Genomic DNA, 57,671 nt, shown 5'->3' with positions numbered 1-57,671 from the left:
GAGGCGAAGACCACTTGCATCTTGTGTTTAGCCATTTCGGTTTACTCTCCTCAATTCCAACACGAGGGATGTGTGCGTCGCGCAACGGGCGACGGTCAATATGATAACGCGCCCGCACGGCCTTGGGGCCGCACGGGCGCGTAGTGTTACACGCTCGTGATTATCGGTGGTCGCCCTTGCCCATGACAAGGATCGCGTCGGGCGTTCCCCGGTACTCGGTGTTCTCGGGGACGACGTTGTTCTTGTCGAGGATGGCGTTCTCGACGCGGGCGCCGCGCTTGATCACGCAGCTGAACATGATGATGGAGTTCGAGACGTTCGCGCCGCTCTCCACCACGACGCCGCGCGACAGGATGGAGTTGCGCACGGTGCCGTAGATCTTGCAGCCCGCCGAGATGAAGGAGTTCTGCGCGTTGCAGCCACCATAGTACTTGGCCGGCGCCGCGTCGTGGGCCTTCGTGCGGATGGGGCGGTCGATGGGGAAGAGCTGGTCGTAGATGTCCGGCGTCAAGAGCTCCATGCTGCGCTGGTAGTAGGTGCGCTCGTCGAAGATGCCGATGGCGAGGCCCTTGTACTCGTAGCTGCACACGTCGATGCGCGCGAAGTCGCCGGCGATGGCCTCGAAGAAGTCGAGGTAGTCGGCGTTGGCGTAGCTGTTGATGATGTCGATCAGCAGGTCGCGGTTGATGACGAAGCAGTCGATGAACTTGTTGTCACCGTACTCGCAGCCCGGCTCGATCTGCTGAACGCGGCCCGCATCGCCGATGACGAGGCGGTTGGCGTCGTTGTGATGGCGCTCTGCCTTCACGTAGACCATGGTGACGCCCACGCCGGAGCGCTCGTGCGCGTCGATGATCTCGTTCAGGTCCATGTTGAAGATGATGTTCGCGCCCATCATCACGACGTAGGGCGTGTCGGCGCGCTCAAAGAGCTCGCGGTTGGAGATGATGTCGCGGAGCAGGAAGCGCATGCCCTGCTTCGTGGTGCCGTAGGGGTTGCCCGGCATGGTGAACAGGCCGCCCGATTTGCGGTCGAGCATCCAGTCCTTGCCGTGGCCCACGTGGTCGGAGATGGAGCGCCAGTTGCCCGGCATGACGAGACCGACGGTGCGGATGCCGGCGTTGGTCATGTTGGAGAGCGGGAAGTCGATCAGGCGGTAGCGGCCGAGGAACGGGACGGCCGCCACGGGACGGTCCTGGATGAGCTTGCTGGGCTCCGAGCCCGCGTAGTTAGCGGTGATGTAGCCGATGGCCTTGCGGTTGATCATCGGTTCATTCCCCCTTCCCGATGACGACGTCGTTTCCAACGACGGCCGTATCCTTCGTAGTATCGACGCTGCCGAGCTTTACGCCCTCTTCAACCACGGCGTTCTCACCGAGGATGGCGCGGCTCACGTGGGCACCGTTCTTCACGACGGCGCCGGGCAGCAGGACGGAATCCTCGACGATGGCGCGCTCGCCCACGACGCAGTCGGTCGAGATGATGGAGTGGCGCACCGTGCCCATGATCTTGCAGCCGTTGGCGACGAGCGCGTCGTCCACGCGGCCATTGGGCCCGATGAAGTGCGGCGGGCGCGTGGAGTCATTGGACAGGATGGGGTTCTTGCTGTCGAAGAGGTCGAACTCGGGGTTCGCGCCCAGCAGGTCCATCGACGTCTCGTGGTAGCTCGCGATGGTGCCGACGTCCTTCCAGAACCCGTGGTACTCGTGCACGTAGAGGTTCTTGCCGTCGCCGAGCGCCTTCGGGATGATGTCGTTGCCGAAGTCATGGCTCGAGCGCTGGTTGACGGCGTCCTCCTCGAGGGCGTTGACGAGGAAGTCGTAGGAGAAGACGTAGATACCCATGGACGCGAGGTTCGAATCGGGCTTCTCGGGCTTCTCGGTGAACTTCGTCACGCGCTTGTCGTCATCGGTCGTGAGGATGCCGAAGCGGCTCGCGTCCTCCCACGGCACGGGCATGACCGCGATGGTGAGGTCCGCGTTGTGCTCGATATGCGTGTTGAGCATATCGCGGTAGTCCATGCGGTAGAGCGCGTCGCCCGAGAGGATGAGCACGTACTCGGGGTGATGCGACTTGATGTAGTCGAGGTTCTGCGTCACGGCGTCCGCGGTGCCGGCGTACCAGGCGCCGCCCTCCTGCGTCGCGTACGGCGGGAGGATCGAGATGCCGCCGCCGGTCTCGTTGAGGTCCCAGCCGCGACCGGACCCGATGTACTCGTGCAGCTGGTAGGGACGGTACTGCGTCAGTACGCCCACCGTGTCGATGCCCGAGTTCGCGCAGTTGGAAAGCGTGAAGTCAATGATGCGGTACTTGCCACCGAACGAGACGGCTGGTTTGGCGATCTTAGCGGTGAGCGCCCCCAACCTGCTGCCCTGCCCCCCGGCGAGGAGCATCGCGATGCATTGCTTTCTACCCATCGATGTTCTCCTTCAAAATCCTTCAGAACCCTATAGACCTTGCTATCGAGCGGGGCGGGCGGGCTGCCCGCCCCGTGGATGCCGTGCGGAGGCGCGCCGTGGTGCCATGACGCGGCCTTCTAGCGCCTAAGCGTGCCAGATTTCGTCGCGATACGAGCGGATGGTGCGGTCGGACGAGAACCAGCCCGAGGACGCCGTGTTGTGGAGCGCGCGACGGTTCCAGTCCGCGCGGTCGGAATAGCTCGTCGTGAGCTCCTCCCAGGCGTCGACGTAGGAGCGGAAGTCTTTCATGACGAAGTCATGGTCGTTTCCGTTCAAGAGCTCATTATGGATGCTCTCGAAGTCACCGGAGAGACGAGCGAACGTGTTATCGGTGAGTTCATCAATAACGCGCCCTAAACGGTCGCGGTCGCTGTTGTACATGTCCCAGGCGAAGTGCATGCCGCTCGCGCGGAGCTCGTCAACCTCGGGTGCGGTGAGGCCGAAGATCTTCTCGTTCTCGGCGCCAGCGAGGTTCACGATCTCGATGTTCGCGCCGTCCATGGTGCCGAGCGTGATGGCGCCGTTCATCATGAGCTTCATGTTGGAAGTGCCCGAGGCCTCCATGCCGGCCGTGGAGATCTGCTCGGAGATCTCTGCCGCCGGATAGATGAGCTGGGCGTTGGAGACGCGGAAGTTGGGGATGAAGCAGACCTTCATGACCTCGTTGACGCGCGGGTCGTTGTTCACGACGTCGGCGACGGAGTTGATGAGGCGGATCGTCTCCTTGGCGAAGGTGTAGCTCGAGGCGGCCTTGCCCGAGAAGATGAACGTGGTCGGCGCCACGCGGAAGTTGGGGTCGGCGAGGCGACGATTGTAGATATCCATCACCTTGAAGATGTTCAGCAACTGGCGCTTGTAGGCGTGGAAGCGCTTGACCTGCACGTCGAAGATCGAGTTGGGGTCGATGACCAGGCCCGTCTCCTGCTTGACGTAGCGGGCGAGGCGCTCCTTGTTCGCGCGCTTGGAGGCGCCGACGCGCTCGAGGAACGCGGGGTCGCCCTCAAAGGCGGAGAGCTTCTCGAGCTCGGAGGCGTCGTCGAGCCAGCCCGTGCCGATGGCCTCGCTGATGAGCTTGGCGTAGGTGGGGTTCGCCTCGGCGAGGAAACGGCGGTGCGAGATGCCGTTCGTCTTGTTGTTGAACTTCTCGGGCGTGAGCGCGTAGAAGTCCTTCAGGGTCTCGGCTTTCAGGATGTCGGTGTGGATCTGGGCGACGCCGTTGACCGAGTGGCTGCAGATGACCGACAGGTTCGCCATGCGGACCTCGCCGTCCCAGAGGATGGCGGTGGCGCGCAGGCGGTTCTGCCAGTCGTCGGCCGTGCGGTCGAAGGCGGCGCTGTAGCGGCGGTTGATCTCGTCGATGATCTGGTACACGCGAGGGAGGAGCTTGGAGAACGTGGAGATGGGCCACTTCTCGAGCGCCTCGGGGAGGATGGTGTGGTTGGTGTAGGAGATGGTGTTCGTCACGATCTCCCACGCCTCGTCCCACTCGAGCCCCTTCTCGTCCATAAGGATGCGCATGAGCTCGGGGCCGCACATGGCGGGGTGCGTGTCGTTGGTGTGGATGGCGACGTAGCGGGGCAGGAGCTCCCAATGGGCGCCGAAGTCGTTCTCAAACGTGTCGAGCAGGCTGTAGATGCCGGCGGACACGAAGAGGTACTCCTGCTTCAGGCGGAGCAGGCGGCCGTGCTCGCCCGCGTCGTTGGGGTAGAGGATGGCCGAGATGGCCTCCGCCTCGGCGCGGTGCGCGTCGGCGCCGGCGTAATCGCCCCGGTTGAAGGCGTCGAGGTCGAACTGCTCCTCCACGGGCTCGGCGCTCCAGACGCGGAGCTTATTGACGGTCTCGCCGCCGTAGCCGACGACGGGGATGTCATAGGGAACGGCGAGAACGTCCTGGGTACCCTCGGTGTGGTACACCATATGCCCGTCGCGCTCCTCGCCCACGACATGGCCGCCGAAGCCGATGCGCACGGCGCGGTCGGGGCGGCGGACCTCCCAGGGGTAGCCGTGGGAGAGCCACTCGTCGGTGGTCTCGTGCTGGGCGCCGTTCACGATCTCCTGCTTGAAGAGGCCGTAGCGGTAGCGCATGCCGTTGCCGTAACCGGCGATGCCCTCGTGGGCCATCGAGTCGAGGAAGCAGGCGGCGAGGCGGCCCAGGCCGCCGTTGCCGAGCGCGGGGTCGGGCTCGTAGGCGCAGAGCTCGTCGAGGTCGGCGCCGAGGTCGGCGAGGCCCTCCTTGACGACGTCGCGCACGCCGAGGTTCAGCAGGTAGTTGTCGAGCAGGCGACCGATGAGGAACTCGATGGAGAAGTAGTAGACGCGCTTCTGCTTCTCGGAGGAGACGCGCGTCTCCGTCTCGGTCTGGATGGCGCGCGCCTTGCCGGCGATGAGCTTGGCGAGCGCGGTGAAGCGGTCGAGGTCGCTCGTGTTCTCGAAGGGCTTGCCCGACAGGGACATGATCGAGGCCTTGTAGCCCTCGATGAAGTCCTCTTTGGATTCGAAGATCTGTTTCATAAGGTCCTTTCTACCGGTGGTGCCGGGATTCTTGGGCGAACACAACTTTTCCATTATCGCGCAAATCGGGTGCATGGCAAAACGTTTCGGCATGCAAATTTATGCCGTCGGGGTACTAGATTTGGGCTTCGCGGTCTTTTTTGCGGGCGCTTTGGCACCGGAGGGGGCGGCGGATGCCTTGGCGGCAGGCGCGGCCGGCGCCTTGGTCGCGGGCTTCTTGGGAGCCGGCTTGGCGGCCGTCTTCGCCGCCGGCGTGGCGGCTGCCTCCGGCGTGGCGGCTGCCTCCGGCGTCGCGGCGCCCGTCGCGGACTTCGCCGCCCGCGACGCTGCGGCACCCTTGGCCGAGCGCTTGGCCGGCTTCTTCTTGGGCTTCGGCGGGACGTAGGAGCTCTTGCCGATGCGCTTCAGCACGATGCCCGAGAGGCCGGGGAGCGCGAGCTGGATGGAGTTGTCGCAGCCGTTCCACGGGTAGGGCTGGCTCGAGCAGACGGCGTTGTCGAGCGCTTCGAGCTGGTAGCCGCTGCCGCCGAACTCGGGCTTGTCGGAGTCGAAGATGACCTGCCAGTCGCCCTCGCGCGGCACGCCCATGCGGAACGTCTCGTAGGACGCCGGGTCGAAGTTGATGATGACGACCACGTCGTCTTTCTGCTTCATGCCGTGGCGGGTGAACGAGATGATGGACTGCTGGTTGTTGTCGGCGTCGATCCAGGTGAAGCCGTCCTCGGTATAGGACTTCTCCCAGAACGCGGGCTCGTTCAGGTACAGGTGGTTCAGGGCCTTCACGAATGCGCGGTGGTTGCGGTGCGCGTCGAACTCGTCGGCGAGGAACCACTCGAGCGACTCGTAGTAGCGCCACTCGATAAAGGGCGCGATCTCGTTGCCCATGAAGTTGAGCTGCGCGCCGGGGTGGGTCATCTGATAGAAGGCGAGGGTGCGGAGCCCCGCGAACTGGCGCCACTGGTCGCCGGGCATGCGGCCCATGAGCGAGCACTTGCCGTTCACGACCTCGTCATGGCTGAGCGGCAGCACGAAGTTCTCGTTGAAGGCGTACATGAGCGAGAACGTGAGGAGCCGGTGGGCGCCCGGGCGCCAGGGGAAGTCGGTCTGCATGTAGTGGAGGGTGTCGTTCATCCAGCCCATGTCCCACTTGTAGTGGAAGCCGAGGCCGCCCTCCTCGGGCGGGTAGGTGACAAGCGGCCAGGCGGTGGACTCCTCGGCGATCATCATGACATCGGGGAACTCGCGGCCCACGGCGCAGTTGACCTGGCGGATGAACGCGGAGGCGTCGAGGTCCTCCTCGGTGCCGTACTTGTTGAACTTCTTCTGACCGGGGTCGTCCACGCCGAAGTTGAGGTAGAGCATGCTCGACACGCCGTCCATGCGGATGCCGTCGGCGTGGAACATCTCGATCCAGAACAGGGCGTTGGAGACGAGGAAGCTACGCACCTCGCCGCGGCCGAAGTCGAACTTGTGCGTGCCCCAGTTGGGATGGATCTCGCGCTCGTAGAGCATCTCGCCGTTGAAGGTGGCGAGGCCCTCCTCGTTGGCGCAGAAGCCGCCCGGCACCCAGTCGAGGATGACGCCGATGCCCGCCTTATGGCAGCACTCGACGAAGTGCATGAGCTGCTTGGGCGTGCCGTAGCGGGAGGTGGCGGCATAGTAGCCTGTGGGCTGGTAGCCCCACGAGCCGTCGAAGGGATGCTCCATCACCGGGAGGAGCTCGATGTGGGTGTAGCCCATATCGCGCACGTACTCGACGAGCTCGGTCGAAAGGTCGTCGTAGGTGTAGTACGTGCCGCGCTGCGCGGGGAACGGATCGCCCGGGCCGGGATAGTTGCCGTTCTCGTCCGGCTCGCCCTGGGGCTCGTTGCCGTGGCGGCGCCAGCTGCCCAGGTGCACCTCGTAGATGTTGAGCGGGCGCTCCATGTGGTCGTGGCGCGCGCGGTTGCGCATCCACACCCCGTCTTTCCACTCATAGCCCGTGATGTCCAGAAGGCGCGAGGCGGTGCCGGGGACGTTCTCGGCATAGAACCCATAGGGGTCCGCCTTGTAGAGGAGCTTGCCGTCCTTGGTCTCGATGACGAACTTGTAGAGCTCGCCCTCGGGCAGGCGCGGGACGAAGCCCTGCCACACGCCGCTGCGGGAGAGCTGCGTCAGGGGGTTCGCCGTGGCGTCCCAGTCGTTGAAATCGCCCACGACGTGGACGCTCGCCACGTCCGGGGCCCAAACGGCGAAGTGCCAGCCGGGCTCGCCATCCTGCACATCGGGATGCGCGCCCAGCTTCTCCCAGCTGCGCTGCCAGGTGCCGTTCGCGAACATATAGAGATCGTCTTCGGTGATGATGAGGAGCGGCTTTTGCGCCTTGCGGGTCTTGCCGCTCTGGGCGCGGGCGGTCGTCGCCGATGCGGTCACGGGTGCTTCTGGCTTCTTTTCCACGGGGCACTTCCCCTCGCTTGGGCGATGCACAGGGGCATCGCAGGCTAACAGACGCGGTCGTGCGGCCGGCGCAAGCAGCGTGTCGGGAACGTTATGCAGCGGTTCTCGGCAAAAGCCACACAACTCTCTTGCAGCATACCATTTGGAGCCGTTTGTCCATCCATCAAGTCAGGGGATGGTAGCAACGGGTTGGTGAACGTTTGGTAAGCTGTACGGCAAGCAGTGGGGGACGCACGAGAGGGGGATGGTCCATATGGCGTTAGATGCGGGGCACACCGACCCGCCGACGGTCCTTCTGGTGGGTGGCTCTCCCGAGCCCTCGGCGCCGTCGACGGTGCGGAGGGCGGCGGCGGGGGCCGATGCCGTGGTCGCCATCGACCGAGGGTACGAGCGCGTGCTGGCGGCGGGCGTCGCCTGCGCGCTCTTCTGCGGCGACGGCGACTCGATAGGGGGCGCGGGCGCCGAGGCCGTGCGGTCGGCGGAGCGCGCGGGCTCGCTCGAGGTCGTGCGCTACAACCCGCACAAGGACGACACTGACCTCGGGCTCGCGCTCGGCGAGGTCGCGAGGCGCTGGCCCGCGGCGACCGTGAGGGCGACGTGTCTGGGGGGCGGTCATCCCGACCACCTCCTGGGCGTTGTCGGCAGGCTCGCCGCGTACCGCCCCGCAGGGCAGAGGCCGCCGGCGGCGCCCGCGGTCGAGATCGTGGAGGACGGCTGCGAGGGGCGCGTGCTCCACGCGGGCGAGGCATGGGACATGGTAAACGCGGCCGGGAGGCGCTTCTCGTTCATCCCGCTCGCGCCGAGCGCCGTCGTGTCTGAGGCGGGCATGCGCTGGGAGCTCGACCATCGCCGCGTGCCGCTCCTCGACGACCTCGGCATCTCCAACGTCATCGAGGCCGACCGGGCGCGCATCACCTGCCATGAGGGCGTGCTCGCGTGCTGGCTTTTCGCCTAGGTGCTGATGATTCGGCGGCTGACGACCTGCCGCCGGCCGGCGGGCGGTTGCGGTCGCTGGCGCCGAGCGGTGCTGTTCGGCGCCAGCGCCGCGACTGATTTTGTACCCGTCCCCAAAGGTGGCGCCGGCCTCGGTGTCTAGCGGGCGGCGTCGATGATGCGGCAGCTGAGCGTCACGGCGTCCTCGATGCAGCCGGGACATGAGCGGAGGGCGCCCTGCCCGGTGCCGATGCCCTTGAGCTCACGGCAGACGGTCGTGGTGTTGGCCTCGCGAAAACCCTCGACGAGCTCGCGCACGAGCCGGTACGTCGCTGCCTTGGTGGTGCCGGGCGCCGCGGTGCCCGCGCTTTCGAGCTGGCTCAGCACCATGATGGCGCCGCTCAAGGCCCCGCACGTCTCGGTCGTGGTGCCCATGCCGCTGCCAAAGCCCTCGGAGAGGCGGTAGACGGCGTCCACGTCGGCGCCGACCTCGGGTGCGAGGGCGCACGCGACCGCCTGGGCGCAGTTGTAGCCCTTCTCGGCGCGGAGCGCGACGGCCTGATCGGCAAGGGTTGCGGCGCGGTCGGCGAGCGTGGTTGCGGTGTCGGTCATAGATCCTCCCTTGGTGGTCGCAAACGACCCTAGCATAGCAAGAAGTTACAAAACGGAGCGCGCTCGCACCGCGGGCGCAGACGGGCGCCGGACGCGCTATGCTGTTCTGCGCACAACCGACCGTACCTTCGAGCAGAGGAGCATCCATGGCAGAGCATATCGGAACCACCTGCGTGCAGGGAGGCTACCGTCCTGGCGACGGCGAGCCCCGTCAGGTGCCCATCTACCAGTCCACCACGTGGAAGTACGACACCTCCGAGCACATGGGCCGCCTGTTCGACCTCGAGGAGGCGGGCTATTTCTACACGCGGCTGCAGAACCCCACAAACGATGCCGTCGCCGCCAAGATCGCCGAGCTCGAGGGCGGAGCTGCCGCCATGCTCACGAGCTCGGGCCAGGCTGCGAACTTCTTCGCCGTCTTCAACATCGCGGGTGCGGGAGACCACATCGTCGCGAGCTCCGCTATCTACGGCGGAACGTTCAACCTGCTCGCGCACACGCTCGAGCGCATGGGCGTGGGCTGCACGTTCGTGGCACCTGATTGCACGGAGGCCGAGCTCGAGGCCGCCTTCCGCCCCAACACGAAGGCGGTCTTCGGCGAGACCATCGCCAACCCCGCCCTCGACGTGCTCGATATCGAGCGCTTCGCCACGGCGGCCCATGCGCACGGCGTGCCCCTCATCGTCGACAACACGTTCCCCACGCCCATCATGTGCCGTCCCATCGAGTGGGGTGCCGATATCGTGACGCATTCCACCACCAAGTACATGGACGGCCACGGGGCGGCGGTCGGCGGCGCCATCGTCGACTCGGGCAACTTCGACTGGGAGGCGCACGCCGAGAAGTTCCCGGGGCTCACCCAGCCGGACGAGACGTATCACGGCGTGGTCTACACCGAGAAGTTCGGCCAGGCGGGCGCCTTCATCACCAAGGCGACGTCGCAGCTCATGCGCGACCTCGGCAGCATCCAGAGCCCGATGAACGCCTTTTTGCTCAACATGGGGCTCGAGAGCCTGCACGTCCGCATGCCGCGTCACTGCGCCAACGGCCAGGCGATGGCGGAGTTCCTCCACGACCATCCCAAGGTCCGCTTCGTCAAGTATCCCGGCCTGCCCGACGACCCGTGGTACGCCCTCGCGCAGAAGTACCTGCCCAACGGCTCGTGCGGCGTGGTCTCCTTCGGCTTCACCGGTGGGCGGGCAGCCGCCGAGCAGTTCATGAAGAACCTTCACGTGGCGCAGATCGCCACGCATGTGGCGGACGCCCGCACCTGCGTGCTGCATCCGGCAAACGCCACGCACCGCCAGATGACCGACGAGGAGCTCGCCGCCGCGGGCATCGCGCCGGATATGGTGCGCCTCTCGTGCGGCCTCGAGGACACCGAGGACCTCATCGCCGACGTCGCCCAGGCGCTCGAGACGGTCTAGGTGCTGAAAGACGGCGTATCTCTGAAGCGCGCGGCCTCCCGTGCGCAAGCGCCCCCGGATCATCCGCTCGGTCGGGTGGTCCGGGGGCGCCGCATAGCGGCAGGACAAGCCTAGTCGAGCGGGTTCTCGTACCCTGCGAGCTTGGCCGTGCAGTGCGGGCAGCGGGTGGCGTCGTCTGAGATCTCTTGCCTGCAATAGGGGCAGGTGCGCGGCTCGGGCGTGTTTCCTTCGGCGGCCTGCTTGGCGAGCCCCGCCTTGCGTGCGGCAAGGTCCTTGAGGTCGTTCAGGGTATTTACACCCTTCACGATGGCGAACACGGCGAGCGCGGTGATGAGGAAGCTGATGACGGCGGAGATGAAGCCGCCGAAGTCGATGGTCTGGCCACCGACGATGACCGACAGCCCCTTCACCTCGGCGTTGCCGCCTACGGCGGCGATGAGCGGCTGGATGATGTTCGACACGAGGGCGTTCACGACGCCGGTGAACGCACCGCCGATGATGACGCCGACGGCGAGGTCGACGACGTTGCCGCGGTTGATGAACTCGATGAACTCCTGTGCGAGGCTCTTCTTGGGCATGGGGGCTCTTATCTACGCGGGTTTTGTGGGCGGTTTGAGCACGGTCAGCGCGGCGGGCGCGACCTCGATGACGGCGCGCCGGAACGCGAGCTTCTCCCCGTCGACCTGAGCGGGATAGCCGTCTTCGGGCAGGACGATCTCGGCGCGGCGCGCGCGGGCGAGGTGCACGTGGGGGTTGCCGACGTGGTTGCCGTTTCTCGCCGAGAGGAACACGGGCAGCGCCTGCACGCGCGCGATGGGCCCGGTGGCGTAGCAGATGTCGAGCATCCCGTCGGTGGGGTCGGCATCGGGGGTGATGAGGTAGCCCGAGCCGTAGGTGGGGCCCAGCTGCACGGCGCACAGCAGGGTTGCGAGATCGAGCCAGGGGCCGTCGTCGAGGCGAATCCTGGCGGGGTAGGTGCGGTAGCGCCTGCCGAAGACGTTGAGGCCGCTTACGGTGTAGAGCGGCATCCCCGTGAGGCCGGTGGTGCGGCGAAGCTCGGTCGTATCGAGCGCGATGGCGGCGTCAAGGCCGAATGAGAACGTCTCCAGCGCGTAGGTCACCTCGTCGAGGGCCGCGTCCGCAGTGGGGGAGGAGCTCGTGCGCACGCGACCGATATCGAGGTGCGCGGGCTGCGTCTCGAGGAGCTGGACGAGGTCGGCGTCGCAGCTTACCTCGTGCATGCCGAGGGTGCGGGCGAAATCGTTGCCGGACCCGACGGGGATGACGCCGAGCACGGGGCGCACGTCGTCGTGGAGGCGCATGAGGCCGCAGGCCACCTCGTGGATGACGCCGTCGCCGCCGAGCGCGAGCACCGTGTCGAACTGGGCCGCGTCTGCCGCGAGCTCGGTGGCGTGGCCCGGACGATCGGTGTAGCGGGTGATGAAGGAGCTCGCATCGTGCAGGTAGAGCGTGAGGAACCGCTCGAGGCGCTCGGCGACCTGCCGGGCGGTGCCCGCGCGTGCCGCGGGGTTGGCGATGACGAGCGTCCTGCCGAAGGATGTTAGGGGCTGCATGACGTCTCCAATCGCGGGGTCGATGGGCGCCCGCCTTACACGTCGAACCTATCGTCGGGTGCATTGTAAGGCTTTTTGCCCGGATCACCGGACATTTCTTGTGGCAATGAACCCGGCAATGAACCCCTGAATGTACGGTCTTCAAAACAGCAGGTAGAGAGCCGTACATTTTCCCTCGCAATGTACCCGCTCTCTCGTTTTGGCCCCCGCAGCGCATTTCCGGGTTCATTGCGCCAGAAAACGTACGGAGGGGTCCGGCAAAAAGCCTTGCAATGTACACGGCCGTGCGTCCGGCGATGTGCCCAGCGATGTATGTCGCGGTAAGTTCCGTCGGTGGTCGAACGGGAAGAGTTGCCTGACGTACCGCTTTTTAGCGTCGAAAAAAAGCGCCCTCGCCAAAGGCGGGGGCGCCGAAACTCAAGCATTGCGTGAAAGCCGTGAGGGAGGGTTCCCTAGGAGCGCGCAACCTTGCCGGACTTGAGGCAGGTGGTGCAGACGTTCATCTTACGGCGATGGCCGTTGACGACGACGTAGACACGCTGGATGTTGGGACGGAACGTGCGGTTGGTGACGCGGTGGGAGTGGCTGATAGAGCGACCAGCAACGGGGTGCTTACCGCAGATCTCGCAAACTTTGGACATGTTGAACCCTCCTTGGGCAGCATTCGGCGATGCCGCGTGAACAAACAAATGGGAACTATAGCACAAAACCAGCCCTCTACGTGCAATCTTCATATCACCATCAGCGGAAGCAGCGTGCCGGAGCGGGTAAGGGTTCCGCTACGGCCGTCGATGGCCGGCTTCTGGTTTGCGCGCAAGACAGTATCGCAGGTCAGCGGTGGCTTTGCAAGCTCTATCTCATATTGATTCCCTCAAGGGGAGGCGAACGCGCGCCGAGGTGCTCGACGGTAAAATGTTCGGTACCTCATGGTGTTGGGAATGTATGGAGAAAGCCGCGTGTGAGCCAGGCGGATGCCTAGCAGGGCGCCGCCCGGGGGAGAATAACCCCAACGCTCGGCGCCCCTGCGCGTCGGGCGCGTTTTTATTGTCGCTTGCGTGCGCCGGCAGCATGCCCGCGGCATATGTCCCGTCCACCTGCGTCCAGCCGAAGGGAAAGCCCGTGAAGATATTCAGCTTTCTCAGGCATCACAAGATCAACTTCGTGATCGCCCTTGTGCTCCTCTGCATCCAGGCAAACCTTGAGCTCGCCGTGCCCGGCGTGATGAGCAACATCGTCGACATCGGCATCGCGCGCGGCGGCATCGTGGGCGAGGCGCCCGTCGGCGCCACCGCCTCGGAGCTCGCCCGCATCCAAACCGACTATATCCTGGGTCAGGGTGCGCACATGCTCGTGCTCACGCTGCTCTCGGTCGCGTGCTCCATCTTGGCGGCCTACAACGCGAGCAAGACCTCGGCTGCCATCGGGCGCGAGGTTCGCCATGCGCTCTACGAGCGCGTTCTCAGCTATTCGCCGGCCGAGATGGAGAAGTTTTCCAGCGCATCGCTCATCACCCGTGCGACCAACGACATCCAACAGATCCAGATGATCACCGTCATGTGCCTGCGCATCGTGCTCTTCGCCCCCTGCATGGGGGTCGGGGCGGTCGTGCGCGTGCTCTCCACGCCTACGGGCATGGAATGGATCCTCGTCGTCGCCATTTGCATCATCGCCATCGCCATCGGCATCCTCATGGGGCTCACCATGCCCAAGTTCCGCCGCATGCAGGGGCTGGTGGACCGCAACAACCTCATCGCGCGCGAGATCTTGACGGGCATCATGCCGATCCGCGCCTTCGGCCGCCAGGAGCATGAGCGCGCCCGCTACGACGAGGCGAACCGCGAGCTCACGGGGACCTATATCTTCACCAACCGCGCCATGGCGTTTCTCGGGCCCGTCATGATGATCGTGATGAACGCGACCACGGTCGCCATCGTATGGTTCGGTGGACTCGGCGTCGACGCGGGCACGATCGAGGTCGGTACGCTCATGGCCTACATCAACTACGTGATGCAGGTGATCATGAGCTTCATGATCCTCACCATGATCTCGGTCATGCTCCCGCGCGCCGGGGTGGCCGCCGAGCGCGTGCTCGAGGTTCTCGATACCACGACCTCCATCGCCGAGCCCGCGCCCGAGCACGCGGTGACGCGCGCGGACGGCGCCGGCTGGCGCGGCGAGATCGCTTTCTCCGACGTGACGTTCGCGTACCCCGATGCCGACATGCCCACGCTCGAGCATATCGACTTCTCCGTGGCGCCCGGCCAGACGCTCGGCATCATCGGATCCACGGGCTCGGGCAAGTCGACGCTCGTCCAGCTCATACCGCGCCTGTACGACGTCGCGTCGGGCAGGGTCACGCTTGACGGCGTGGACGTGTGCAACATCCCGCTCACCGAGCTGCGCGCGCAGGTCGGCTATGTGCCGCAGCGACGCTTCCTGTTCTCCGGCACGATCGAGAGCAACATCAAGTACGGCAACGACCGGATGGACGACGAGCGCATGGAGCGCGCCGCGCGCATCGCCCAGGCGACCGACTTCATCGAGGCGAAGCCCGACGGCTACCGGAGCGCCATCGCTCAGGGCGGCTCCAACGTTTCCGGCGGGCAGAACCAGCGGCTCCAGATCGCGCGCGCCCTCGCCATCGATCCCAAGGTGCTCGTGTTCGACGACTCGTTCTCCGCTCTCGATTACAAGACGGACGCCACGCTGCGCGCCGAGCTCGGGCGCAGCTGCCGCGACGCCGCCGTCATCATCGTCGCCCAGCGCATCGCCACCATCATGCACGCCGACGAGATCGTCGTGCTCGACGACGGCCGGATGGTGGGCAAGGGCACCCACGAGGAGCTCTTGCGCACCTGCCCCGCCTACCTCGAGATCGCCCGCTCGCAGCTCTCCGCAGCCGAGCTCGGGCTCGACGATGACGGTCATGCCGATACCCCCGCCACGCCCGTCCTCGACCAGAAGGGAGGTGAGCGCTGATGCCCGGCCCGCGCAGGGGGCCCGCTTCCGAGCGCGCCCAGGATTTCTCCGGCACCATCCGCCGTCTCATCGCCTATATCGCCCATGAGCGTCTGGCGCTCCTCGTGTCCTTGGGATGCGCCATCGCCTCGGTCGTCTTTAACGTGGTGGGGCCGCGCGTTCTCGGCATGGCGACCACCAAGCTCTTCGAGGGCTTCACCGCCAAGCTCGCCGGCGCGGGGTCCATCGACTTCGAGGGCATCGCCTACATCCTCGCGGGGCTCATGTGCCTGTACGTCACGTCCGCCTTCTTCAACCTTCTGCAGGGCTTCCTCATGACGGGGCTCACCCAGCGCGTGTGCTACCGCATGCGCCGTGAGATCGTCGAGAAGATCGACCGCATGCCGCTCGGGTACTTCGAGACCAACAGCGTCGGCGACGTGCTGTCGCGCATCACCAACGACGTCGACACCGTCGGGCAGTCGCTCAACCAGTGCGTCACGCAGGTCGTGACATCGCTCACGCAGCTCATCGGCGTGACGGTCATGATGGTCTCGGTATCGCTCCAGCTCGCGGGCATCACGTTCCTCACCATCCCGGTCTCGCTCGTCCTCGTCGTCATCGTCGTGCGCTCGTCCCAGCGCTACTTCCGCCAGCAGCAGGCGCTGCTCGGCCTCGTCGACGGCATCGTGGAGGAGAGCTTCTCGGGGCAGAGCGTCATCCAGGTCTTCAACCGCGAGGAGCGCGCGGTCGCCGACTTCGATATCGAGAACGACCGCCTCTACCATGCGGGGTGGAAGAGCCAGTTCCTCTCCGGCCTCATGCAGCCCATCATGAACTTCGTGGCGAACCTCGCCTACGTCGCCGTGGTCTCGGTCGGCGCGTTCCTCGCGGTCGCCGGGCAGATCACCGTGGGCGACATCCAGGCGTTCATGCAGTACGTGCGCAACTTCACCCAGCCCATCACGCAGCTCACGCAGGTGTCCAACATGATCCAGATGCTCTCTGCGGCCGCCGAGCGCGTGTTCGAGTTCCTGAACGGCCCCGAGGAGGAGCCGGTGGCGGAGCCGCGCGAGCTCGCGCGCTGCCGGGGCGCGGTCTCGTTTGAGCACGTGCGCTTCGGCTACGTGCCCGAGAAGACCATCATCCACGACTTCACCTGCGAGGTGGAGCCGGGCCAGACCGTGGCGATCGTGGGTCCCACCGGCGCGGGCAAGACCACGCTCATGAAGCTCCTCATGCGGTTCTACGACGTCAATGCGGGCTCCATCACCGTCGACGGCGTCGACATCCGCGCGCTCGACCGCGATGCGCTGCGCGCCAACTTCGGCATGGTGCTGCAGGACACGTGGCTCTTCGAGGGCACCATCAGGGAGAACATCCGCTACGGGCGCGCCGAGGCGACGGACGCCGAGGTCGAGGCCGCGGCGCGGGCGGCGCTTGCGGACCATTTCATCCGCACGCTCCCGGGAGGCTACGACTTCTGCCTGAACGAGGACGCGTCCAACGTGAGCCAGGGGCAAAAGCAGCTCCTCACCATCGCGCGCGCCTTCATCGCCGACCGCCCCATCCTCATCTTGGACGAGGCGACCTCCAACGTGGACACGCGCACCGAGGAGCGCATCCAGCGCGCCATGGACGCCCTCATGCAGGGCCGCACGAGCTTCGTGATCGCCCACCGGCTCTCCACCATCCGCAACGCCGACAAGATCTTGGTGCTGCGCGACGGCGATATCGTGGAGTCCGGTCGCCACGAGGAGCTGCTGTCGCAGGGCGGGTTCTACGCCGAGCTCTACAACAGCCAGTTTGCCGAGGAGCCCGAGGAGTAGGGGCCGAGGGAGTCTGCACGGTTTTGGGGCCGTCCGCGCGTGCGGGCGGCCCCTCATTTTATCCCTGCATTTTTTGCGCTGGTGCACTGCGTCGTAGTAAGATACGGTAGGTCAATCCCACGTATCGATGCCTCAGCATCAGTTAGGAGATCTCGTGTCAGATATCATCACCGGCACACTCAGCGTCTCCAATGACGTCATTGCCGATATCGCGGGTTACGCCGCGCTTTCCTGCTACGGTGTCGTGGGCATGGACGAGCAGCTCCAGGGTGCCGACGCCGTGCGCCTGAGCGCCAACGAGCGCATGCGCAAGGGCGTGCTCGTCAAGAGCGACGAGCAGGGCCTGCGCGTCGATCTGCACGTGGTGCTCGAGAACGGCGTCAACATGAAGTCGGTGTGCGAGAACCTCACCAGTGCCGTCGCCTTCACCCTGCAGGAGATTGCCCAGATCGATCCCGCCCAGCTTACGGTGGGCATCCATATCGAGGCCCTCAAGAACCGGCTGAGCTAACGCTCGGGTTAGAACTACGGAGAAACCGCCCATGATCGCCAAAACCGTTCGCACCTGCTTCCCGATTGCGGCCAAGGCCGTGTCTGACAGCGCAGAGGAAATCAACAAGCTCAATGTCTTTCCCGTGCCGGATGGCGACACGGGCACCAACATGTCGCTTACGCTCGCCTCGGTGGTGAAGGAGCTCTCCTCGCTTCCCGCCGACGCCGATATGGAGGCCATCGCCGGCGCCATAACCCACGGGTCGCTCATGGGTGCCCGCGGCAACTCCGGCGTCATCACCTCGCAGATCCTGCGCGGCGTGGCCGAGGGCCTCGTGGGCGCCACCGACCCGGCGAGCGCCTCCGATGTTGCCGCCGCGCTCCGCCGCGCCGTCAAGGTCGCCTTCAAGGCGGTGCGCAAGCCCGTCGAAGGCACCATCCTGACGGTGCTCCGCGACATCTCCACGCGCGCCGATGCGTGCGAGAAGGCGCGCGACTCGGTGGAGGACACGCTCGACGCCGTCGTGGTCGAGGCCTACCAGTCGGTCGCCCGCACGCCGGACCTGCTCCCCGTGCTGAAGGAGAACGGCGTCGTCGACTCCGGTGCCTTCGGCTTCGCCATCTTCCTCGAGGCGTTCGTCAACGCCGCGCTCGGGCGCGAGGGGCATGCAAACGATGACTTCTCCACCACGTTCGACGCCGGTGCCGAGACCGCCCGCGAGGGCGCGCTCGACCGCGTGAAGATCGAGGCGAACGACGACTGGGAGGGTTCGGAGTACCGGTACTGCAACGAGTTCCTCTTCAAGGCCGACGCCCCGTTTGACGAGGACGAGTGCCTGGCGTTCCTCGCCTCCATGGGTGACTGCGAGCTGCTTGTCGGCGCGTATCCCGACTACAAGATCCACGTGCACTCCAACACGCCGAACCTCGTACTCGAGCACATGCTCAAGCTCGGCCAGATCTACGAGGTCTTCATCCATAACATGGAGATGGAGGCGCACGACCGCACCGCCAAGATCCACGCCGATCAGGAGGCTGCCGCCGAGCCGGCGAAGCCCTTGGGCTACGTCGCCGTCGCCGCCGGTTCCGGCGAGGCGGAGATCCTGAGCTCTCTCGGTGTCGACGTCGTCGTCTCGGGCGGCCAGACGATGAACCCCTCGACGGCCGATTTGCTCGAAGCGGTCAACAAGGTTAACGCCGAGGCCGTCATCATCCTTCCCAACAACGGCAACATCCGCATGGCGGCCGAGGCCGCCGCGAGCGCAGCCGAGGACAAGCGCGTCGCCGTCGTGCCCACCAAGACGGTCCCCCAGGCGTTCTCCGCGCTCTTCGCCGTGCTGCCGGACTCCTCGTTCGAGGACGCCCTCGACGCGATGACCGAGGCCGCCGCCGAGGTCCGCGACGGCGAGATCACCACGGCGGTGCGCGACTCCGCCGCATCCGACGGCACCCCCATCCACGCCGGTGACGTCATGGGTATCATCAACGACTCGATCGATATCGTCGGCTCCGACGTCAAGCAGGTCACGCTCGACTGCATCAACCGCATGCAGGAGGATGAGGAGGGCGACTCGCTCACCATCCTCGCCGGCTCCGATATGGACGACGCCGCCTTCGAGGAGCTGCTTGCCGCCATCGAGGAGGCGCAGCCCGACCTCGAGATCGACGCGCACCGTGGCGAGCAGCCGCTGTATCCCGTTATCTTCTCGATCGAGTAAGGTAGCGTCAGGGGTGTGGCCGCAGGAATCGCTTCCACGTCGCTGAGACTCGCCGCGACGCATCTGCTCGCTGATGACGTCAGCCGGCTCAAATATGTTTCCGGTACCCGTGAGGAGGCCCTCCGTCGGCTCGGCATCGAGCGGGTGGGGGACCTCCTCCTGCATGTGCCGCGCCGCTATCTCGACTTCACGCATGCCCTGACCATCGAGGCTGCGCCGCTCGGCGAGGTGGCGACCATCGTCGCCGTGGTAGACCGCGTAACGCTCAAGCGGCCGCGCCCGCGGCTCACGGTTGTGGAGGTCTCGCTCGTCGACGAGACGGGTGTGCTCGAGGCGGCATTCTTCAAGCAGCCGTGGCTCGCGCAGCAGCTCGCCCCCGGAGACCGGCTCGCGCTCATCGGCAAGGTCGAGTTCTCCTACGGGTTCAAACGCATGACCGCACCGCACTTCGAGAAGCTCGACGGAGACGCGCTCGCGGGGTCGATGGTTCCGGTGCACCCCGTGGGCGAGGGGATCTCCGTCGCGTGGATGCGGCGCATCGTCGCCGGTGCCCTTGAGAGGACGCTGGTGACCTGCGACCCCGTGCCCGCCGGGCTCAGGGCGCGCCGGGGACTCATGAGCGAGGGACGGGCCCTTCGCGCCATCCACTTTCCCAACGACGCCGCCGAGCGCGGGGCGGCGCGCTCGCGGCTCGCCTACGACGAGCTTCTGTTCCTGCAGCTCGCGCTCAGACTCCGCAACCGCGACGGGCTTCTCGGCGTGACCCCCGTCGCGCACACCCCCGCTTCGCACGTCGCCCGCCTGCGCGCGGCGCTGCCGTTTGCGCTCTCGGACGAGCAGGAGCGGGCCTGCGAGGAGATACTCGCCGATATGGCCGACGGCTCCCGCGTCATGAACCGGCTCTTGCTCGGCGACGTCGGCACCGGCAAGACCGCCGTCGCCTGCGTCGCCCTGGCCGCTGCCGCCGACACGGGGACGCAGACGGCCGTCATGGCCCCCACAGGCGTGCTCGCACAGCAGTACGCGCAGAAATGCGGGCCGCTTCTCGACGCGGCCGGCATCTCGTGGACGCTCATAACCGGCTCCACCCCCGCCCCCGAGCGCGCCGCCGGAACCAGGGGGCTCCGCGAGGGGACGGTGAGCGTTGCCTTCGGTACCCAGGCGCTCCTCTCCGACGACGTCGCGTTCCGGCGCCTCACACTCGTCGTGATCGACGAGCAGCACCGCTTTGGCGTGGGGCAGCGCGGGGCGCTCCGCACCAAGGGGCCGGGGGCCGATCTTCTCGTCATGACGGCGACCCCCATCCCGCGCACCCTCGCCCTCTCCGTCTACGGCGATCTTGACGCGAGCATCATCCGCCGCCGCCCCGTGCCCGGGGCCGGCGTCTCCACCAAGGTGCTCACGGACGCGAACCGCGACATCGCCTACACCGCGATCCGGGAGGCGCTCCGGGCGGGCGAGCGCGCTTACGTCGTCTGCCCCCTGGTCGACCGTTCCGACAAGGGCGACACCCTCGACGATGCGACGGGCTGGGGCTCAGGGGAGGGGGAGGGCTCCCGCGCGCCGCTCCACGATGTGGCGACCGAGGCGGCAGAGATCGCCCGCGTCTTTCCCGAGGCGCAGGTGGCCTCGCTCACCGGGCCCATGCCCGCCGCCGAGAAGGATGCCGCGCTCGCGGCGTTCCGCACGGGTGCGGTGCAGATCCTCGTCTCGACGACGGTGATCGAGGTGGGCGTCGACGTGCCGGAGGCCACCGTCATGGTGATCGAGAACGGCGAGCGCTTCGGCCTCGCCACCCTCCATCAGCTGCGCGGCCGCGTGGGACGCGGGAAGCTCCCGGGCCGGTGCTTTGTTATCATGCAGGGGGCCGCGGGCTCCCGCTCGCGTGCCGAGGAGCGCCTGCGCGCCCTCGAGAGGACCGAGGACGGCTTTGCGCTGGCCGAGCTCGACCTCCGGCTTCGCCACGAGGGCGAGATCCTCGGCTTCAGGCAGAGCGGCGGGGTTACGCTCAGGTTTGTGGACCTCGAGGCCGACGTCGAGCTCATCGAGGCGGCGCACGGCGACGCCGAGGACCTGCTCGCGCGATCGCCGGCGCTCGAAGATCCAAAGGACGCGGCGCTGCGCGCCGAGGTCGTGGCGCGTTACGGAGACGTGTTGAGAGAGGTGAGCGGCGGATGAGGGTCGTTGGTGGCAGATGGCGGGGCAGGAGGCTCCTCGAGCCCGCGGGGTCGGACGTGACGCGTCCCACCACCGATCGCGTGCGCGAGGCGATGGCCTCCATGATCGATGCGGCCCTGCCCGAGGGCATCGCCGGCGCGCGCGTGCTCGATGCCTTCGGCGGCTCGGGCGCGCTGGCGATCGAGATGCTCTCGCGCGGCGCCGCCTTCGCCCTCATCTACGACGCCGACCGGGGCGCCGCTCAGCTCATCCGCAAGAACCTCGCGCAGATGGGCGCCACCCCGTCGGAGGCGCGCGTCGTGTGCGGCGACGTGCTCGCCCAGGCTTCGCGCGGCCGCGTTTTCGGCGGCCCCTTCGATCTGGTGCTCCTCGACCCGCCCTACGCGATGGGCGCCGCTCCCGTCGAGGAGCTCCTGGGGCATCTGCGGGAGCGGGGCGCCCTCGCGCCCGGGGCGCTCGCCGTGCACGAGCACGCGGCGCGCGATTGCGGCGCCCGGCCGGAGGGCTTCGAGGTCCTGCGAGAGAAGCGCTATGGCATCTGCGGGGTGGACCTGCTGAGATTCGGGGGCGGGGACAACGGTCAGGGGACGGCGCCGGTCGCCGGTGAGGAGTGAGGGTATGGATTCCAGCATCACGCATGTGCTCGTGCCGGGCACGTTCGATCCCATTACGTACGGGCACCTCGATGTCGTGCGCCGCGCGCGGCGGCTCTGCCCCCGGGTGACGGTTGCGGTCGCGGCGTCGCTCGGCAAGAACGGCGTCGGCACCACCTTCTCGCTCGATGAGCGCGTCGCCCTCGCGCGCGAGGCGCTCGAGGGGCTCGACGGGGTGGAGGTCCTGCCGTTCACGGGGCTCCTCGTCGACTTCGCGCGCGAGGTGGGCGCCGGCGCGGTGGTCAAGGGGCTCAGGGCTATGACGGACTTCGAGTACGAGCTGCAGCAGGCCGACCTCAACTATCGGCTCGACGCGTCGCTCGAGAGCATCTTCGTCATGAGCAGCCCCGAGTTCGGCTACCTCTCATCCTCGGCGGTGCGCCAGATCGCCTCGTGCGGCGGCGACGTGGAGCTCTTCGTGCCGGCTTGTGTCGCTCAGGCGCTCAAAGAGCGCTTTAAATAGCCACCTCGACCATATGTGGTAGTATCAGAGCTTGATACGTACCCAATGAAAGGAGACGGGATGCCGGGCGAACCCCTTCCTGGCGAGCGCATCGAGAGCCTTGTCGACGAGCTCGAGGGCATCATCGAGGACGCTAAGCCCCCGTTTGGCAAGAACGCGCAGTTCAAGGTTATCGAGACCGAGGTGTTCTTCAACATCTTGGACGAGATCCGCATGAGCTATCCGGAGGAGTGGCAGAAGTCTCGGCGCATCCTGCGCGAGCGCGACGAGCTGCTCTCCTCGGCGACCGCTCAGGCTGACTCCATCGTGGCCGACGCGCAGCAGCAGGCGCTCACCATCGCCGGCGAGCAGGAGATCGTGCGCCTGGCCCAGCAGCAGGCCGAGGACATCCGCGCCCGCGCCGACCAGTACGAGCGCGATACGCGCTATGCGGCGGAGGATTACGCGGAGCAGGTGTTCACGCACCTTGAGGAGAACCTCAAGAGCCTTACCGGCACCGTCGCGCGCTGCCGTCAGCAGCTGACCGAGAGCGCGAGCGCCCCCGGTCTCACGAACGGGTACTGATCATGGCGTTCACGGATCCGGTGCGCATCGAGCTCGCCGACCATCTGGAGAACCCCGGCGACAGCTGGCAGGTTGCAGGGACGGTCCCCGTCTCCACCTACGAGGTGGGCGAGAAGGAGTTCGCGCTCGATGACGGTCTTTCCTACGACGTCGTCTTCACCCATACGGGCGACGGCGTCCTGCTCTCGGGGATGGTCCGCGCCGAGGTGACCGGTACGTGCGACCGCTGCCTCGACCCGGCGCATTTCACCATCGCGAGCGAGATCCAGGAGTACTACCTCTTTCGCGAGCCGGAGGAGCCGGGCGAAGACGACGACTTCGAGGTCCTGCCCGAGGACCGCGTCGTCGACCTTGCCGAGCCCCTGTCGGACGCCGTGGTGATGGACACGCCCTTCGTCGTGCTCTGCCAGCCCGACTGCAAGGGGCTCTGCCCCCATTGCGGCGCCAATCTCAACCGCGAGACCTGCGATTGCGCCGTGCGCGCCGAGGAGGAGCGCGTCATGAGCGACGACAACCCCTTTGCCGCGCTCAAGAACCTCACCTTCGACGAGTAGGGCGCCTGCGGTCCCGCGGCGGCAGTTTTGCAGCTCGTGTGGTGAGAAAAAGCCCCTTATCAGGGCAGCTCATCTGTGCTAATATCGCTACTTGCGCGTATTCGTGCCTGTTAGCATAACCATGTAAGGAAGGTCATCATGCCAGTACCTAAGCAAAAAAAGGGTCGCGGTGCCACTCACTCCCGTCGCTCTGCCAATATGAAGATCAGCGCTCCCTCGCGCTCGGTCTGCCCGCGCTGCCATGCCGTCAAGCTGCCGCACCACGTGTGCCCCAACTGCGGCTACTATAAGGACCGCGAGGTCATCGTCACGGAGTAACCCTTCCGGGTAAGGCTCGATGCGTGAGTGTGTTTGATCGATCATGGCCGGCTCGGTGAGTCGGCCATTCTGCTATCAAGAGGGGGAACTATGGAAACCGTACGGGTTTGCGTGGACGCTATGGGCGGCGACGAGGAGCCGTCCGTCGTCCTTCAGGGCATCGCCGCGGCGCTCGCGGCCGATGGGGCGCTCGAGGTGCTCGTCGCCGGTCCCGCCGATATCGTGGAGCCGTTCTGCCGCGAGCACGACCGCGCCGAGGCGCTCGTCGCGCCCGAGGTCATCACGATGGAGGACGACCCCATCAAGGGGGTCATGACCAAGCGAAAGTCGAGCATCGTCCTCGCGTGCCGCGCCATCAAGAAGGGGAACGCCCAGGGGTTCTTCTCCGCAGGCTCCACCGGTGCCGTCACGGCGGCAGCGACGGCGTACGTGACGCCGTTTCGCTACAAGCAGGATGGCGAGCGCCGACCGGTGCGCCCCTGCATCACCACCGCCGTCCCCAACGCCAAGGACGGTCTCACCGTCTTTGCGGACATGGGTGCGAACCCCGATGTGGAACCCGATGACATCGTCCGCTTCGCCCAGATGGCCTCTGCCTACGCGCGCGTGGTCTGCGGCATCGAGCATCCGAGCGTGGGCCTGCTTTCCAACGGGACCGAGGAGCACAAGGGGTCGCGCTTCACGCAGGCGTGCTTCCCGCTTATGGCCGAGCGCGTCCCTGGCTTTGCGGGCAACTGCGAGGGGACCGATCTGCTCTCTGGCCGGCTGGACGTTATCGTCTCCGACGGCTTTGCGGGAAACATCGCGCTCAAGGCGACCGAGGGTGCGGCAAAGTACCTCCTCGGCGAGCTCAAGGGCGCGCTCATGGGTTCGCTCAAGGGCAAGATCGCGGCGCTTCTGGTGAAAGACGCGCTCTATGCGATCAAGGACAAGCTGTCGGGCGATGCCCGCGGCGGTGCGATTCTTCTCGGCCTCAAGGGCGTGGTCCTCATCGGGCACGGCGCGACGTCGGTGGAGGCCGTCAAGAACGGCACGCTCGCCACCGCTCGTGCGGTGCGCGCCGGTCTGGTCGATGCCGTGGCATCCTCGGTCGACGGTATCGTCGCGTAAGGACGCCGCGCACGGCGGGGCCCCGTGTACGGGGCGTCCCTAGGCGCCGCCCGCGCCCGACGGTTTAGACCGTGTCCCGTCGTTGAGCGCGGGGGCGCATCAGGGTAGAATCGGACACAGTATCTAACGGGCCGCTTGCCGGCATCCGGGAAGGAGAGCAACCATGGAGCGCACTGAGATGCTCGAGAAGGTCGCCGAGGTCGCAGCCGATGTCCTCGGTATCAATCAAGACGACATCACCGAGGCCACCACGTTCGATGACCTCGATGCCGATTCGCTCGATCGCCTGCAGCTCGTGACGGCCTTCGAGGATGAGTTCGACATCGAGATTCCCGAGGACCGCCTGCTCGCCATCAGCTCGGTGGGCGACGCCCTCGATGCCATCGAGGCAGCTCAGGAGGCATAAGGACTTGCCGATTTCTGAAAAGCTCGCCCGCGCCGAGCGCATCTGCGGCTACGAGTTCACCGACAAGACGCTGCTGCGCCGCGCCCTCACCCATCCCTCGGCCGTCGAGGGGGAGCCGGTCGGCTCCTCGTACGAGCGGCTCGAGTTCCTCGGCGACTCCATCTTGGGCGCCATCGTAGCCCGCGCCCTCTTCGAGGCATATCCCCATCTCGACGAGGGGCGGCTCACGCGGCTCAAGGTGTCGCTTGTCGCCGGCTCCACGCTGTCCGAGGTGGGGGAGGAGCTCGGTATCGCGCCGTGCATCTTCTTCGGCGCCTCTGAGTCCGGTACGGGCGCGCGCGGCCTTCACTCCGCGCTCGAGAACGTGTACGAGTCGCTCGTCGGGGCGCTGTTCCTCGATGGCGGCTGGGATGTTGCCGAGGCGTTCATCCTCCGCACGCTGCAGCCGCATCTGGCGGCAGACCGCGCCGAGAGGCCCGAGAACCCCAAGTCGTTTTTGCAGGAATGCGTCCAGAGCGACGGCCTTCCCTCGCCCGCCTACAAGCTGGTGGGAACCGAGGGCCCGGCGCATGCGCCGACGTTCACCGCCGTCGTCCTCATCGACGGGGCGCGCCAGGGGCGCGGCGTCGGCTCCTCCAAGAAGGAGGCAGAGGCCGAGGCGGCGCGCGATGCCCTCGAGCGGTTGGGGTACACCAAGGACGGGGCGATTCCGCGCCCCGCTGCGGGTTAGGGGCCCCGGTGTACCTGAAGTCCCTCACCCTCAAGGGGTTCAAGTCGTTTGCCGACCGCGCCCATATGACCTTCGAGCCCGGCCTCACCGTTATCGTGGGGCCCAACGGCTCGGGCAAATCGAATATCTCGGATGCCATCCTCTGGGTCCTCGGCGAGCAGAGCGCCAAGCAGCTCCGCGGCCAGGCCATGGAGGACGTCATCTTCTCCGGCTCCTCGGCGCGCCAGCCGGTGGGCGTCGCCGAGGTCACGCTCGTGCTCGACAACGCCGACCACGTGCTGCCCGTCGACTTCGACGAGGTGGCGATCACCCGGCGCATGTACCGCTCGGGCGAGAGCGAGTACCTCATCAACCAGAGCCCCTGCCGCCTCATGGACATCCAGGACATCCTGCATGACTCCGGCCTCGGCAAGGACACGCACTCCATCATCAGCCAGGGCAAGCTCGACGCCATCCTGCAGAGCCGGCCCGAGGAGCGCCGCACCCTCATCGAGGAGGCTGCGGGGATCTCCAAGCACAAGCGCCGCAAGGAGCGCGCCGCCAAGAAGATCGCCTCGATGGACGAGCACCTGACGCGTGCGCGCGACATCTCGCGCGAGATCACCCGCCAGCTCCGCCCGCTCGAGCGTCAGGTCGACCGCGCCCGCACGTACAAGGAGCTCTCCGCCCGCGCCACCGAGCTCACGCAGATCCTGGCCGTTGACGAGCTCCGCCGCCTGCAGGAGCAGTGGTCGGACGTCGAGACGCGGGGCAAGGAGGGCGCCGCCGCGCTGGAGCTCGCCCGGTACCGTATGGGCGAGAAGGAGCGCGAGCTCGAGAAGCTCCAGGTCATGCTCGAGGAGAAGGGCCTCTTTGTAGGGGACCTCGGCGAGCAGCGCCGACACATGCAGGACGTCGTGGGCCGGATCGGCTCCGATATGCGCCTGCTCGAGGAGAAGGGCCACAACATGGTGGCGCGCCTCTCCGAGATGCGCGGTACGCTCTCGAGCTCCGAGCACCAGCGCACGCGCGTCGCCGGCGAGCTCGAGGACGCCCGCCGCCAGCTCGACGAGGTGCATGCCGAGCTCGCGGTGGCCCAGGACGACGTCGCGCGACTCGAGCCCGCCGCCAGCGAACTGCACGCGCGCCGCGTCGAGCTCGATGACGAGCTCTCGACGCTCAGCCGCGAGCAGCGCGAATGCCAGCGCACGGCCGATAACGCCGCGCTGGAGCTCGCCAAGCTGACGGAATCCCTCTCCAACGCCGAGCTCGAGGACGAGATGTACGCCTCGCGCCTCTCCCAGATCGAGGAGGGGGCCGAGGAGGTTGCCGCCTCGCTCGAGCACCGCCGGGAGCGGGCAGAGGAGCTCGACGCCCTCCTGGCCGAGGCCAAGGCGCAGGCGGGGGACGCCAAAGAGTCCATCCGCACGGCTGAGGCCGCCCTCAAGGACCGCCGCGCCCGCGAGGCTGAGGCGCGCACGCATCTTGGCGAGGTGCGCTCCGAGCTCTCGAGCGCCCGGCGGCTGGACGAGCGCCTGACGGCCGCCTCTCCGCTTGCCGCGCGGCTGACCTCTGCCGTTCCCGCCGACGCGCACGCCCGCCTCGGCGACATCATCGAGGTGCCGACGGAGCTCGAGGGCCTCGTCGAGATGCTCCTCGCCTCCGATATCGATGCGCTCGTGGTGGACGGCGCCCAAGACCTCACCCGTGCGGCGGCTGCCGTGCTCGGTGATGACGAGCTCTCCGGAGAGGCGCTGCTCGCGCGCCGGGACCTCGCAGCTCCCGGCGCCGTTCCCGCGGCGGGCTACCGGCTCGTGGACCGCCTCGCGGTGCGTGAGGGGTACGCCGGCGTCGTGGGCGCGCTTTTGGGAGGCCTCTACGTCGTCGATACCCTTGAAGACGCGCTTGCAGCCCCGGTGCTGCCGGGGGTCGTCTACGTCACGCCGCAGGGCGCCCGCGTGAGCGCGGGCGGCGTCGTGCGCCTGGGTTCTCCCACCGACGCCGCCGCCGGCTCGCTCGAGCGCAAGCGGCGCATCCGCGAGCTTGAGCGGATCGAGCCCGAGCTCGCCGCCGTGTTCGCGCACGCGACGGAGCTCGTTCAGGAGGCTGAGGAGGCCGTCGCCGCTGCGCGCGCCCAGGAGCGATCTGCCGAGGGCGAGATCGCGCGGCTCGAGGGGGAGCGCCGGTCTCTGATCGCCGAGATCGGACGCTTGGAGCAGTCGCTGGCGACCGCGCGCGCCGAGCGCCAGCAGATCGAGCAGCGCCGCGAGCGCGCCGCCCAGCAGGTTCGCGAGGCCGCCCCGCGCGTCGAGGTCCTCACACGGCAGCGCGACGAGGCCCGTTCGCAGGCGGGCGACCTCAGCCAGCAGATGGCGGAGGTCGCCGACGAGCTCGACCGCATCCGGCGCGACGATGCCGAGGCGGCCGGCAAGCTGTCCGACGCCAAGGTCCGGCGCGCCCAGGCGCAGGAGCGCTCGCGCAGCCTCGGCGGGCGCGTGCCGGAGCTCGAGCGCCGTCTCGAGGGCATTGATCGCAGGATCCGCGCCACCCAGCAGGCATCGCGCTCGCTGGAGGTGCTGCGCCTGCGCGTCGACCCGCTGCACGATCGCTACACCGCGCTCTCCGAGCGCGCTCTCGACTGGGCGGCGCGCCTGCGCGATCAGGCATCGCTCGAGGAGGCAGACTCCGCCTCCCTCAAGAAGACCATCGAGGACGCGAAGGCGGAGGTCGCCGCCGCCAAGGCGGAGGTCGAGCGGGCCCAGGCTGAGCTGAACGAGGTAAAGGTGGCGCGCGGGCGCCTCGAGGTGCAGGTCGAGAACGCCATCAAGGCGATCACGGCCGACGGCGCCACCGTGCTCGAGGAGGCGCTGAAGCTGCCCGCGCCCGACGACCGAGACGCCGCCGAGCGCGAGCTGAGGGCCCTTGTCGCCAAGATCAACAACCTGGGGCCCGTGAACCAGGTCGCCATGGAGGAGTACGAGCGGCTGCGGCAGCGCGCCGACTACATCGAGGCGCAGCTCGCCGACTTGGAGAGCGCGCGCAAGGCGCTCACGAAGATCACCGCAGCCATCGACCGCAAGATGCGCCGGGCGTTCCTTACCACCTTCGAGAGGGTCGATGAGAACTTCCGCGAGATCTTCGGCATGCTCTTCCCGGGAGGTGCCGCGCACCTGGAGATGACCGACCCCGAGCACCCGGCCGAGACCGGCATCGAGGTCGTGGCGCAGCCGCGCGGCAAGCGCATCACCAAGATGATGCTCATGAGCGGCGGCGAGAAGTCGCTTACGGCGCTCGCGCTGCTCTTCGCCGTGTACAGGACGCGCACGGTGCCGTTCTACGTGCTGGACGAGGTCGAGGCGGCGCTCGACGATTCGAACCTCTCCAAGCTTCTGGACGCCATCGACGTGCTGCGGCACAAGACGCAGCTCCTCGTGGTGTCGCACCAGCGCCGCACGATGGAGGACGCCGACGTCCTCTACGGCGTATCGATGCAGGCAGACGGGGTGAGCCGCGTGGTGAGCCAGCGGCTCGACCGCGCGACGGGAAAGGTCGTGAACGCATAAGATGGGCTTTTTTGAGAAACTCCAGCAGGGTCTCGAGCGCAGCCGCGAGGCCCTGAACGAGATCTTCTACTTTGGCGGAGAGGTCGACGAGTCCTTCTGGGAGGATCTCGAGGACACCCTCGTCATGGGCGACATGGGTGCCGAGATCGCGCTCAAGGTGAGCGACGACCTGCGCGACCTCGCGGCACGCAAGAACCTGAAGACCGCCGACCAGCTGCGGCGCGCGCTCGCCGACCGCCTGGCGGAGATCTTCGTCCCGGTGGCGCGCGACCCGTTTGATACGACGCCGTCGTGCGTTCTCTTCGTGGGCATCAACGGTGCGGGGAAGACCACTACGGTCGGCAAGATCGCGAGCGCCGCGCATGGGGCCGGCAAGCGCGTCGTCATCGGGTCGGCGGACACGTTCCGCGCCGCGGCCATCGAGCAGCTCGACGTCTGGGGCGAGCGCGCCGGCGTGCCCGTGGTCAAGCGCGACCGCGGCTCCGACCCGGCGAGCGTCTGCTACGACGTGCTCGACGAGGCGGACCGCACCGGCGCCGACCTCGTCCTCATCGACACGGCGGGGCGCCTCCACACGAGCCCCGAGCTCATGCGCGAGCTCGCCAAGGTCGTCAACGTCACGCGCAAGCGCGCCGCCCAGATGCGGGCCGGCGCCATGGACGTGTTCGTCGTGCTCGTCATCGACGCGGCGACGGGCCAGAACGGCCTTACCCAGGCCAAGGAGTTCAACGAGGCGCTCGGCCTCGACGGCATCATCATGACCAAGCTCGACGGCACGGCCAAGGGCGGCATCGCGCTCGCGGTCGCGCAGAGCCTCAAGCTCCCCATCTACCGTATCGGCGTGGGCGAGCATGTGGAGGACCTGCAGGCCTTCGACGCGCACGAGTTCTGCCGCGCGCTCGTCGGCGCGGAGTAGCCGTGCTGGGGGCCGGGCACGCCCCGCGCCCCGGCGCCGCCGCCCCTGTCGACGAAGTGCAGGTTCCCGTGCGTCTGCTGCTGGTTTTATGTGTATTTCATCACGTTTGTCGAGAGTTCCGCCCCATAAGGTATCTCTGGCGTACTCAAAAAATCGGAAGTGGTCGCAGAATTCTGTCATCCCAGATTGGAGACAAAGGGATCGGAGTAAAGTGTTTCGCCACAAGGGCTCGCGCGAGGAACGGTAGTCAATGAGAATAACTCTCATGGCGTCTTGGCTCTTATGCAGAAACGAGAAGACCGTTACTGGGGATCGCTCTCTGTCGACGACATAGAACAGGCGGTAGGAGTCCACGCTGCGCCAGTACATGGTGCGACGGAAGATTTCGATCGCACCGCTATGAACAGGGTAGAATGCAGGATTCTGCATCAAACTTGAAAGCGTGGAGACAGATTCAGTGTGTAGACGTTCTGTTGCGCTCGGAGCGCAGGGCACTTGCGCTATGTAGTCGAGCGCGACCTCGTAGTCGTTGTGGGCGGCTTGGGCGACGACGACTTTATAGGCCGCCCTTCGCACGAAATCTTGAATGGTTCCTAGCTGCGCCCATACGTCTCGTCTATGTCATCGAATGTAGATTCCTTGACCGGTACCGGGGCTATGATTGCTCCCTTCGTTCGACAACGCCATCGTATCCCGGCAATCGTTTGAATTTGCGAGGTTGACAAAGTGGTCGGAGTAAACTGCCCTAACTTAACATGCTCTTCACGGATATATTTCGCTCGCGGCAAGTGTTGGGGCTAGTTTCAAGACGACGTGATCCCACGTCCCCTCTTAATGGTTGAAAGACAGATGGCAGAGTCGGTTCTAGTTGTTTCTATGAATTTCGTTCTTATAATGTAGTTAGGAATATGCGCTTGGACGGGTTTTGAGGAGTTTAAGTTGGCTGATGCAGATGATTTCATAGCCCGTCTTAATTCTACACCCCTTAGCAAGCTGAAGGTGGGTAATATCACCTTTCGGAGGAAGCTCATAAATCTGGGTGCGAAGACGCTCCCCGATGCTTTCATGCTTTCTCCTCAGGTAATAATCAGCGAATTGACCGAGCGCGAGGAGAACGTCCTCGACGACTTGGAGAGGCAATACCAACAGAATCCGGAAGCATTCGCCAAGCGGTTGCTCAAGGATACAGAGGAGAAGAAGGAGCCGGTCGCAGATGCGTACGGCAAGGTAAGGGAGATTGGGCAGGAGAGTACCCCTCACCGCATTGTCGACAAGGCAAACGCCGACTTAAAGAGTGCGAGGCATAAGGATAAACCCACCTCTTTGGAGCACATGAGACTCCGTTCGAGCTCTCGGCGTGGGAAGACCTATACAAGCTTTTTTGTGAATGAGGACATTTCAAAAGCGTTGGCGACCTATGAGCAAGAGGCGCGCCGTGCCTTTGAAGACCTTTCGGTGCAATACCAAACATACTTAACTTTCCAAGCGTTTTCAGACATGCCGATCGATCTTGACGATTTGAGCACTGACTTTAAAAAACTTATTTCTGGTAACACCAGCAGCGCTCAAAGCTACAAGGAGCTTCTCAATTTCATTGAAGATGTGGTTCCAGATGCCTTCCTTGTTTTTGTAGCCTATAACGTGAACGCCTGTTTCGACGGAGATAACCTTTGGGACAACTTCTTTTCCATGTTGGGAATTAAGGACGGAAACCGTCAGAGTTTATTCAAAAGAGCTTATGTCCGGCTTCTCGATAAAAAGTCTATGCCCTGCTTTAAGGAGAGGGGCGAATCGTTTCGCTATTTCTATTCGGCGCTTATCAACGGCGGGCTTTCAAAAAGCATTTGGCATGAACTGTGGGAAGACGTCGTGCTTCCACTGGTCACCAGATCTCGTATTACCTCGGGAGCGGGCCTCATTAGCATGTTGAAAACGGAACCTTCGCTAAAAATGGGAAAGGTTCTGGGCAAGATCTTCGACAACGTACCCGCGACCATACTCGAGCCACTGCTCAATTCGGCTGTTGATACGGCAACCCAACTCGATACCGTTTCCGCGGCAGAAGGGTTCACGGCCATTTCAAACGAGAGCCTTCCGGAGGACGCGCTTTCAGCTTTATCTGACGTGTGTGACAAGAAGAGAGCCGAGGTGGCAGGCTCGAGCGCGAACGTTCAGACCAGAAAACAGCTCCACGTTAACGGTGCCATATCCGAGGGCGCTCATGAAGCAGGGCTTTTCGCTTTTCCCAAAGCCATACTCCTTTTTGACATGTCGGTTGGTAAGCTGGTCGTTCATATAAAGGGCTGCAAGGTTCCTGATCAGTTGAGAGGTTGTCGGGTAACGTATTTGGTTAACTCGGCAAAAGTCCGCTCAGAACCTGTATGGGCAGAAGTTGGAGGCTATGTCCTTAGGCCCGTCGCTCTTGACGTCGAGTTTGCACCGCGTTATGAGGTCGAAATGCTGGTGGAACGGCAGGTTCTACGGCCACAAGAAAAGGGCTCCTCCGCTGATAGGAATGAAACGTTTAAGCAGATTGCGCAGGTAACTCAAAGCATAAAGAGACTTCACCCAGGTTGCTGGGAGTTCGTCAGAATGTCTGACGGATCGTATCCCCAGAAGAAACGTGGTTCTGTCTCGCGTCAACGACGTATGGCTATTCTTCCTGATGCTGGGCTGAAGCTTGTTCCTGGCGAGGGAGCCGACATAGAACAAACAGCTGACTGTGAACTGTCTTCAGGCGTCCATGCGACGTTATATTCATGCACAGTCGGGCCGGGCGCGTTCTTTGAGCTCCAAGACGCAAGCGGTGAGGTTGTTGCCGCCTGGTCGGAAGGGCTGGCGGTCTCAATAGAGAAAGATCATGCCATAGGGGTTACTGGGGATGGCGAGGACGTCTACTCCATGGACAGTAACGGCGGGTGTCTTTGCGGCCTTCCAAAAATCATCTTCGAATCTGCACAGAGCGGTATTTTCAACCAATTACTGATTACCAGAACATTCGCCGGTTCTACACGCGACCTTTCCGAGTACCTTGCCGTTCAGGACGGTAATCACGCTTCTGTCGATTTGAGCAAGGTCCCCTATTCCACCATGCACGGGGGAATCCAGACAGTCGAATCCCGACTTCGGGCGAATGGCAAGTTGGTCATGCGTTACAGGTTCGTCGTGATTCCCATAAGCAGCCCGATTATTGTTTCGGTTAGACATGACGCGGGAAGCTTTGTTGCTAGGTACTCATTTAGAGCTCTGGCACAATGTCGGGTCCTCATGGATTTGGAGGATGAAGCAAGGTGGGATAACGGGCGCGGAAACGTCATGCTTCGTAAAGGGGCGAAGCTTGTTTTCTCCTGTCTGCTTGGGCGTGACAGCGTCTCTATGAAGGTTTTCGAATTCGGTGGCCAGTCGTTTAGTGAAATCTCTTGTGAGCTGTCGCTGGCAGGCATTGAGATAAAGGTTCCGAAACTCCTTATGCAGAGCACGTGTAAGGAACCGCTGTATTACCCTGACGTTTTGAACATGGCCGGTCGTCAAAGCACGGTTACCTTGACGTCAACTGATAGGCGTCATTTGCGCTCGGTAAACATACTCCTAGACGGTAGCGTCTGGTGGAAGATCCCCCTCGTAGACCAAACGAGAGTCGATTTGAATCTGTTCCACGACCCGTCCTGTTTTGCTGTGCGGAGCTATGAGGACTTGCACATTGCGGATATAGCTTTAGGTGTCGAGTACGGTGAACGCTGCGTAGAGGACGTGTTTTACCCAAATAAAGCAGATGTCGTCGTCATTGCTAGGGTTGACGAAGGTTTTGGTTTCAAGAGCGTCAGGGCAATTTGCGGCGACGAGGAAAACTATATCGAACTCGACGCCCCGGCAGCTTGTGAGTTCTATGGGGAGATTCGGCGTAGAGATACATATACTGAATCTATAAGAAAAGAGCTGCATTTTAACGAAGGAGAGCAGCGCAAGGAGGTTGAACCCCAGATTGCCAAGTACGCCCAGCGCGACAGGTACATTTTGACCATATATCCGGTTGACGATTTCGGACTTAAGCAAACCGATCAGTTTATAGACATTCCCATACAGAAGGAAAGGTAGGGACAAGTGTCCGAGGCTGCGTTTAACCCAATTGCCACGTCCAAAAAAGTGTTCAACTCGTACAAAGAGTACCTTGCGACGACCATACATTTTGCCGACAACGACTTACAGAAGCAGCTTGTCGATATTCTTGGAGGTGACGGCTTCCTTGCAAAAGGGCCTTTCCTAGAAGCTGCCCCTCCATACCGAAAGGACAAAACGGTTCGGCAACTGGTGGAGGAGGGTACGTTCTGCAATAGCATGCTTACCCTAGCAGGAGGCGATCCGGAGCTTTTCAACCCAGACCGTCCCCTGTATGTCCATCAGGTACAGGCTATTCGCAAAGCTGCCAGGGATAGGAATTACGCTGTCGTGACGGGAACGGGTAGTGGTAAAACCGAATGCTTTCTCCTACCTATAATCAATGACATTCTTTCCGAGTTCGAAAGCGAGGGCGCTAGCCCCGGAGTCCGCGCCATTTTGCTCTACCCCATGAACGCGCTGGCAAACGACCAACTCAAGCGTTTAAGAGAGCTTCTAAAAGGCACTCCGATCACTTTTGGCCGCTATACCGGTGAGACGGAAGAGACAGAAAAGAAAGCCGTCTCGAAATGGAAATTAAGCGCGTCAAATCAAGAACGGCTGCCCAACGAGCTGCTCTCCCGCGAGGAGATTCGAAAAAACCCGCCGAATATACTCCTTACAAACTACTCCATGCTCGAATACCTGCTTCTGCGCCCAGAAGACGCAAGCCTATTCGGAAGCGTCTTCGGTGCGAGGTGGAGGCATATAGCGATTGACGAGGCCCATGTCTATACGGGAGCTCTAGGTACCGAGGTTGCTTACCTTATTCGTCGTCTTAAGGCACGTGTTGCGGTCGATTCTGGTGCGGAGCTTAAGCTTCATTGTTATATGACGTCGGCGACGATCGGTACGGAAGAAGACCTACCTCGGGTTGCTAAGTTTGCGCAAGACTTGTTTGGCGAACCGTTTTCATGCGACACGCATGACCTTGACGTTGTTACAAGCGTCAAAGACGATCCCGTGGACAGCTTGGACGAAACGCCGTGGGGCTCTTTACCGCTGCCTCTCTGGAACGAGCTTCTCGACGTACTCGACGGCAACGAAAACGACTGTACAGAAGGTTTGCGCAGGATCCTGGAACCTCATATCCCGTCTCATATAATGAAAAGACTTGATGAGGCCGAGACGCCGCTGCTCGGGTTGGGATCCATTCTGCTCGGGGAGGCCTCTGCTCAGTCATTAATCCGTGAAACGGACAAGAGCCTCCTTGACCTTACCTCGTTGAGTGAAATGAGTTCTATTGGAATTGACGGTCTTGAGGGGACTCCAGAAGGCGTGAAGGTCCTTTCGTCAATGGTGGAAGTGCTGTCGACTGCCCAACGAAGCGAGGACGTTCCGGTACTGTCCTGTAGATATCATTCCTTTTTACGCGCTCCGGAGGGGATTTTCATAAACCTCTCGACGCGAAAGCTTATTTCTGAGAAGCGGCTTCAGGTCAAACGTGAAGACGGGGAGAGCATACCCGTCTATGAGGTTTCTGTCTGCCGGCATTGCGGACAAGCATATATTTTGGGAACAGAGGCCATGGACGAGGCCACCGGCGTGCCCTGGCTCTCCCCGAGGCATGAGGGAACTGACGCCGACGAAGAATTCTTGCCGCATAGCTACTACCGCCTCCTTAACCAAGGCGAGCAGAAGGACGAGAACGAAGCTGACGTGATTTGGCTCTGCCCTATATGCGGGTCGCTCCATACAAGCAACGAAGGTGGCCGACACCTTTACGCCCATGAGCCTGTTGACCGTGTGCCCATAGCAAAAAGTGAGTCAACCGAAGAGAATGCTTCTTGCAAACATTGTGGTTATACACGCAAAAACGCCATCCAACCCATGCGCGTTTCCCCTGAGGCAGCCGGCAGCGTAGTTTGCTATGACCTTGTACGGGACGTGCCCGCTTTTGACACTAAAGCCGAGGAGGATCCGGACGATCTCTTCTCCGGGTTTTTAGACCATGACGCCCCTCACGCGGGCAATATAATCTGCTTCTCGGACAGGCGGCAGGATGCGGCGTACTTTGCCCCGGCTATGGAGCGCACATATACGAACATAACCCGTCGACAACTCATTCAAGAGGCGGTAAAAGAGCTGGACGACGGGGAAGGCGTAAAGCCCTCAGAGGTGATTACATGGCTTTGCAATGAGGCCCCGAAGCGGTACGAGGGGCTGAACGTAGGCAGGAGCAAGGCCGAGGCGTGGGTTCTTGACGAGCTCAGTGCGATAGATTCGCGTAACAGCCTCGATGGACTCGGAGCCGTTCGCATCTATCCGACGGACTGCTTGAAGGGACTTGAAGACAAGAGAGTCTTTCTGGCAATGCAGAAATGCATTGACAAAAACCTTGGAGAGGCTGAGTTCTCATGGCTTACACTTGAGGACTTCAAGGTCTTCTTCGCCTATTGTCTTGACAGCTTAAGGGCTCGGGGCTCAATCAAGCAATCCAAGTTGGTTGATAAGGGAGATAGGCATAATCCTAGGCAGCCGACCTATTTCTATTTCGACTCTACTATGAGTTTGAAGGAGGAGGACAACCGCTACTCATTTGTTGGAAATGCTATCGGCACTGAGAATGGCAGGAGCAGATTTATACGATCTTATGCCCAGCGGATTCATGGCGTTAATCTGGAGCGACCTGATTCTTTGGCGATTCTGCAAGCATTGGGGAACTTCACCTGTCTTTATCTAAAGAATCTTTCCAAACTGCGCATCGGGGTTGAGGGTCTAGAGAACTTGCAGGGGAAGAAAGTTTATCAGCTGAATAAGGATCTCTGGACACTGTATGCCCACGATCCTGACGACACTCTATATCTCTGTGACACATGTGGGTGTATGACCCACATAGACACCCATGGTGTTTGTATGACGCGGGGTTGCAAGGGCAGCACCCGACCTGTGACATACTGGGAGGTAAGAGAAAAAGATGAGTACTACAAGGAACGCTATCTAGAGGAACCTCTACCCATTACCATAAAGGAACATACGGCCCAGTTGTCTGCTGAGGCGGCAAGGAATGTACAGCAGGAGTTCCTTGATGGAAAAGTCAACATTTTGTCTTGTACCACCACGTTTGAGCTAGGTGTCGACGTAGGCGACTTGCGTGCCATTTTTATGCGCAACGTCCCTCCCTCGACCGCAAATTATACCCAGCGTGCCGGACGAGTTGGCAGGCGAGCAGGGAAACCTGGTTTCGCTATTACGTTTGCGAAGCTGAGGCCACATGACGTCGCGTTCTTTAGAAGCCCGAGGAAAATGATCGGGGGAGCGACGAAGCCACCGACCTGCTATCTTGACAATTCCCTTATTGCTCGTAGGCACCTTTTCGCTACGGCGCTCTCATGTTTCTTCCAACTACCCGAATCTGAGGAGCGTGGCTACGCGAAGAAATACAACGACTTTTTGGCGGTGGCGGATGCAGAGCCAATGGGGCTCGAGGTGCTCCGCTCGTACCTCAATAGTCGCCCCGCGCGGTTGAAGAAGCAGATTGATCGGATATTCTCTGCTGATTCGCGACTGGCGAAGGATTTGGGTTGCGAGGATTGGAAATGGACTGACTTGCTTGTCGCTCCGGGTGACAAGCTTGGCGGCCATATGGGTAGACTCGTGCGCACGCACGGCCTCAAGCATGCTGATTACGAGTCTCTGGCAACGAGAGAGAAGTCGACTGAGGACGCATATGTTAAGCAGCGTCTTCAAGGGCAAATTGGACGCCTGCAGAGAGAGCACACCATAGACGTGCTTGCGAGCACGGGGGTGCTGCCAAAGTACGGCTTCCCAACAGATTTGGTCGAACTTGAGCTCGCGGACCTTTCTAAGGATGACAGAGAAGGCTATAGGCTTCAACGTGGCCTTAGACAGGCCATAACGGAGTATGCGCCTGGATCTGAGATCGTTGTTGACAAGAAGTTGTGGCGTTCGCGCGGCATTAAACGGCTCTTTGGAAGAGACCTCGAGCAGAGGCGTTATGGCACCTGCGAGCACTGTGGCACTTTTCTTCCTCCTATAGACAATGTTGACGAGATGCAAGAATGTCCAGTGTGTCACAAAAAAGTATCACTGAAGAAAAGGCTGATTGTCCCGGAATACGGGTTCGAAGGCAAGCTCCAAAAGAACCGGCAGATTGGATTGCGCAAACCACGAGCCCGTGGTTACTCGATGATTCAATTTGCGCAGAAGTGGCCTGAAGAAGACCATGGCAGGGAGATCAGGCTTCCTGGAGGTCTTATAAAGACGAGGCAGGCGTCTAACGCGCAACTTTACGCTATCAACGAGAATAGAGGTGCAGGTTTTTGGATTTGTAGCAGGTGCGGCGCGGCTGGGGACAGCCAGGATGAAATCCAACATTGGAAATACTGCAAGTCTTCGGCCAATGAGCCTCATGTTTTCCACGTTAACGCACTCGCTGCACCGTTTACAAGCGACATCCTTGAGCTTGCGTTTCATCCAGAGTCTTCGCCTGATCGGTTTGCACCCGAGGCGTGGGAGTCAACCATGTGGGCTCTGCATGCTGCGGCTTTGCGGCTTCTCGAGGTACCTGGTAGCGAGATAGGTGCTACCCATTTCGTCAACTTCGTCGGCCTAGAGTCCGTCTTGCTCTATGACAACGTCCCAGGTGGTGCTGGTCACGCACAGCAGCTTGGCAATATGGTCGAAGATCTACTTCGGGAGGCATTCGAAATAGTTTCAACCTGTGACTGTGGTGAAGAGACCTGCTGTTATAACTGTATAGCTAATTACTTCAACCAGGGTCGCCAACATGTGATATCCAGAGGAGCGGCGCGGGATATCCTCTCGGTCTTCCTCGGGGACTCCACAGGCAAAGAAGGGGAGGGAGGAGAGTCTGCATCGGTTCAGAGTTTGTCTGAAGAAGACGTATGTGACAACGGAAAGGTTGAAGGATGCCTTGAGCTCACGCCGGCATTCAACGGCCCCTCATTCGGCGCTGCGGGCTGTACCGAGGCGTTTTCTTTTGCCATGAATCGCTGCGTCGATTCTAGTGAGAGGGAGTTCTTCGACCATCTCAATGCACTCGCAGGTTCTCTGAACTGTTCCTCTCCCTATGCAGACGTCACGTTTTATGACGTGTGCGGCAACGAGGCAGATGCCCTACTCGTTTGGAGGGACGAGCATGTGGCCGTTATGAACGGTCAGAGTATGGAGGAGTTTCGCGAGTCGTTTGGCAACATGGAAGAGGGCGTGAAAGGCTGGAGGGTCTTCCAAGCTGCTGTTGACGATCCTGCAGAGGTTGTCAAGGCGTTGAAAGGTGGCCTATGGCAATAATGATTCCGGGTTCCGGACCGCGCGCCTTCAATCCGGCGAGTCATGAAGGAGACATCTACGCTTCACTAGAGCGCATGTCGGACGAGTTCTACGTCGTCCATTCGTATGATTTGACGAGCAGCAAGGAGGGCGTGTGGCGCGAAAGCGAAGCCGACTTCGTCGTGTTTCACCCCTCGCTAGGTGTTTTATGCATTGAGGCGAAAGCAGGCCAGGTGTCTTACCATGACGGCGAGTGGTTTTATGGTAACGGCTTACCTATGAAACACGGCGGCCCTTACTCGCAGGCGAATGCCATGAAGTTCCATATCCGGGATCGGTTCACCGAGGTGGGGCTTCGTGAGGAGTGTCGCCGCTGCGGATTCATGCGTGCCGTATGGTTTCCTTCAATCAAGGCACATCAAATGCGGGAAGTCAATTTCCCTCCAGAGGCTTCCTTTGACACCACACTGTTCTTTGACGACCTCGGGAATCCCGAGCCTAAGATCAAATCCATAATGGCTATGGCGTATCGCCCCGAAAGTACGCCTCTGACCGCTGCCGGCGTTAGAAGGATTCTCGAGAGGGTGATTTGTCCCGAGTTTTCAGTCGTCCCAACCAAGAGATACCGTTACGACCTTGCAGACTATAGGTTTTCTCGTCTTTTGGAGTCTCAGGCGCGCGTCCTATCGTTTATTCGCGACCAAAAGGTAGCGGTTATAGCGGGCGCCGCGGGGACAGGGAAAACTCTCATAGCGATTGAGCACGCTAAAGACGAAGTTACGCGAGGTCGTCGCGTGCTCTACCTTTGCTATAACGCACTGCTTAAAGACGACGTGGCGGCGCGCCTCTCTGGGGTGGACGGCGTGGATGTCTATACAATTGCCGGCCTTGCGTGTAAAGTCTGCAATTCTCCCGTGCCGGATTATGACGGCTTAGCCAGCTGGCTTATGAGCCAAGAGGATGGAGGGGAAGGGTTTCCCTACGCTAGCGTGGTTATAGACGAAGGCCAGGATTTTGGGATCGAAGCAATAGACAACGCCATGGTCGTCGACATTCTCGAGGATATTATGCGCGCGAGGGACGGCTCCTTCTACGTCTTCTACGATAAGAACCAATTGATTCAGGGCTCCAAACTCCCAACGCTTTTCAACGATGCGGACTGCAAGTTGACACTCTATGTAAATTGCAGGAATACAAAGGACATAGCAATTTGTTCGAGCCGGGCAATCGGTGGGAAGGATGATGTCCAACTGGTCATGCAGTCGCTTAGCAGTCCACCGCTGTTGTTCGCGTCTGACGGCTCTGACGCCCAGGCAAAGTTTATTGACGAGCAAATCAAGGCTCTCAATGAGGTTGGAATCAACGACATCGTCATATTAACCTGCAAGACCTTGGCGCAGAGTGCTCTAAAGGCCCAGTTTCTAGTTAGCGGTTCACGTGGGATGAGGTTTCCCGCCATAGCGGAAAGGTGGAAGAAGACCTCTGTCCCAGTGACTACCTGCAGGAAGTTCAAAGGACTTGAGGCTGAAGCGGTTATTCTCATAGACGTCGACCGATCTATGTGGGAAGAACCTTCAAGTGTCTACGACCCATTTCCTGGGCTCATGTTCTATACGGGTGCGTCGAGAGCGAAGCATGAGCTGAGAATAGTGTGCGACATGTCTAGCCTAGAGTGTGCCCAAACGCTGCGGTTAATTGACCCCTCGTGTGGTTCCAAAACTCCGAACAAGCCTGTTTCGAAACTTGCTAAACGGCTGTATGCGATTAACGTAACCCCTGGAGTTAAGTAGGGGGCTTCAGAGCCAATGCCGAAGGGAATGAATGCAAAACTTGTAGCCTGCTGTTAAGAGTCTGATTGATTCGGTCTGTCAGGTTGTCCGATTTGCCGTCCAGCTCCGCTGGGCGGCAACCCTTAGGTTCTTCTATACTGTAGCTAGTATGCAAGCCGCACGGGCGAGTGGTCGTATGGTTCGTTGCGAGCTCCGCAGGAGGCCGTAGCTGCGCTACGGTCTTCGAGGACAGTCCGAGCGTTGTACCATACGACCACTCGCTCTTGGAAGTGCGCCATGATAGGAGCCTCTCATGTTTAACTCTCTGTCCGACCGCCTGAACGACACGTTCGACCGCCTCCGCGGCAAGGGCAAGCTCACCGAGGCGGACATCACGAGCGCGATGCGCGATATCCGCATGGCGCTGCTCGAGGCGGACGTTAACTTCAAGGTCGTGAAGGACTTCGTCGCCAAGACCCGTGAGCGCTGCATGACCGCCGAGGTGCTCGAGTCGCTCACGCCCGCCCAGAACGTCGTCAAGATCGTGCTCGACGAGCTCATCGAGCTTTTGGGCTCCACCGAGAGCAAGCTCGTGCTCTCGAGCCGCATCCCCAACGTCATCATGCTCGTGGGCTTGCAGGGCTCCGGTAAGACCACCGCCGCTGTGAAGCTTGCCTACCTCCTCAAGAAGCAGGGGAGAAGCCCACTTCTGGCGGCGTGCGACGTCTATCGCCCCGCGGCGGCCGACCAGCTCGCCACGCTCGGCGGCGAGATCGGGGTGCCGGTCTTCCGCGGTGACGGCGAGCACCCGGTCGAGATCGCCCAGGGCGCTATTCGCGAGGCCGTCGACAAGCTGCGCGACGTGGTCATCGTCGACACCGCCGGACGCCTGCAGATCGACGAGCAGATGATGCAGGAGGCCGTCGACATCAAGCGCGCAGTCAAGCCCGATCAGGTGCTCATGGTCGTGGATGCCATGACCGGTCAGGACATCGTGAACGTCGTCTCGACGTTTGCCGAGCGCACCGACTTCGACGGCGTCATCATCTCCAAGCTCGACGGCGACGCCCGCGGCGGCGGCGCCCTCTCGGTCCGCGCCGTGACGGGCAAGCCCATCAAGTACGTGTCGATGGGCGAGAAACCCGAATCGCTCGAGGTCTTCAACCCTGAGCGCATGGCCAAGCGCATCCTCGGTATGGGCGATGTCATCGGCATCATCGAGAAGGCCCAGGAAGCCGCCACGGCCGAGCAGATGGAGTCCGCCGAGCGCATGCTTCGCGAGGGCCTCACGATGGACGACATGCTCGAGCAGATGCGCGCCGTCCGTAAGATGGGCGGTATGAAGGGCATTCTCGGCATGCTCCCCGGCGGCCAGCGTGCGCTCAACCAGATGGGCGGCAACCTCGACGAGACCATCCTCGACAAGAACGAGGCCATGATCCAGTCCATGACGCGCGAGGAGCGCCTGAACCCCAAGTGCATCAACGGCCAGCGCCGCGCGCGCATCGCCCGCGGTTCCGGCACCACGCCCACCGACGTCAACAACCTCATGAAGCAGTGGGGCGAGATGAACAAGATGATGGGCAAGATGCGCGCCATGACCCAGCAGATGCAGGGCGGCAAAAAGGGCAAGAAGGGTAAGAAGGGCAAGAAGATGCGCGTCCCCGGCATGGCGGGCATGCCCAACATGGCCAACCTCATGGGCGGCGGCAACCCCTTTGGCGGTGCGGGCGCCGGCGGCTCCGACATGGACATGCTGCGCGCCATGGAGCAGCAGATGAAGGGTCGCAAGTTCTAATACGCGGGGATTGACGTTGCGAGGGGATGGTCGACATGGATTGCGGCCGAGACATCGATGGGGCGGCTGAGGCCTGGGAGCTTCTCCGTGGCGGTGACGTTGAGGGCGCTGCAGGCCTGGTTGGCCGCTGGCAGGAGCCGGAGGACGACGACCTCACCGGTGTTCCCGCACCCGACGTTTGCCTTGTCCAGGCGCACATCGCCCTTGTTGAGGGTGCCTATGCGAGCGCCATCTCCTGTGCTATGACGGCGCTCGGCATCATGGGCGCCGCGGCGGGTGACGCAGACGATGGGCGCGAGGAGCTTGCACGGTCCTTCCAGCTCATCATTGCGGCCGCCGGTGACGGGACCGCCGGTCTTGCAGGTAAGCGGCTCGCCTCCTTTGCCAGCCCCGACGACGCCAAGCGTGCAAGCGGCACCTACTCGGGCCTCTCGACCCGGCTGTATCTCACGCGGCCTATCCCGCCCGCGTGGAAGGCTGACCTTATCAAGCACTTTGCCCTTTGCGCGGTCGCCTGCGACACCGCACTCATGGAGATGTGCAAGAAGCACGGATCGGTCTTCTCGCGGTTGTGCCGCCGTAAGAAGGACGAGGTCGAGCATGCGCCCGTGGCGCAGCCGCTGCCGCGCTTCGAGGTTGCGGGCGATGTGCGCGAGGCTTGTTGGGACGCGCTTGCCGGACGCTAAGACCGGTTGTTTTCTAGAGAGGGAGGCGTTTTGGCATGAGCAAGGCCGACGTTCAGTTTGTAAAGATGTGCCGCGACATCCTCGACCACGGCACCACCACGGAAGGTGAGAAGGTCCGCCCCCATTGGGAGGACGGAACGCCCGCCTACACCATCAAGAACTTCGGTGTGACGGCGCGCTACGACCTGCGTGATGAGTTCCCGGCGCTCACGCTTCGCCGCACGGCGCTTAAGTCCGCCATGGACGAGATTCTCTGGATCTACCAGAAGAAGTCCAACAACATCCATGACCTCAAGAGTCATATCTGGGATGAGTGGGCCGACGAGACCGGTTCTATCGGCAAGGCGTACGGCTACCAGATCGCGCAGAAGAGCCACTATCCCGAGGGCGACTTCGACCAGATGGACCGCGTGCTTTTTGACCTTGCCCACACGCCGTTCTCGCGCCGCATCATGACCAACATGTACACCTTCGCCGACCTCTCGGAGATGCACCTGTACCCTTGCGCCTACAGCGTGACCTACAACGTAACGCATGCGGAAGGGGACGAGAAGCCGACCCTCAACATGTGCCTCATGCAGCGCAGCCAGGACATCCTCGCAGCGAACAACTGGAACGTCTGCCAGTACGCGATTCTCCTCATGATGGTGGCGCAGGTCTCGGGCATGGTTGCCGGCGAGCTTCTGCACGTCATCGTGGACGCCCACATCTACGACCGGCACGTGCCCATCATCCGTGAGCTCATCGAGCGCCCGCAGTATCCCGCCCCCAAGGTCTCGCTCAACCCGGATGTCACCGACTTCTACGACTTCACGACCGACGACGTTATCGTTGAGGGATACGAGACCGGTCCTCAGGTGAAAGGAATCCCCATTGCCGTCTAAGAACGAGCCAAAGCCCCTGAATAACCTCAATGCCATCGTTGCGGTGTGCGATGACTGGGGCATCGGTCGCGCGGGTGACATGGTCGTCGCCAACCGTGCGGACATGCGCCATTTCGTGCGCTGCACCAAGGGCCATACGGTCATCATGGGTCGCAAGACGCTCGAAAGCTTCCCGGGTGCGCGCCCGCTCAAGGATCGCCGCAACATCGTGCTCACGCGCGACGCCTCTTTTGTGCGCGACGGCGTTGAGGTCGCGCATTCGGTCGAGGAAGCCCTTGCGCTTCTAGCGCCCGATGAGGAGGCGTGGGTCATCGGAGGGGCTGAGGTGTACCGCCAGATGCTGCCGCTGTGCTCGCGCGCGATCGTGACCAAGAACCACTGCATCCGCCCCGCGGACGCCTATTTTCCCGACCTCGATCACGACGTCTCTTGGCGCGTCGCCGCAACCGACGGTGGCTATACAATTGCGGAAGGGGAGGGCGATGCCGGCATCGCCTACGATTTTGTGACCTACGAGCGTGCGGAGCGCAAAGAGGACACGGTCGCATCTGCGGTCATCGACGCTGCTATCGACCTCGGTGCAGAGGTAGTGGAGCGCATCGTGGACGCGGTGTTCTAGCATGGCGGACATCCTTCGCATCGACGATCTCGCCGACTCGCGGCTCGACGCCTACACGCGCCTCACCGAGCGTGAGCTCAGAAGCGTCCTCGAGCCCGAGAAGGGCATCTTCATCGCCGAGAGCGCCAAGGTGATCGAGCGCGCGCTCGACGCCGGGCTCACCCCGGTGAGCTTTCTTATGGGCGAGCGCTGGCTGGACCAGCTCGCGCCTCTGCTCGCTACCATCGAAGAAGACGTTCCGGTGTTTGTTGCCCCTATGGAGCTTATGGAGCAGCTGACTGGCTTTACCGTCACGCGCGGCGCGCTCGCCGCGTTCCGCCGCCCGCCGCTCGTTGAACCGACGACGTTTCTTGAGGGCCTCTGCAAGGCGGCAGGTGAGCACCCGGTGCGTGTGTGCGTCCTTGAAGGCATCGTCGACCACACCAACGTCGGCGCGATCTTCCGTTCTGCCGCTGCGCTCAACGTCGACGGCATCCTCGTGAGCCCCACGTGCTGCGACCCGCTGTATCGCCGTGCGGTTCGCGTGAGCATGGGGACGGTCTTTCAGGTGCCCTGGACCCGCATAGGTAAGACCGCGCGAACCTGGCCGGCGGACGGGCTCGATGTTCTCCACCGCTCCGGTTTCACGTGCGCCGCCATGGCGCTCACCGACGACTCGCGTTCGCTCGATGATCCGGCGCTTCTCGATATCGACCGGCTCGCCATCTTCATGGGCACCGAGGGCGCTGGCCTGACCGCGCGCACCGTTTCCGGCTGTGACGTCGCCGTCCGCATTCCCATGGCGCACGGGGTCGACTCGCTCAATGTCGCCGCTGCCTCTGCCGTGGCGTTCTGGCAGCTCTGTCCCCATGCGAGCAACAGCTACCACTACCGTCCCGGCATGTTCTCGTAACCGTAGACATTGGCGCAGCCACTCCAGGCAACTATCGCACTAGTGAGTGTGTGCCGTCGCTTCCTGCAATTATCGAGGTAGTGAACCCCAAAATGCGCAAAATCCGTTCTCGATGGCTGCGGGTCCACTACCACGATAATTGCAGGCGTTTTACCAGCGTTCTTTCCACAAGCTATGCTTCGGGTTCATCAACCGGGTTCATTACCTCAAATCTTGCAGAAAACGTCGACGTGGGCCCTTAGACGCTTCGTCGAATGCTCGAAATTCGGCGGAGCGCGTGCGGACCGCGGCGTTAGACACCCACAAACTACGCGCAGCTCTAGATCTCCACTATACGGCGTTCGCTGGACTCGCCTTTGAGCTTGGCGGCGCGCGCCTCAGCATGGCGGAGCCAATGCCCCCAGTGGTGGTAGGCAACAAAGAGGACCGCCGTGAGAATCCAGGTCACCGGGTAGACGAGCAGCATCGTCTCGATGGTGTGGTGGAGTGGCACGACGGCAAGCAGCCAGATCACGCGGAAGACGACGGTACCCAGGATGGTGAGGAGCATTGGGCGAAAGCTCTCGCCCGAGCCACGAATCGCGCCCGAGGTGTTGTCGACGATCGAGTAAAACAGGTAGAACGGTGCGATGAAGTGGATCATCGTGGTCGTGTAGGCGGTCACGTGGGGGTCGTCGATGAAGATGCGCGAGAGCGGTCCCACAAATGCGACGAGGAGCGCTGAAAGGCCGCCCACGAGGGCGACGGTGATTACGAGCGAGGTGTGGTAGCCGCGGCGCATGCGCTCGTAGTTGCGGGCGCCGAAGTTCTGGGCGGCGAACGTCGTCATGGAGACACCGAGTGCCTCGGTGACCATCCATACGATCGCATCGAGGCGGCTCGAGAGGCCCCAGCCGGTCACGGCGTCGGTTCCAAAGGTGTTGACCGTGGACTGGAGGATGATGTTCGACACCGAGTAGACCGAGGACTGGATGCCCAAGGGAAGCCCCGTTGCGAGCATGCTCGCGCAGATGCGCCTATCGATTCCGAGGTGGCTGGGGATGAGGCGCCAGGCGCCGGGGGCGCGCATGAGGCGCGCGCAGATGAGCGCGGCGTTGATGAAGAGCGTGGTTGCGGTCGCGATGCCGCAGCCCATAGCCTCGAGGCCGAGTATGGCGACGAGGATGTAGTCGAGGACGGCGTTGATGACGCAGCCGCTCGCGATGATGAGGGCGGGGGTGCGCGTGTCGCCGACCGAGCGAAGGAGTGCGGAACCCATGTTGAGCACGAGCGAGAAGACCATGCCCGCCGCGTAGCAGCGTGCGTAGGGCACGGCCTCGGCCATAAGCTCGGCCGGTGTCCCCATGAGCTCGAGCACGTGCGGGATGAAGATGACGCCGGCGACGGAGAGCGTAAGTCCCAGCACGAGCGCCACGGTCATGGCGGTGTGGATGGCGCGCGAGAGGCGCTCGTCGTCATGGCTGCCGAAGAACTGGCCGGAGATGACGGCGCATCCAGCGCCCACGCCAACCGAGAAGCCAACGGCGAGCTCGAAGAGCGAGGCGGTCGCCTGTACGCCTCCCAGGGCGAGCTTCCCGCCGAACTGGCCTAAGATAAACGTGTTAATGAGGGCGTGCGCCTGCTGGAAGAACGAGCTGAAGAAGATGGGGACGCAGAGCAGCAGAAGCTGTTGCCAGATGATGCCCCGAGTAACATCGAGGGACTGCTGTGACCTGTGTTGCCTCGTCTGTGCCATGCGCTACCCCTGCCGCCTTCCCGGGACGCCCGTCCCGTATGCTCCCAAACTGAACCATCATACAAACCGTGTGGGTGCGACTCAAGGGCAACCGAAAACCGCCCTTCTTGATAACGGCGGAGGGGCCTTGGCTCGGTTTATCGAGCGAAGACTTGGGTATCCTCAAAGCATTGCAACAACCCGATGGGAGATATGTCAATGGAAATGGATGACCATAAGCGTAGACGCACGATGATCCTCTACGTGATCCTCGCGATGGCTGTCTATCTGGTGCTGAGCACGCTACTTTTTCCTAACTTGGGACAGCGCGTGCAGATCAACCAGGTGAGTTACACGCAGTTTTTGGATGACCTTGATGAGAAGAAGGTGGCCGGCGTCGATTACAACACCGGAGATGCCACCGCCGTCTACACCCTGAAGAAGGACGTGGGGGAGGACGGGTCGACAGATGTCGCCTATCAGACGACCGTCATGCCGAACGACTCCGATCTCACGAACCGCATCGTCGACGCCGGTGCGTCCCTCGACGTGACCATACCGAGCAACGACGGGAACATCTGGGTCTACTTCCTGATCTATTTCAGCCCCATTATCATCTTCCTGCTCTTTGGCTGGTGGTTGAACCGCCGCATGAAGAAAGCGATGGGCGATGACGGTCCGTCGATGAACTTCGGCTCGGGCGGGTTCGGCGGCATGGGCGGCGGCCTCGGCAAGAGCGGCGCCCGCATCGTGGCGTCGAAGGACGTCGGGGTGACGTTCAAGGACGTCGCCGGTCAGGAGGAGGCGAAGGAGTCCCTCAAGGAGGTCGTCGACTTCCTGGAGAACCCCAAGCGCTACGAGGACATCGGCGCGCGCCTGCCGAGGGGCGCCCTGCTCGTCGGCCCTCCGGGTACGGGCAAGACGCTGCTCGCCAAGGCTGTCGCCGGTGAGGCGGGTGTGCCATTCTTCTCCATCTCGGGCTCCGAGTTCGTCGAGATGTTCGTCGGTCGCGGTGCCGCCAAGGTCCGTGACCTCTTCAAGCAGGCCAATGAGAAGGCGCCCTGCATCGTCTTCATCGACGAGATCGATGCCGTCGGCAAGCGGCGCGATGCGGGTCTTTCCACCAACGATGAGCGCGAGCAGACGCTGAACCAGCTCCTCACCGAGATGGACGGCTTCGATAACCACAAGGGTATCGTGGTGCTCGCAGCCACGAACCGCCCCGATTCGCTCGATCCGGCGCTTTTGCGCCCCGGCCGCTTTGACCGTCGCGTCCCTGTGGAGCTTCCCGACCTTGCGGGCCGCAAGGCGATTCTCGAGCTCCATGCCAAGGACGTGAAGACGGAGCCGCCCATCGACCTTTCCGCCATCGCCCGCGCCACGCCGGGCGCCTCGGGCGCGGACCTCTCCAACATCATCAACGAGGGCGCGCTGCGCGCCGTGCGGCAGGGACGCAACCGGGCGACGCAGGATGACTTCGAGGAGTCGGTGGAGGTCGTCATCGCCGGTCAGCAGCGTAAGTCGACGGTGCTCTCCGACCATGAGAAGCAGGTCGTCTCCTACCACGAGATCGGCCACGCCATCGTCGCCGCCAACATGAAGGAGGGCGCTCCGGTCACCAAGATCACCATCGTGCCGCGCACGTCGGGTGCGCTCGGCTACACCATGCAGGTGGAGGAGGACGAGAAGTTCCTCACCACCAAGCAGGAGGTCCTCGACAAGCTCGCGGTCTACTGCGGCGGCCGCGCCGCCGAGGAGCTCATCTTCGGTGAGATGACGACGGGCGCCGCCAACGATATCGAGCAGGCCACCAAGCTCGCGCGCAACATGATCACGCGCTTCGGCATGTCCGACGAGTTCGGCATGATGGCGCTCGGCACCGTGCAGAACGCCTACCTCAATCAGGACACCTCGCTCACCTGCGCCCCCGGTACCGCCGAGCGCGTGGACGACGCGGTTCTGAAGCTGATCGAGGATGCCCACCAGCGCGCCCTGCAGGTGCTGCGCGAGAACAAGTTCAAGCTCCACGAGCTCGCGCGCTACCTGTACAAGAAGGAGACCATCACCGGTGATGAGTTCATGACGCTCCTGAAGCGCGAGAACCCGCTCATGCCGCCCAAGCCCCAGGCGTAGGCGATCAACCGGTAGGTTGGCCGCCCCCCGGCGCAACCGTCTGTGCTCAGACAGTCCTCGAAAGCCCCGCTTCGGCGGGGCTTTCTGCGGAACTGCGCCAGACGGTTGCGCCGGGGAGGGGCGGCCACTTGGGTTGAGGCTCTGGCCTAGAGTTCCTGTGGGCTTGACGTGCTGGTTGTGCGCGCAGGGTACCATGGGGGTAATCCTGTGTTTCAGAAAGGCTGGAAACGTGTCTGATAATGACCTTCGGTTCGCGATTCTTATCGATGCGGATAACATCGCGCCCAAATACATCAAGATTATTCTCGACGAGGTGGCAAATTCCGGCGTCGCCACGTACAAGCGCATCTACGGTGACTGGACGAGCCAGAGGCTCACTTCGTGGAAGGATTGCCTGCTCGAAAACTCGATCATCCCCATGCAGCAGTACAGCTACACCGCGGGCAAAAACGCTACCGATTCGGCGATGATCATCGACGCGATGGACATCCTCTATTCGGGAAATGTTGACGGGTTTGCCATCGTGAGCTCTGACTCCGACTTCACGCGCCTTGTTGCGCGCCTGCGTGAGAGCGGCATGCAGGTTATCGGCATGGGGGAGCAGAAGACCCCCGAGCCCTTCATCTCTGCCTGCAACCAGTTCAAGTATCTCGACCTGCTCTATGCCTCCCGTGCGGACGAGGGTGAGGACGACGCGGAGGTCTCTGATTCAGGCACCGCCGAGCGCCGTGCCCGTCGTCATCCCGGTGATGCGGGTGGAGCACGCGCAGCTGGCGCGGGTAACGGCGGCGAGGCCGCGGGAGATGCCGTGAACTTTGCCGAGATGAGTCGCGCGGCGCGGCGCAACCACATGAAAAAGATCCGCCAGACCATCAACGCCATCATCGACAAGTTCTCCGATGACGACGGCTGGGTCGCGCTGGGGCGCGTGGGGGACGAGCTTGCCAAACGCCTGCCCGACTTCGATGTGCGCAACTACGGCTTCAAGAAGCTGCGCCCGTTCTTGAAGTCGCTCGGGGTTTACGAGTTCGCTGAGCCCGAGAGTGGCTCTGGTCAGCATCAGATCTATCTGCGCCTGCGCGAGCAGGAGAACTAGGGGGTAGCGCGATGCGTGTGGTGGTGAGCGTCTGCCTTTTGGGCGAGCGGTGCAAGTACAACGGCGGTTCGAACGAGAACCTCGCCCTGATCGAGCGCCTGCGCGCGGAGGGTCATGAGGTGGTGCCCGTTTGCCCCGAGGTCGCCGGTGGGCTTCCCACGCCGCGTCCACGGTCGGAGATATTGGAAGGCGCCGTGGTGAACGAGTTTGGCGCGAGTGTGGACGAGGAGTTCCGCGCCGGCGCCAAGCGCGAGCTTGAGCGCGCCCTCTCGGGCGGTCCCATCGACATGGCGATTCTGCAGCCGCGCAGCCCTTCGTGCGGCGTGGATGAAATCTACGACGGCACCTTCTCTGGTGTCCTCGTGCCCGGTGACGGCGTTTTTGCGCGCCTTTTGCGCGGGCGCGGCGTTTCGTGTGTTACGCCGGCGCAATATATGGAATAGCGTCCGTGCGCATGCTACAATACCGCCCACAGGCTGTGATGGGGAGGAGTAGCCGGTCCCCGCGCAGATGAGAGAGCGGACCCGAGGCGCCGAGTGCCTTGGCTGAGAGGTTCGCCTGCGCGCCCGCGTGAAAATCACCCCGGAGCCGCGACCCGAACAGGGCTGGTGGGACGGCTGCATGTTTTGACCCCGTCCCCAACCATGCATCTTAGTAGGCGTCGCCGGGACGACCGCCGTCATGTGGTCGGCCGAGTACGGGTGCAAATGTGCACCTAAGCTGGGTGGTATAGCGAAGAGCTTCACGCGGGCAAGACCCGTTTCATGAGCGCTTCGTCCCAGCTTGCAGGGACGGGCGCTTTTTTTGTTGGCGCCCCGGGGCGTCGGAAACTCTTTTCGCGGCGCCCCGTACGATACGGGGCGTTTTGCCAGGCGCCCCGGTAGGAAAGGGATGAGCGATGGCGAAGAAAGAGAAGAGCGTCTACCAGGAGACCATGCATCTCCCCAAGACGGGGTTCCCCATGCGCGCGGGTCTCTCTAAGAGCGAGCCGGCCCGCCTTGCGCGGTGGAACGAGAACCATCTCTACGAGCAGCTTCAGAAGAAGAACGAGGGCCATGAGCAATTCGTCCTGCACGATGGCCCCCCGTATGCGAACGGCCCCATCCACATCGGCCACGCGATGAACAAGATCTCCAAAGACATCATCATGCGCTATCACGCCATGAACGGCTATCAGACGCCGTACGTCCCCGGTTGGGACTGCCATGGCCAGCCCATCGAGCACAAGGTGGAGGAGGCGCTCGGCACGGCGGCCTTCAACGCCACGCCCACGGCCAAGATCCGTGAAATGTGCCACGAGTTCGCCGTCGAGAACCTCGACTTGCAGCGCGAGGGCTTCAAGCGCCTGGGCGTCCTCGGCGACTGGGACCATCCCTATCTCACGCTCTATCACGAGCACGATGCCGCCGACATCGAGGTCTTCAAGGCCATGTTCGACCGCGGCATGATCTACCGCGGCCGCAAGCCCGTCCATTGGTGCAAGCACTGCCACACCGCGCTCGCCGAGGCCGAGATCGAGTACGCCGACGAGGTCTCGCCCTCCATCTTCGTGCGCTTCGAGCTTATCGACGTGCCGGATGAGCTCAAGACGGCGGGCGTGCCCGTCGACGTCGTGATCTGGACGACGACCCCTTGGACGCTTCCCGCCAACGCCGGCGTGGCCCTCTTGGGCGAGGCCGATTACGTGGCCGTCGAGGCCCAGGGTCGCTTGGGCATCATGGCGAAGGCGCTGTGGGAGAAGGTCTTCCACGGCGTCGCGAAGCTCGAGGACGCGCGCCTCTTCACGCCGGAGGGCGCCGACGCGCCCTGGTGCGCTCAAGGCGAGGACCTCGTGGGCCTCACCTATAAGCAGCCCATCTTCGAGGGCGTAACCGGCCGCGTCGTCACGGCCGACTACGTCACGCTCGAGGACGGCACCGGCTGCGTGCACACCGCGCCCGGCCATGGCGTGGACGACTACTACACCGGTGTGCGCTGCGACCTCCCCATCATCATGCCCGTCGACGACGACGGCCGATTCTATGTGGGCGATACCTACGGTACGGGCGGCCCCTTCTCCGGCCTGGACACCGATGAGGCCAACCCGAAGATCATCGCCTGGCTCGCCGAGCGCGGCATGCTGCTCGCCGAGGTCAAGATCAACCACTCCTACCCCCACTGCTGGCGCTGCAAGAACCCGACGATCTTCCGCGCGACGGACCAGTGGTTCGTCTCCATGGACGAGACGGGCCTTCGCGAGCAGGCTCTCGATCAGGTGCTGAACCATGTTACGTGGTACCCCGATCGCGCCAAGAACCGTATCGGCGCCATGGTGGAGGGCCGTCCGGATTGGTGCATCTCGCGCCAGCGCAACTGGGGCGTGCCGATCCCCAGCTTCACGTGCGCCGACTGCGGCGAGAAGGTCATGAACGACGCCACGCTCGACGCCGTCATAGCCCTCTTCAAGGCCGAGGGCTCCGACGCCTGGTTCACGAAGGCACCCGAGGAGTACCTCGGCGATGCCTGCGTCTGCCCCCATTGCGGCGGCCATCATCTGAAGGCCGACCGGGACATCCTCGATGTGTGGTGGGACTCCGGCGTCTCCTGGAAGGCCGTATGCGAGAATCGCCCCGAGCTCCGCTATCCGGCGGATCTCTACCTCGAGGGCTCCGACCAGCATCGCGGCTGGTTCCAGAGCTCGCTTCTCACGAGCGTGGGCGCCAACGGCGTCGCACCCTACAAGGCGGTCGTCTCTCAGGGCTTCACGCTCGACGGCCAGGGCCGCAAGATGTCCAAGTCGCTCGGCAACGTCATCGACCCCAACAAGGTCTGCGACGAGATGGGCGCCGACATCATCCGCCTGTGGGTGGCATCGGTCGACACGTCGACCGACGTCGCCATCGACCATGAGATCCTCGCGCGCACCTCGGACGCCTACCGCCGCTTCCGCAACACGTTCCGCTTCCTGCTGGGCGAGCTCGAGGGCCAGTACGACGCCGAGCGCGACCACGTGGCGTTCGACGACCTCACGCCGCTCGACAAGATCATGGTGGCGCGCCTGACGCAGGTTCAGGCCGAGGTGGACGACGCCTACGCGTCCTACGAGTTCAACCGCGCCTACCGCACGCTCTACGACTTCGTGGTGACCGAGCTCTCCAACGTCTATCTCGATGCGCTCAAGGACCGCCTCTACTGCGAGCGCGAGGGTTCGCTGGCTCGTCGCAGCGCGCAGACCGTTCTGGCCGAGCTCCTGTCGATGCTCCTGCGCGACCTGCAGCCCATCCTCTCGTTCACGTGCGACGAGGTCATGGCCTATACCCCCGAGGGCATCCGCGACGGGCAGGAGTACGCCGCGCTCCTCGATTGGTACCGGGCGCCCATCACCCTCGAGGAGGCGGCCGAGCTCGCACCCGTGCTCGACGCGGCGCTCGAGCTGCGCGCCGTCGTGACGAAGGCGCTCGAGGACAAGCGCTCCGAGGGCGCGTTCACCAAGAGCCAGGAGGTGCGCGTCGCGGCCACGGTGCCCGAGGCGAGCTACGCGCTCCTCACCGGCGACGGCGCACCCGACCTCGCCGAGTTCTTCATCGTCTCCGAGGTTGAGCTCACCTTGGGCGACGAGGTCTCCGCTACTGTCGAGGCCGCGCGGGGCGAGCGCTGCGACCGCTGCTGGAACTACCGCACCTCAACGGGCGCCCACGGTGCGCATGCCCATATCTGCGACCGCTGCGCCGAGGCGCTGGAGGCTTAAGTGGTCCCGGCTGCTTCGCGAGACGAGCAACAGAGGTGCCCGGGCACGCGGATGGTGCCCGGGCTGCCGTGGCGGCTGGCGGTTGCCGGCTCGCTCGGCCTGCTCGTGCTGGTGGTGGACCAGCTCACCAAAGCCTGGGTGCGCGACGCGCTGGTGGCCGGCGCGTTCCCGATGACGGTCATTCCCGGTGTGATCGAGTTCGATTTCGTCGCGAATACCGGGGTCTCGTTCGGGCTGGCGGCGGGCTTCGGCTCCGCCTTCGTGCTGCTCGCTGTGGTCGTCGTGGCTGCGGCCGCCATCTATCTCACCCGTGCCCGCCTGGTGTCGCGCTGGGAGGTCGTGGGCCTCGGTATGCTTGCGGGCGGCGCCATCGGCAACGCCATCGATCGCGCGCTCTTCGGGTTCGTCACCGATTTCATCGCGACCGCGTTCATCGACTTCCCCGTCTTCAACGTAGCCGATATCGGCATCACCGTCGGTGTCGCCATAGCGCTCATCGGCTTCATGGTGTTCTCCCCTGCAGCGCATCGCGACCGTGAGCCGGAGGCGTCCTCTGCGGGGGACGTCCCGCCAGAGCCCTCGGCCGCCGGCTCTGGCGACGGTGCCGACAGAACGCCCGGGGAGGGGCTCTAGCATGCCGGGAGACGTACATATTCTCGTCGATGCGGCTGACGCCGGCACTCGGCTCGACGCGTTTCTCGGGGTACAGGACGCCTGTCCCTCTCGGTCGGCTTGCGTCCATCTCATCGAGGCCGGCGCGGTCGTCGTGAACGGGGAGACGTGTCTTTCCAAGAAGTACGCCGTCGCCGCGGGCGACCGCATCTCGGTCGAGCTCCCCGACAGGGAGGAGCCGGGCATCGTGGTGGGCCAGAACATCCCGCTCGATATCCGCTACGAGGACGATTATCTCATCGTGCTCTCCAAACAGCGGGGGCTGGTCTGCCACCCCGCGCACGGGCATGCGGACGGCACGCTCGCAAACGCCCTTGTCTACCACTGCGGTATCGAGCACCTGGGCACCGTGCAGGGGGAGGACCGCCCCGGCATCGTTCACCGCCTCGACCGGGACACCTCGGGGCTCATGCTCGCCGCTAAGGACGACGACACGCAGCGCGCGCTGCAGGACCTCATCCGCCTCCGCACGCTCGACCGCCGCTACATCACGCTCGTGCACGGCTACGTCGCCATGGACGAGGGTCGTATCGACACCGGCATCGCCCGCTCCACGCGGGACCGCCAGAAGATGGCGGTCTCCGACGACCCCTTCGCGCGCCAGGCCATCACGACGTTCAGGGTGCTCGAGCGCTTCGATGCGGGGCGCTTCGATGACGGCTACACGCTGCTCGAATGCCATCTCTACACGGGGCGCACGCACCAGATCCGCGTGCATATGCGCCACATCAACCACCCCTGCGTGGGCGACCCCCTGTACGGTCGGGGAGGGCGGTACGCCGAGCGGGCGGACCGCGGGCTCACGCGACAGTTCCTGCACTCCTGGCGCGTTGCGTTCACCCACCCGGAGACGGGGGAGACCATCGAGTGCCGCGATGAGCTGCCGTGGGATCTCGCCGCGGTTCTCGAGGAGCTCGAGCCGGCATCGCTCGGGCGCACGGAGGCGGGGGAGGAGATCGTGCCCCAGCTCGGGCTCCAGTGAGAATAGGGGGACGGGTGCGTTTCTCTCATTTTTGAGAAAAACGCACCCGTCCCCCTATTCTCACTTCGAGAGCTCGAAGCATCGGCTACACTCTCGCGTATCTGCCAGCTTACCCTCTGCGATTCTGGGAGGCGCTCTCGCGCATGCCGTTCTTCCCTTTTCCTGCCGACTGGACTCCCATCACGGTCTTTAACTACACGCTCATGATGCTTTTGAGCGTGCTCTGCTTCTACCAGCTCATTCTCTTTGTGGTGGGTCTCCTCAAGGGGGAGGTGAGCTATCCTCCGGCCAAGCGTCTCCATCGGTACGCGTTCTTTATCGCGGCGCATAATGAGGAGCCCGTGATCGGCAACCTCGTGAGGTCTATCCTCGACCAGGATTATCCCTCCGAGCTTATCGACGTCTTTGTGGTCGCTGATGCCTGCACCGACAACACGGCCGAGGCGGCGCGGCGCGCCGGTGCCATCGTCTACGAGCGCAACGACCTTGCGCGTAAGGGCAAGAGCTGGGTCATGGACTACGGTTTTCGGCGTATCCTCGAGCAGTACCCCGGACGGCACGAGGGTTTCTTTATCTTTGATGCCGATAACCTTGTCTCGCGCGATTACACCCGCATCATGAATGACGCCTTCGACCAGGGATACCAGGCCGTCACGAGCTACCGTAACTCCAAGAACTTCGGCAGCTCGTGGATTAGCGCGGCCTACGCCACGTCCTTCATCCGCGAGGCGCGCTTCCTCAACAACGCGCGCATGCTTTGCGGCACCTCGTGTGCGGTCTCGGGTTCCGGCTACCTTATCTCGGCCGACATCGTCCGGGGTATGCAAGGGTGGCGGTTCCATACGCTCACCGAGGACATCCAGTTCTCCACCTTCTGCGCTATGCACGGGATTCGGATTGCCTACGCG

At 63.3% G+C, this 57,671-nt stretch carries 42 protein-coding genes (2 of these 42 running past the window's edge); 32 read left to right on the top strand and 10 right to left on the bottom strand.

What is annotated here, in order from left to right:
• The 5 genes from glgA to glgB all read right to left on the bottom strand — a co-directional run.
• Nucleotides 1–35, bottom strand: the 5' end (the start) of a protein-coding gene (glgA, locus tag B5F70_RS01850; protein WP_164476574.1) for a glycogen synthase GlgA. The gene continues 2,260 nt to the left of window position 1, outside the view; only the first 35 of its 2,295 coding nucleotides appear in the window; its start codon is at nucleotides 33–35; its stop codon lies off the left edge, out of view.
• Nucleotides 36–160: 125 nt separating this feature from the next.
• The gene (gene glgD, locus B5F70_RS01845; RefSeq protein ID WP_087203842.1) at nucleotides 161–1,267 is read right to left on the bottom strand and encodes a glucose-1-phosphate adenylyltransferase subunit GlgD; all 1,107 of its coding nucleotides are present in this window, start codon (nucleotides 1,265–1,267) and stop codon (nucleotides 161–163) included.
• A 4-nt stretch (nucleotides 1,268–1,271) separates the two neighbouring features.
• Nucleotides 1,272–2,417 (bottom strand): glucose-1-phosphate adenylyltransferase, encoded by a 1,146-nt coding sequence (locus tag B5F70_RS01840; RefSeq protein WP_087203841.1) that lies wholly within the window; start codon nucleotides 2,415–2,417, stop codon nucleotides 1,272–1,274.
• A 126-nt stretch (nucleotides 2,418–2,543) separates the two neighbouring features.
• Complete coding sequence (locus tag B5F70_RS01835) at nucleotides 2,544–4,970, bottom strand: glycogen/starch/alpha-glucan phosphorylase (RefSeq protein WP_087203840.1); 2,427 nt, start codon at nucleotides 4,968–4,970, stop codon at nucleotides 2,544–2,546.
• Between the two features lie 99 nt (nucleotides 4,971–5,069).
• The gene (gene glgB / locus B5F70_RS01830; RefSeq protein ID WP_087203886.1) at nucleotides 5,070–7,289 is read right to left on the bottom strand and encodes a 1,4-alpha-glucan branching protein GlgB; all 2,220 of its coding nucleotides are present in this window, start codon (nucleotides 7,287–7,289) and stop codon (nucleotides 5,070–5,072) included.
• 370 nt (nucleotides 7,290–7,659) lie between these two features.
• Here glgB and B5F70_RS01825 point away from each other — a divergent pair, with 370 nt between their 5' ends.
• Nucleotides 7,660–8,361 carry a thiamine diphosphokinase gene (locus B5F70_RS01825; RefSeq protein ID WP_087203839.1) on the top strand — a complete coding sequence of 234 codons (702 nt, stop codon included), beginning with the start codon at nucleotides 7,660–7,662 and terminating at the stop codon, nucleotides 8,359–8,361.
• Between the two features lie 137 nt (nucleotides 8,362–8,498).
• Here B5F70_RS01825 and B5F70_RS01820 read toward each other — a convergent pair whose 3' ends face one another.
• Nucleotides 8,499–8,951, bottom strand: coding sequence for a C-GCAxxG-C-C family protein (locus B5F70_RS01820; protein WP_087203838.1), 453 nt, complete (start codon nucleotides 8,949–8,951; stop codon nucleotides 8,499–8,501).
• A gap of 146 nt (nucleotides 8,952–9,097) precedes the next feature.
• Here B5F70_RS01820 and B5F70_RS01815 point away from each other — a divergent pair, with 146 nt between their 5' ends.
• Nucleotides 9,098–10,378 carry a PLP-dependent transferase gene (locus B5F70_RS01815; protein WP_087203837.1) on the top strand — a complete coding sequence of 427 codons (1,281 nt, stop codon included), beginning with the start codon at nucleotides 9,098–9,100 and terminating at the stop codon, nucleotides 10,376–10,378.
• Between the two features lie 110 nt (nucleotides 10,379–10,488).
• Here the strand turns inward: B5F70_RS01815 and mscL are convergent, their stop codons facing one another.
• The 3 genes from mscL to rpmB all read right to left on the bottom strand — a co-directional run bounded on the left by mscL (nucleotide 10,489) and on the right by rpmB (nucleotide 12,593).
• A complete protein-coding gene (gene mscL, locus B5F70_RS01810) occupies nucleotides 10,489–10,956 on the bottom strand; it encodes a large conductance mechanosensitive channel protein MscL (protein WP_087203836.1) in 468 nt (155 codons plus the stop codon).
• Between the two features lie 12 nt (nucleotides 10,957–10,968).
• Entirely contained in the window at nucleotides 10,969–11,952 is a 984-nt protein-coding gene (locus B5F70_RS01805; RefSeq protein WP_087203835.1) for a diacylglycerol kinase family protein, read from the bottom strand.
• 452 nt (nucleotides 11,953–12,404) lie between these two features.
• A complete protein-coding gene (gene rpmB / locus B5F70_RS01800; RefSeq protein WP_087203834.1) occupies nucleotides 12,405–12,593 on the bottom strand; it encodes a 50S ribosomal protein L28 in 189 nt (62 codons plus the stop codon).
• 478 nt (nucleotides 12,594–13,071) lie between these two features.
• Here rpmB and B5F70_RS01795 point away from each other — a divergent pair, with 478 nt between their 5' ends.
• The 23 genes from B5F70_RS01795 to B5F70_RS01685 all read left to right on the top strand — a co-directional run bounded on the left by B5F70_RS01795 (nucleotide 13,072) and on the right by B5F70_RS01685 (nucleotide 46,439).
• On the top strand, nucleotides 13,072–14,931 hold the full coding sequence (locus tag B5F70_RS01795; protein WP_087203833.1) for an ABC transporter ATP-binding protein: 1,860 nt from the start codon (nucleotides 13,072–13,074) through the stop codon (nucleotides 14,929–14,931).
• Nucleotides 14,931–16,739, top strand: coding sequence for an ABC transporter ATP-binding protein (locus tag B5F70_RS01790; protein ID WP_087203832.1), 1,809 nt, complete (start codon nucleotides 14,931–14,933; stop codon nucleotides 16,737–16,739). The genes B5F70_RS01795 and B5F70_RS01790 overlap by 1 nt, the downstream gene beginning before the upstream one ends.
• A gap of 154 nt (nucleotides 16,740–16,893) precedes the next feature.
• The gene (locus B5F70_RS01785; RefSeq protein WP_241145865.1) at nucleotides 16,894–17,250 is read left to right on the top strand and encodes an Asp23/Gls24 family envelope stress response protein; all 357 of its coding nucleotides are present in this window, start codon (nucleotides 16,894–16,896) and stop codon (nucleotides 17,248–17,250) included.
• Between the two features lie 31 nt (nucleotides 17,251–17,281).
• Entirely contained in the window at nucleotides 17,282–18,949 is a 1,668-nt protein-coding gene (locus B5F70_RS01780) for a DAK2 domain-containing protein (protein ID WP_087203830.1), read from the top strand.
• 15 nt (nucleotides 18,950–18,964) lie between these two features.
• Nucleotides 18,965–21,127: an ATP-dependent DNA helicase RecG gene (locus B5F70_RS01775; protein WP_087203829.1), complete on the top strand. Its 2,163-nt coding sequence runs from the start codon at nucleotides 18,965–18,967 to the stop codon at nucleotides 21,125–21,127.
• Nucleotides 21,124–21,741, top strand: a complete 618-nt coding sequence (gene rsmD, locus B5F70_RS01770) for a 16S rRNA (guanine(966)-N(2))-methyltransferase RsmD (protein WP_087203828.1) — start codon at nucleotides 21,124–21,126, stop codon at nucleotides 21,739–21,741. Before B5F70_RS01775 ends, rsmD begins: the two co-directional genes overlap by 4 nt.
• A 4-nt stretch (nucleotides 21,742–21,745) precedes the next feature.
• Nucleotides 21,746–22,243 (top strand): pantetheine-phosphate adenylyltransferase, encoded by a 498-nt coding sequence (gene coaD / locus B5F70_RS01765; protein ID WP_087203827.1) that lies wholly within the window; start codon nucleotides 21,746–21,748, stop codon nucleotides 22,241–22,243.
• Between the two features lie 60 nt (nucleotides 22,244–22,303).
• Nucleotides 22,304–22,807, top strand: a complete 504-nt coding sequence (locus B5F70_RS01760) for an ATPase (protein WP_087203826.1) — start codon at nucleotides 22,304–22,306, stop codon at nucleotides 22,805–22,807.
• Between the two features lie 2 nt (nucleotides 22,808–22,809).
• Nucleotides 22,810–23,361 carry a DUF177 domain-containing protein gene (locus B5F70_RS01755; RefSeq protein ID WP_087203825.1) on the top strand — a complete coding sequence of 184 codons (552 nt, stop codon included), beginning with the start codon at nucleotides 22,810–22,812 and terminating at the stop codon, nucleotides 23,359–23,361.
• A gap of 138 nt (nucleotides 23,362–23,499) precedes the next feature.
• Complete coding sequence (gene rpmF, locus B5F70_RS01750; RefSeq protein ID WP_087203824.1) at nucleotides 23,500–23,679, top strand: 50S ribosomal protein L32; 180 nt, start codon at nucleotides 23,500–23,502, stop codon at nucleotides 23,677–23,679.
• Between the two features lie 90 nt (nucleotides 23,680–23,769).
• On the top strand, nucleotides 23,770–24,789 hold the full coding sequence (plsX, locus tag B5F70_RS01745; protein ID WP_087203823.1) for a phosphate acyltransferase PlsX: 1,020 nt from the start codon (nucleotides 23,770–23,772) through the stop codon (nucleotides 24,787–24,789).
• A gap of 163 nt (nucleotides 24,790–24,952) precedes the next feature.
• Nucleotides 24,953–25,195, top strand: a complete 243-nt coding sequence (locus tag B5F70_RS01740; protein WP_087203822.1) for an acyl carrier protein — start codon at nucleotides 24,953–24,955, stop codon at nucleotides 25,193–25,195.
• Between the two features lie 4 nt (nucleotides 25,196–25,199).
• Nucleotides 25,200–25,925, top strand: coding sequence for a ribonuclease III (gene rnc / locus B5F70_RS01735; RefSeq protein WP_087203821.1), 726 nt, complete (start codon nucleotides 25,200–25,202; stop codon nucleotides 25,923–25,925).
• 8 nt (nucleotides 25,926–25,933) lie between these two features.
• The gene (gene smc, locus B5F70_RS01730) at nucleotides 25,934–29,467 is read left to right on the top strand and encodes a chromosome segregation protein SMC (RefSeq protein ID WP_087203820.1); all 3,534 of its coding nucleotides are present in this window, start codon (nucleotides 25,934–25,936) and stop codon (nucleotides 29,465–29,467) included.
• A 1-nt stretch (nucleotide 29,468) separates the two neighbouring features.
• Entirely contained in the window at nucleotides 29,469–30,383 is a 915-nt protein-coding gene (gene ftsY / locus B5F70_RS01725; protein WP_087203819.1) for a signal recognition particle-docking protein FtsY, read from the top strand.
• A 939-nt stretch (nucleotides 30,384–31,322) separates the two neighbouring features.
• A complete protein-coding gene (locus tag B5F70_RS01720; RefSeq protein WP_087203818.1) occupies nucleotides 31,323–34,478 on the top strand; it encodes a hypothetical protein in 3,156 nt (1,051 codons plus the stop codon).
• A gap of 6 nt (nucleotides 34,479–34,484) precedes the next feature.
• Nucleotides 34,485–39,812, top strand: coding sequence for a DEAD/DEAH box helicase (locus B5F70_RS01715; RefSeq protein WP_087203817.1), 5,328 nt, complete (start codon nucleotides 34,485–34,487; stop codon nucleotides 39,810–39,812).
• On the top strand, nucleotides 39,803–41,581 hold the full coding sequence (locus B5F70_RS01710) for an ATP-binding domain-containing protein (RefSeq protein WP_087203816.1): 1,779 nt from the start codon (nucleotides 39,803–39,805) through the stop codon (nucleotides 41,579–41,581). The genes B5F70_RS01715 and B5F70_RS01710 overlap by 10 nt, the downstream gene beginning before the upstream one ends.
• Nucleotides 41,582–41,873: 292 nt before the next feature.
• Nucleotides 41,874–43,358: a signal recognition particle protein gene (gene ffh / locus B5F70_RS01705; protein ID WP_087203815.1), complete on the top strand. Its 1,485-nt coding sequence runs from the start codon at nucleotides 41,874–41,876 to the stop codon at nucleotides 43,356–43,358.
• A 35-nt stretch (nucleotides 43,359–43,393) separates the two neighbouring features.
• Nucleotides 43,394–44,044, top strand: a complete 651-nt coding sequence (locus B5F70_RS01700; RefSeq protein WP_087203814.1) for a hypothetical protein — start codon at nucleotides 43,394–43,396, stop codon at nucleotides 44,042–44,044.
• Between the two features lie 35 nt (nucleotides 44,045–44,079).
• Nucleotides 44,080–44,928, top strand: a complete 849-nt coding sequence (gene thyA / locus B5F70_RS01695) for a thymidylate synthase (RefSeq protein ID WP_087203813.1) — start codon at nucleotides 44,080–44,082, stop codon at nucleotides 44,926–44,928.
• Entirely contained in the window at nucleotides 44,918–45,547 is a 630-nt protein-coding gene (locus tag B5F70_RS01690; RefSeq protein WP_343283713.1) for a dihydrofolate reductase, read from the top strand. The genes thyA and B5F70_RS01690 overlap by 11 nt, the downstream gene beginning before the upstream one ends.
• Nucleotide 45,548: 1 nt before the next feature.
• Entirely contained in the window at nucleotides 45,549–46,439 is an 891-nt protein-coding gene (locus B5F70_RS01685; protein ID WP_087203812.1) for an RNA methyltransferase, read from the top strand.
• 319 nt (nucleotides 46,440–46,758) lie between these two features.
• On the opposite strand, the gene B5F70_RS01680 is transcribed toward B5F70_RS01685, so the two are convergent.
• Nucleotides 46,759–48,174, bottom strand: a complete 1,416-nt coding sequence (locus B5F70_RS01680) for an MATE family efflux transporter (protein WP_087203811.1) — start codon at nucleotides 48,172–48,174, stop codon at nucleotides 46,759–46,761.
• A gap of 198 nt (nucleotides 48,175–48,372) precedes the next feature.
• Between B5F70_RS01680 and ftsH the strand changes: the two genes are divergently transcribed.
• From ftsH to B5F70_RS01645, 7 genes are all read left to right on the top strand, one after another.
• On the top strand, nucleotides 48,373–50,286 hold the full coding sequence (gene ftsH, locus B5F70_RS01675) for an ATP-dependent zinc metalloprotease FtsH (RefSeq protein ID WP_206383474.1): 1,914 nt from the start codon (nucleotides 48,373–48,375) through the stop codon (nucleotides 50,284–50,286).
• Between the two features lie 229 nt (nucleotides 50,287–50,515).
• Nucleotides 50,516–51,382, top strand: coding sequence for an NYN domain-containing protein (locus B5F70_RS01670; protein ID WP_241145864.1), 867 nt, complete (start codon nucleotides 50,516–50,518; stop codon nucleotides 51,380–51,382).
• A gap of 11 nt (nucleotides 51,383–51,393) precedes the next feature.
• Nucleotides 51,394–51,825, top strand: a complete 432-nt coding sequence (locus B5F70_RS01665) for a DUF523 domain-containing protein (RefSeq protein ID WP_087203808.1) — start codon at nucleotides 51,394–51,396, stop codon at nucleotides 51,823–51,825.
• Between the two features lie 455 nt (nucleotides 51,826–52,280).
• Nucleotides 52,281–55,109, top strand: coding sequence for an isoleucine--tRNA ligase (gene ileS, locus B5F70_RS01660; protein WP_087203807.1), 2,829 nt, complete (start codon nucleotides 52,281–52,283; stop codon nucleotides 55,107–55,109).
• A gap of 51 nt (nucleotides 55,110–55,160) precedes the next feature.
• The gene (gene lspA, locus B5F70_RS01655; RefSeq protein WP_087203806.1) at nucleotides 55,161–55,742 is read left to right on the top strand and encodes a signal peptidase II; all 582 of its coding nucleotides are present in this window, start codon (nucleotides 55,161–55,163) and stop codon (nucleotides 55,740–55,742) included.
• Nucleotide 55,743: 1 nt separating this feature from the next.
• A complete protein-coding gene (locus B5F70_RS01650; protein ID WP_087203805.1) occupies nucleotides 55,744–56,763 on the top strand; it encodes an RluA family pseudouridine synthase in 1,020 nt (339 codons plus the stop codon).
• 143 nt (nucleotides 56,764–56,906) lie between these two features.
• Nucleotides 56,907–57,671, top strand: partial view of a glycosyltransferase family 2 protein gene (locus tag B5F70_RS01645; protein WP_087203804.1) — the 5' portion only. It continues 540 nt past the right edge of the window; only the first 765 of its 1,305 coding nucleotides appear in the window; it begins with the start codon at nucleotides 56,907–56,909; its stop codon lies beyond the right edge, outside the window.

Source organism: Collinsella sp. An268 (assembly GCF_002159765.1).
GTDB lineage: Bacteria > Actinomycetota > Coriobacteriia > Coriobacteriales > Coriobacteriaceae > Coprousia.
The sequence above is the reverse complement of the archived record's forward strand: the minus strand, read 5'-3'. Positions and strand labels throughout refer to the sequence as shown.

Excerpts from the sequence above, each read along its gene's own strand:
- coaD (WP_087203827.1), top strand. The coding sequence starts at position 21,746 with ATGGATTCCAGCATCACGCATGTGCTCGTGCCGGGCACGTTCGATCCC.
- B5F70_RS01760 (WP_087203826.1), top strand. The coding sequence starts at position 22,304 with ATGCCGGGCGAACCCCTTCCTGGCGAGCGCATCGAGAGCCTTGTCGAC.
- thyA (WP_087203813.1), top strand. The coding sequence starts at position 44,080 with ATGAGCAAGGCCGACGTTCAGTTTGTAAAGATGTGCCGCGACATCCTC.
- plsX (WP_087203823.1), top strand. The coding sequence starts at position 23,770 with ATGGAAACCGTACGGGTTTGCGTGGACGCTATGGGCGGCGACGAGGAG.
- B5F70_RS01685 (WP_087203812.1), top strand. The coding sequence starts at position 45,549 with ATGGCGGACATCCTTCGCATCGACGATCTCGCCGACTCGCGGCTCGAC.
- B5F70_RS01740 (WP_087203822.1), top strand. The coding sequence starts at position 24,953 with ATGGAGCGCACTGAGATGCTCGAGAAGGTCGCCGAGGTCGCAGCCGAT.
- rsmD (WP_087203828.1), top strand. The coding sequence starts at position 21,124 with ATGAGGGTCGTTGGTGGCAGATGGCGGGGCAGGAGGCTCCTCGAGCCC.
- ileS (WP_087203807.1), top strand. The coding sequence starts at position 52,281 with ATGGCGAAGAAAGAGAAGAGCGTCTACCAGGAGACCATGCATCTCCCC.
- B5F70_RS01840 (WP_087203841.1), bottom strand. The coding sequence starts at position 2,417 with ATGGGTAGAAAGCAATGCATCGCGATGCTCCTCGCCGGGGGGCAGGGC.
- ffh (WP_087203815.1), top strand. The coding sequence starts at position 41,874 with ATGTTTAACTCTCTGTCCGACCGCCTGAACGACACGTTCGACCGCCTC.
- rpmB (WP_087203834.1), bottom strand. The coding sequence starts at position 12,593 with ATGTCCAAAGTTTGCGAGATCTGCGGTAAGCACCCCGTTGCTGGTCGC.
- B5F70_RS01665 (WP_087203808.1), top strand. The coding sequence starts at position 51,394 with ATGCGTGTGGTGGTGAGCGTCTGCCTTTTGGGCGAGCGGTGCAAGTAC.
- B5F70_RS01700 (WP_087203814.1), top strand. The coding sequence starts at position 43,394 with ATGGATTGCGGCCGAGACATCGATGGGGCGGCTGAGGCCTGGGAGCTT.
- B5F70_RS01820 (WP_087203838.1), bottom strand. The coding sequence starts at position 8,951 with ATGACCGACACCGCAACCACGCTCGCCGACCGCGCCGCAACCCTTGCC.
- glgD (WP_087203842.1), bottom strand. The coding sequence starts at position 1,267 with ATGATCAACCGCAAGGCCATCGGCTACATCACCGCTAACTACGCGGGC.
- rpmF (WP_087203824.1), top strand. The coding sequence starts at position 23,500 with ATGCCAGTACCTAAGCAAAAAAAGGGTCGCGGTGCCACTCACTCCCGT.
- B5F70_RS01755 (WP_087203825.1), top strand. The coding sequence starts at position 22,810 with ATGGCGTTCACGGATCCGGTGCGCATCGAGCTCGCCGACCATCTGGAG.
- ftsH (WP_206383474.1), top strand. The coding sequence starts at position 48,373 with ATGGAAATGGATGACCATAAGCGTAGACGCACGATGATCCTCTACGTG.
- B5F70_RS01710 (WP_087203816.1), top strand. The coding sequence starts at position 39,803 with ATGGCAATAATGATTCCGGGTTCCGGACCGCGCGCCTTCAATCCGGCG.
- B5F70_RS01650 (WP_087203805.1), top strand. The coding sequence starts at position 55,744 with ATGCCGGGAGACGTACATATTCTCGTCGATGCGGCTGACGCCGGCACT.
- mscL (WP_087203836.1), bottom strand. The coding sequence starts at position 10,956 with ATGCCCAAGAAGAGCCTCGCACAGGAGTTCATCGAGTTCATCAACCGC.
- lspA (WP_087203806.1), top strand. The coding sequence starts at position 55,161 with ATGGTGCCCGGGCTGCCGTGGCGGCTGGCGGTTGCCGGCTCGCTCGGC.
- B5F70_RS01815 (WP_087203837.1), top strand. The coding sequence starts at position 9,098 with ATGGCAGAGCATATCGGAACCACCTGCGTGCAGGGAGGCTACCGTCCT.
- B5F70_RS01680 (WP_087203811.1), bottom strand. The coding sequence starts at position 48,174 with ATGGCACAGACGAGGCAACACAGGTCACAGCAGTCCCTCGATGTTACT.
- B5F70_RS01805 (WP_087203835.1), bottom strand. The coding sequence starts at position 11,952 with ATGCAGCCCCTAACATCCTTCGGCAGGACGCTCGTCATCGCCAACCCC.
- B5F70_RS01835 (WP_087203840.1), bottom strand. The coding sequence starts at position 4,970 with ATGAAACAGATCTTCGAATCCAAAGAGGACTTCATCGAGGGCTACAAG.
- B5F70_RS01790 (WP_087203832.1), top strand. The coding sequence starts at position 14,931 with ATGCCCGGCCCGCGCAGGGGGCCCGCTTCCGAGCGCGCCCAGGATTTC.
- ftsY (WP_087203819.1), top strand. The coding sequence starts at position 29,469 with ATGGGCTTTTTTGAGAAACTCCAGCAGGGTCTCGAGCGCAGCCGCGAG.
- B5F70_RS01825 (WP_087203839.1), top strand. The coding sequence starts at position 7,660 with ATGGCGTTAGATGCGGGGCACACCGACCCGCCGACGGTCCTTCTGGTG.
- glgB (WP_087203886.1), bottom strand. The coding sequence starts at position 7,289 with ATGTTCGCGAACGGCACCTGGCAGCGCAGCTGGGAGAAGCTGGGCGCG.
- B5F70_RS01780 (WP_087203830.1), top strand. The coding sequence starts at position 17,282 with ATGATCGCCAAAACCGTTCGCACCTGCTTCCCGATTGCGGCCAAGGCC.